Source organism: Galactobacillus timonensis (assembly GCF_900240265.1).
In the GTDB taxonomy this organism is placed as follows: Bacteria; Bacillota_I; Bacilli_A; order Erysipelotrichales; family Erysipelotrichaceae; genus Bulleidia; species Bulleidia timonensis.
Map to the genome: position 1 here is coordinate 1 of NZ_LT964741.1, position 57,671 is coordinate 57,671.

At 51.6% G+C, this 57,671-nt stretch carries 50 protein-coding genes (1 of these 50 running past the window's edge); 30 read left to right on the plus strand and 20 right to left on the minus strand.

The genetic code is table 11. The features are described 5' to 3' along the window. Positions 1–524: 524 nt before the first annotated feature. The 11 genes from C1714_RS13200 to C1714_RS13255 all read left to right on the plus strand — a co-directional run bounded on the left by C1714_RS13200 (position 525) and on the right by C1714_RS13255 (position 14,765). Positions 525–965, plus strand: a complete 441-nt coding sequence (locus C1714_RS13200) for a cell division protein SepF (RefSeq protein ID WP_102343697.1) — start codon at positions 525–527, stop codon at positions 963–965. After that, positions 958–1,695 (plus strand): YlmH/Sll1252 family protein, encoded by a 738-nt coding sequence (locus C1714_RS13205; RefSeq protein WP_102343698.1) that lies wholly within the window; start codon positions 958–960, stop codon positions 1,693–1,695. The genes C1714_RS13200 and C1714_RS13205 overlap by 8 nt, the downstream gene beginning before the upstream one ends. Positions 1,696–1,715: 20 nt before the next feature. Beyond that, positions 1,716–2,198: a DivIVA domain-containing protein gene (locus tag C1714_RS13210; protein WP_102343699.1), complete on the plus strand. Its 483-nt coding sequence runs from the start codon at positions 1,716–1,718 to the stop codon at positions 2,196–2,198. Between the two features lie 225 nt (positions 2,199–2,423). Continuing rightward, positions 2,424–5,144, plus strand: a complete 2,721-nt coding sequence (gene ileS, locus C1714_RS13215; protein ID WP_102343700.1) for an isoleucine--tRNA ligase — start codon at positions 2,424–2,426, stop codon at positions 5,142–5,144. Between the two features lie 153 nt (positions 5,145–5,297). Continuing rightward, positions 5,298–5,969, plus strand: coding sequence for an MATE family efflux transporter (locus tag C1714_RS13220; protein WP_210115360.1), 672 nt, complete (start codon positions 5,298–5,300; stop codon positions 5,967–5,969). Positions 5,970–6,455: 486 nt separating this feature from the next. Then, positions 6,456–7,730: a group II intron reverse transcriptase/maturase gene (ltrA, locus tag C1714_RS13230; protein WP_102343702.1), complete on the plus strand. Its 1,275-nt coding sequence runs from the start codon at positions 6,456–6,458 to the stop codon at positions 7,728–7,730. A 93-nt stretch (positions 7,731–7,823) separates the two neighbouring features. Then, positions 7,824–8,567 (plus strand): MATE family efflux transporter, encoded by a 744-nt coding sequence (locus C1714_RS13235; RefSeq protein ID WP_167850078.1) that lies wholly within the window; start codon positions 7,824–7,826, stop codon positions 8,565–8,567. A 70-nt stretch (positions 8,568–8,637) separates the two neighbouring features. Continuing rightward, positions 8,638–9,927, plus strand: a complete 1,290-nt coding sequence (locus tag C1714_RS13240) for a M18 family aminopeptidase (protein WP_245305147.1) — start codon at positions 8,638–8,640, stop codon at positions 9,925–9,927. Between the two features lie 236 nt (positions 9,928–10,163). Further along, positions 10,164–11,468 (plus strand): substrate-binding domain-containing protein, encoded by a 1,305-nt coding sequence (locus C1714_RS13245; RefSeq protein WP_245305148.1) that lies wholly within the window; start codon positions 10,164–10,166, stop codon positions 11,466–11,468. Positions 11,469–11,585: 117 nt separating this feature from the next. Further along, complete coding sequence (locus C1714_RS13250; RefSeq protein WP_102343705.1) at positions 11,586–13,097, plus strand: sugar ABC transporter ATP-binding protein; 1,512 nt, start codon at positions 11,586–11,588, stop codon at positions 13,095–13,097. Between the two features lie 15 nt (positions 13,098–13,112). Further along, positions 13,113–14,765, plus strand: coding sequence for an ABC transporter permease subunit (locus C1714_RS13255; protein WP_102343706.1), 1,653 nt, complete (start codon positions 13,113–13,115; stop codon positions 14,763–14,765). Between the two features lie 285 nt (positions 14,766–15,050). Here the strand turns inward: C1714_RS13255 and C1714_RS13260 are convergent, their stop codons facing one another. From C1714_RS13260 to C1714_RS13290, 7 genes are all read right to left on the minus strand, one after another. After that, positions 15,051–15,350 (minus strand): hypothetical protein, encoded by a 300-nt coding sequence (locus C1714_RS13260; RefSeq protein WP_102341426.1) that lies wholly within the window; start codon positions 15,348–15,350, stop codon positions 15,051–15,053. Continuing rightward, on the minus strand, positions 15,347–16,762 hold the full coding sequence (locus C1714_RS13265) for an ISL3 family transposase (protein ID WP_167850079.1): 1,416 nt from the start codon (positions 16,760–16,762) through the stop codon (positions 15,347–15,349). Before C1714_RS13265 ends, C1714_RS13260 begins: the two co-directional genes overlap by 4 nt. Before the next feature lie 34 nt (positions 16,763–16,796). Further along, positions 16,797–17,270, minus strand: coding sequence for a DUF6431 domain-containing protein (locus tag C1714_RS13270; RefSeq protein ID WP_135567918.1), 474 nt, complete (start codon positions 17,268–17,270; stop codon positions 16,797–16,799). Between the two features lie 347 nt (positions 17,271–17,617). Further along, positions 17,618–19,108 (minus strand): IS4 family transposase, encoded by a 1,491-nt coding sequence (locus C1714_RS13275; RefSeq protein ID WP_102343708.1) that lies wholly within the window; start codon positions 19,106–19,108, stop codon positions 17,618–17,620. Further along, positions 19,029–19,244 (minus strand): hypothetical protein, encoded by a 216-nt coding sequence (locus tag C1714_RS13280; protein WP_102343709.1) that lies wholly within the window; start codon positions 19,242–19,244, stop codon positions 19,029–19,031. Before C1714_RS13280 ends, C1714_RS13275 begins: the two co-directional genes overlap by 80 nt. Positions 19,245–19,457: 213 nt before the next feature. After that, the gene (locus C1714_RS13285) at positions 19,458–21,308 is read right to left on the minus strand and encodes an ABC transporter ATP-binding protein (protein ID WP_102343710.1); all 1,851 of its coding nucleotides are present in this window, start codon (positions 21,306–21,308) and stop codon (positions 19,458–19,460) included. Next, entirely contained in the window at positions 21,305–23,485 is a 2,181-nt protein-coding gene (locus C1714_RS13290; protein WP_102343711.1) for an ABC transporter ATP-binding protein, read from the minus strand. Before C1714_RS13290 ends, C1714_RS13285 begins: the two co-directional genes overlap by 4 nt. Before the next feature lie 110 nt (positions 23,486–23,595). Between C1714_RS13290 and C1714_RS13295 the strand changes: the two genes are divergently transcribed. After that, positions 23,596–24,180 carry a TetR/AcrR family transcriptional regulator gene (locus C1714_RS13295; protein ID WP_102343712.1) on the plus strand — a complete coding sequence of 195 codons (585 nt, stop codon included), beginning with the start codon at positions 23,596–23,598 and terminating at the stop codon, positions 24,178–24,180. 791 nt (positions 24,181–24,971) lie between these two features. Here C1714_RS13295 and C1714_RS13305 read toward each other — a convergent pair. The 7 genes from C1714_RS13305 to metK form a co-directional block, all read right to left on the minus strand. Further along, positions 24,972–25,961 (minus strand): galactose ABC transporter substrate-binding protein, encoded by a 990-nt coding sequence (locus C1714_RS13305; RefSeq protein WP_102343714.1) that lies wholly within the window; start codon positions 25,959–25,961, stop codon positions 24,972–24,974. Between the two features lie 12 nt (positions 25,962–25,973). After that, on the minus strand, positions 25,974–26,918 hold the full coding sequence (locus C1714_RS13310) for a sugar ABC transporter substrate-binding protein (protein WP_102343715.1): 945 nt from the start codon (positions 26,916–26,918) through the stop codon (positions 25,974–25,976). After that, positions 26,915–28,726 carry a sensor histidine kinase gene (locus tag C1714_RS13315; protein WP_167850081.1) on the minus strand — a complete coding sequence of 604 codons (1,812 nt, stop codon included), beginning with the start codon at positions 28,724–28,726 and terminating at the stop codon, positions 26,915–26,917. The genes C1714_RS13310 and C1714_RS13315 overlap by 4 nt, the downstream gene beginning before the upstream one ends. Before the next feature lie 5 nt (positions 28,727–28,731). Continuing rightward, a complete protein-coding gene (locus tag C1714_RS13320; RefSeq protein ID WP_102343717.1) occupies positions 28,732–30,315 on the minus strand; it encodes a response regulator in 1,584 nt (527 codons plus the stop codon). 8 nt (positions 30,316–30,323) lie between these two features. After that, on the minus strand, positions 30,324–30,920 hold the full coding sequence (locus tag C1714_RS13325; RefSeq protein WP_102343718.1) for a DUF6553 family protein: 597 nt from the start codon (positions 30,918–30,920) through the stop codon (positions 30,324–30,326). 120 nt (positions 30,921–31,040) lie between these two features. Beyond that, complete coding sequence (locus C1714_RS13330) at positions 31,041–31,829, minus strand: endonuclease/exonuclease/phosphatase family protein (protein WP_102343719.1); 789 nt, start codon at positions 31,827–31,829, stop codon at positions 31,041–31,043. Between the two features lie 98 nt (positions 31,830–31,927). Continuing rightward, positions 31,928–33,019 carry a methionine adenosyltransferase gene (gene metK, locus C1714_RS13335; protein ID WP_102343720.1) on the minus strand — a complete coding sequence of 364 codons (1,092 nt, stop codon included), beginning with the start codon at positions 33,017–33,019 and terminating at the stop codon, positions 31,928–31,930. Positions 33,020–33,326: 307 nt separating this feature from the next. Here metK and C1714_RS13340 point away from each other — a divergent pair, with 307 nt between their 5' ends. Beyond that, positions 33,327–34,469 (plus strand): AI-2E family transporter, encoded by a 1,143-nt coding sequence (locus C1714_RS13340; RefSeq protein WP_167850082.1) that lies wholly within the window; start codon positions 33,327–33,329, stop codon positions 34,467–34,469. A gap of 490 nt (positions 34,470–34,959) precedes the next feature. Next, entirely contained in the window at positions 34,960–36,918 is a 1,959-nt protein-coding gene (locus C1714_RS13350) for a flavocytochrome c (RefSeq protein WP_102343723.1), read from the plus strand. A gap of 61 nt (positions 36,919–36,979) precedes the next feature. Here the strand turns inward: C1714_RS13350 and C1714_RS13355 are convergent, their stop codons facing one another. Both C1714_RS13355 and C1714_RS13360 read right to left on the minus strand, forming a co-directional pair. Beyond that, entirely contained in the window at positions 36,980–37,978 is a 999-nt protein-coding gene (locus C1714_RS13355; protein WP_102343724.1) for a helix-turn-helix transcriptional regulator, read from the minus strand. Positions 37,979–38,080: 102 nt separating this feature from the next. Beyond that, complete coding sequence (locus C1714_RS13360) at positions 38,081–40,171, minus strand: glutamine synthetase III family protein (protein WP_102343725.1); 2,091 nt, start codon at positions 40,169–40,171, stop codon at positions 38,081–38,083. 331 nt (positions 40,172–40,502) lie between these two features. On the opposite strand from C1714_RS13360, the gene C1714_RS13365 reads away from it, so the two are divergent. From C1714_RS13365 to C1714_RS13375, 3 genes are all read left to right on the plus strand, one after another. Further along, positions 40,503–41,759 (plus strand): coiled-coil domain-containing protein, encoded by a 1,257-nt coding sequence (locus tag C1714_RS13365; RefSeq protein WP_167850083.1) that lies wholly within the window; start codon positions 40,503–40,505, stop codon positions 41,757–41,759. 125 nt (positions 41,760–41,884) lie between these two features. Further along, positions 41,885–42,301 carry an IS200/IS605 family transposase gene (gene tnpA, locus C1714_RS13370; RefSeq protein ID WP_102343727.1) on the plus strand — a complete coding sequence of 139 codons (417 nt, stop codon included), beginning with the start codon at positions 41,885–41,887 and terminating at the stop codon, positions 42,299–42,301. Between the two features lie 19 nt (positions 42,302–42,320). After that, entirely contained in the window at positions 42,321–43,514 is a 1,194-nt protein-coding gene (locus tag C1714_RS13375) for an RNA-guided endonuclease TnpB family protein (RefSeq protein ID WP_210115361.1), read from the plus strand. 718 nt (positions 43,515–44,232) lie between these two features. On the opposite strand, the gene C1714_RS13385 is transcribed toward C1714_RS13375, so the two are convergent. Together C1714_RS13385 and C1714_RS13390 are read right to left on the minus strand one after the other, a co-directional pair. Beyond that, a complete protein-coding gene (locus tag C1714_RS13385; protein WP_102343729.1) occupies positions 44,233–44,553 on the minus strand; it encodes a NifU family protein in 321 nt (106 codons plus the stop codon). A 14-nt stretch (positions 44,554–44,567) separates the two neighbouring features. Continuing rightward, positions 44,568–45,023: a divergent PAP2 family protein gene (locus C1714_RS13390; RefSeq protein ID WP_102343730.1), complete on the minus strand. Its 456-nt coding sequence runs from the start codon at positions 45,021–45,023 to the stop codon at positions 44,568–44,570. An 85-nt stretch (positions 45,024–45,108) separates the two neighbouring features. Here C1714_RS13390 and C1714_RS13395 point away from each other — a divergent pair, with 85 nt between their 5' ends. From C1714_RS13395 to C1714_RS13410, 4 genes are read left to right on the plus strand one after another with little or no spacing between them, the layout of a single operon-like run. After that, positions 45,109–45,480, plus strand: a complete 372-nt coding sequence (locus C1714_RS13395) for a CvfD/Ygs/GSP13 family RNA-binding post-transcriptional regulator (RefSeq protein WP_102343731.1) — start codon at positions 45,109–45,111, stop codon at positions 45,478–45,480. Next, positions 45,473–46,759 (plus strand): glucose-6-phosphate isomerase, encoded by a 1,287-nt coding sequence (locus tag C1714_RS13400; RefSeq protein WP_102343732.1) that lies wholly within the window; start codon positions 45,473–45,475, stop codon positions 46,757–46,759. Before C1714_RS13395 ends, C1714_RS13400 begins: the two co-directional genes overlap by 8 nt. Before the next feature lie 24 nt (positions 46,760–46,783). Next, positions 46,784–47,032 carry a hypothetical protein gene (locus tag C1714_RS13405; protein WP_102343733.1) on the plus strand — a complete coding sequence of 83 codons (249 nt, stop codon included), beginning with the start codon at positions 46,784–46,786 and terminating at the stop codon, positions 47,030–47,032. Positions 47,033–47,082: 50 nt separating this feature from the next. Beyond that, positions 47,083–48,453 (plus strand): MATE family efflux transporter, encoded by a 1,371-nt coding sequence (locus tag C1714_RS13410; protein WP_102343734.1) that lies wholly within the window; start codon positions 47,083–47,085, stop codon positions 48,451–48,453. Positions 48,454–48,519: 66 nt separating this feature from the next. On the opposite strand, the gene C1714_RS13415 is transcribed toward C1714_RS13410, so the two are convergent. After that, a complete protein-coding gene (locus C1714_RS13415) occupies positions 48,520–49,677 on the minus strand; it encodes an FAD:protein FMN transferase (protein WP_102343735.1) in 1,158 nt (385 codons plus the stop codon). A gap of 234 nt (positions 49,678–49,911) precedes the next feature. On the opposite strand from C1714_RS13415, the gene C1714_RS13420 reads away from it, so the two are divergent. The 9 genes from C1714_RS13420 to C1714_RS13460 all read left to right on the plus strand — a co-directional run bounded on the left by C1714_RS13420 (position 49,912) and on the right by C1714_RS13460 (position 57,332). Continuing rightward, positions 49,912–51,204, plus strand: coding sequence for an RnfABCDGE type electron transport complex subunit C (locus tag C1714_RS13420; protein ID WP_102343736.1), 1,293 nt, complete (start codon positions 49,912–49,914; stop codon positions 51,202–51,204). Positions 51,205–51,220: 16 nt separating this feature from the next. Further along, positions 51,221–53,359, plus strand: coding sequence for an RnfABCDGE type electron transport complex subunit D (locus C1714_RS13425; RefSeq protein WP_102343737.1), 2,139 nt, complete (start codon positions 51,221–51,223; stop codon positions 53,357–53,359). 12 nt (positions 53,360–53,371) lie between these two features. Next, a complete protein-coding gene (locus C1714_RS13430; protein ID WP_102343738.1) occupies positions 53,372–53,884 on the plus strand; it encodes an RnfABCDGE type electron transport complex subunit G in 513 nt (170 codons plus the stop codon). An 11-nt stretch (positions 53,885–53,895) separates the two neighbouring features. Further along, positions 53,896–54,606 (plus strand): electron transport complex subunit RsxE, encoded by a 711-nt coding sequence (gene rsxE / locus C1714_RS13435; protein WP_245305149.1) that lies wholly within the window; start codon positions 53,896–53,898, stop codon positions 54,604–54,606. Beyond that, positions 54,603–55,184, plus strand: a complete 582-nt coding sequence (locus C1714_RS13440) for an electron transport complex protein RnfA (protein WP_102343739.1) — start codon at positions 54,603–54,605, stop codon at positions 55,182–55,184. The genes rsxE and C1714_RS13440 overlap by 4 nt, the downstream gene beginning before the upstream one ends. After that, positions 55,184–55,381 (plus strand): hypothetical protein, encoded by a 198-nt coding sequence (locus tag C1714_RS13445; protein ID WP_102343740.1) that lies wholly within the window; start codon positions 55,184–55,186, stop codon positions 55,379–55,381. Before C1714_RS13440 ends, C1714_RS13445 begins: the two co-directional genes overlap by 1 nt. Then, positions 55,375–55,656, plus strand: coding sequence for a (Fe-S)-binding protein (locus C1714_RS13450; protein ID WP_102343741.1), 282 nt, complete (start codon positions 55,375–55,377; stop codon positions 55,654–55,656). Before C1714_RS13445 ends, C1714_RS13450 begins: the two co-directional genes overlap by 7 nt. 88 nt (positions 55,657–55,744) lie before the next feature. Continuing rightward, the gene (cpaB, locus tag C1714_RS13455) at positions 55,745–56,473 is read left to right on the plus strand and encodes a Flp pilus assembly protein CpaB (protein ID WP_102343742.1); all 729 of its coding nucleotides are present in this window, start codon (positions 55,745–55,747) and stop codon (positions 56,471–56,473) included. Positions 56,474–56,477: 4 nt separating this feature from the next. Then, a complete protein-coding gene (locus C1714_RS13460) occupies positions 56,478–57,332 on the plus strand; it encodes a biosynthetic peptidoglycan transglycosylase (protein ID WP_102343743.1) in 855 nt (284 codons plus the stop codon). A gap of 169 nt (positions 57,333–57,501) precedes the next feature. On the opposite strand, the gene C1714_RS13465 is transcribed toward C1714_RS13460, so the two are convergent. Then, positions 57,502–57,671 carry the end of a tyrosine-type recombinase/integrase gene (locus C1714_RS13465; protein ID WP_102343744.1) on the minus strand. 970 nt of this gene lie beyond the right edge of the window, so 170 of the gene's 1,140 nt are visible here — the last part of the coding sequence; the start codon falls outside the window, past its right edge; its stop codon occupies positions 57,502–57,504.

The following is a 57,671-nucleotide window of genomic DNA, read 5'->3' on the forward strand; positions in this document are numbered from 1 at the left end:
TAACCATGGTTTTGGTTGTGGGTTCAGAGGTTGCTGGGAAGCTTGACTCTGAACCTTTTCCTTTCTGTTGATGTCTTACCGCATAATAATCGGCAAATACGAAAAAGAGAAGGCCTGAGTGCCTCCCTATGTAAGTTTGGAGCTGTTTTTCTTCTCCCGGATAGTCAACCCCAGGATTTCTTAGAGGCACCCCGAGACCCCATCTATTTTTAGATAGTCCGCATATGTTTCTTCTACCTGCTGAATGGTGTCGCCAATCCGCTATGCAACCGCGGGGACCGGAACACCGGAAACGATGAGATTGGAAACGTGTGAATAAACTGACTGTAAATCGAGAGAAACTGGCTGCTTTAGAGCTTGATTGCACGTTCGTGCAGGAGCGATGCCTGCAATCGTCGACGAACATCCGGGATGAGCAGAAGGCGGAAAAATGCGATAGAACTGCTGAAATTACAAAATATGGGGCAGTAGAATCAGACTGCCTGAGATGCTATAATGCCTTTGCTTTAACAGGAGGTTTTCAAATGGGCTTTAAGGATAAATTCCTCAACTTCGTTGCTCCGGCAGATGAAGATGATGAGGATGATGAAGACGAAACCGAAGAGGAAGAGACAGAAGAATATACACGGGAAGAGGAGCGCCCGCGTTCCGATACCTATGAACAGACGCGCAACACGAAGGTGAAGGCTTCATCGGTCAGCGCTGATACAAAGATGGTTCTCTTTGAGCCGCGCAGCTTTGAGGAAGCCCAGGAAATTGCACGCCACCTCAAGAGCCGCCGGGCAGCAGTGGTCAATCTGCACCGTCTGCAGCGGGATTATGCGCAGCGCACGATTGATTTTCTGACCGGTGTTGTCTTTGCGCTGGACGGTACGATCCAGAAGATCGGCCACAATGTCATTCTCTGCACACCTAAGAGCATCGGCGTGGACGGAGCCATTTCGCTGGAAAACGATGATGAATGACGAGACAGAGCGGCTGCTGGAACATCTCAAGGATCTGGAGCGGCGCCGCGATGTCAGAGGCATTCATACGGAATCCGGGTTTCTGAATGAAGAGGAACAGGCGCAGGCGATCGTGAGGTTTCCGCCGTCTGATATGATCCGCTACGTGGGCGGATATCCGGATGCACGCAAGAAGAAAGTCATCTTCCCGAGAGATCTGGAAGATGACTTTTCTGATATCGTATGCATTGCGGCTGATGTTGACCTGCGTTTTCGAAAAATCGGGCATCGTGATATTCTCGGTTCGCTGATGGCGCTGCAGATTGATCGCCACAGCATCGGTGATCTGTTTCTGGATGAGCAGCTGAGCCTGGCCGTGATCTATACCGGCAGTGAGATGGCACGCTTTCTGATCGATAACTATCATTCCATTGCCAATCTCAATGTCTCCTTCCGTGAGGTTGATCCCATCATTCCAGAGCGCCGGCAGGAAGAGATTATCGTCAATGTTGCGGCGCTGCGCATGGATTGCGTCACTGCGGCGCTGGCGCATACGAGCCGTGAAAATGCGAAGGAAATGATCCGGCAGGGGAAGGTGATGGTGAATCATCGTCTTCTTGAGAAAGCAGATTCGTTGTGCAATAATAACTGTACGATTTCCATTCGGGGAATCGGGCGTTTCACCTATGTTTCTGAGCATGGGCGGACACGGAAAAACCGTGTGACCGCTTTGTTTTTGAAGGAACTGTAGGGTGCTGAAAGGAGGCAGGCATGACGGCACCTCGTCCGACATTTCGGGTCATGAAGAATGGATATGACCGGTTTGCGGTAGATGATGCCATTGAACGCTATGCCGCCCAGGTCGATCAGCTGCAGAAGCAGCTGGACGCATTCCGTACACAGCTGGATGAGACGCAGAAACGTCTGCGTCAGGTCGAACAGCAGTACAATGCGATGGTTTCCTCGGCACAGGCGCAGAAGGAAGCGGCCGACAACATAGCCCGCCTGTCACTGCGGGAGGCCAACCAGATTATTTCGACGGCGCAGAAGAATGCGGATGACATCGTCCGTGAAAGTCTGCAGACGGCGCGTCTGATCCTTACGGATCTGTCCAAGCTCTATGGCGGAGCAGAAGAAGTAAAGGATACGACGAAGGAAAATCTGGAAAAAGTGATCAAGGATTTGAATTCGTTTGAACTTCCCAGGATGCCGGATCTGCGGTGGCTTGAGGAAGCAGAGAAGAAGCTGCGCTGAAGCAGGACGTGCGGCTCCGCGGAAATCAGAAGAGAGTCTGGACTGGTGGAAACAGACATGGAAGCGGAGAATCGACATCACCTGGTGAGCAGCCGCCTGATCCGGCGTTATGGGATTGATGAAGGGCATGGGCTTTTGTCCATGAACTAAGGTGGTACCGCGTTTGCCAGCGTCCTTAGATATTCTGAGTGACGCTTTTTTGTTGAAATGATAAGGGGAAAGATGATGACTGTTGACTACAAGAACACGCTTCACATGCCTGACACCGAATTCGAGATGCGCGGCAACCTGGCAAAGAAGGAGCCGGGCATTTTAAAGCAATGGGAAGAGGATAATTATTTCCAGAACATTCTGGCCCATCACAAGGGACAGAAGGCTTTCGTCCTCCATGACGGTCCGCCGTATGCCAACGGCAACCTGCATGCAGGAACGGCCATGAACCGCTGTATCAAGGACTTCACCAACCGTACACATGCCATGTCGGGCTACTATACGCCCTATTTTCCGGGCTGGGATACACATGGCCTGCCGATTGAAAACGCCATTCAGAAGCTTGGCGTCGACCGCAAGAAGCTGAGCCCCGCCGAGTTCCGCAAGAAGTGCGAAGAATATGCGCACCAGCAGATTGCGCAGCAGATGGCAACTGAGAAGCGCCTCGGCCAGATCGGTGACTACGATCACCCGTATATCACGCTGAACAAGGAATTTGAGAAGCGTCAGATCAAGGCCTTCGAGTCGATGGCTCTGCAGGGACTGATCTTCCAGGGCCTCAAGCCGGTCTACTGGTCTCCGTACAATGAAACGGCAGTCGCCGATTCGGAGATCGTTTATCGCGACGTTACCGATGCGACAATTTATCTTGCTTTTCAGATTGCCGATGGCAAAGGCATCTTGGACAGCTCCGACTATTATGTCATCTGGACAACGACGCCATGGACCATTCCGTCCAATGAAGCAGTCAGTCTCAATCCGGATCTGGAATATGCCGAAGTGCAGACCGAAAAGGGCAGACTCATCATGCTCGCAAAGTTTGTCGATCCGCTGCTGGCTAAATTCCATCTGACAAATCAGGGTGTTCTGCGCACCTTCAAAGGCCGTGAGCTGGAGGGCATCACCTATCATCATGTCGTCTTTGATAAAGAGTGCCCGACACTGCTTGGCAGCCACGTCGAAGATCAGGATGGTACCGGCGTCGTTCATACGGCTGGCGGCCATGGTCTCGATGATTTCAATGTCTGCCGCAAGTACGGTCTCGATCCGATCAATACCGTTGACTCTGTCGGCAATATGAATGAGAATGCCGGCAAATATCAGGGCATGTTCTTTGAAGACTGTTCCAAGGCCATTATCCATGATATGAATGAGCAGGGCTGCCTTCTTGCCGTTGAACCGATTACCCATAGCTATCCGCATGACGACCGCCTCAAGAAGAAGGTCATCTTCCGCGCCGTGAAGCAGTGGTTCTGCTCCATCGATAAGGTTCGTGACAAGCTGCTGGATGAAATTGATCATCAGATTGTCTGGCATAACGAATGGGGCCAGGTACGCATGCACAACATGATTGCGGACCGTGAGGACTGGTGCATTTCGCGTCAGCGTCTTTGGGGTGTACCGATTCCGATCTTCTATTGCGAAGACGGTTCGCCGATCATGGAGAAGGAAGTGTTTGATCATATCGCCGATCTGTTCGGTGAATATGGATCCAACGTCTGGTTCGAGCGGGATGCGAAGGGCCTTCTGCCGGAAGGCTACACGAATCCCAAGTCTCCCAACGGCATCTTCACGAAGGAAAAGGACATCATGGATGTATGGTTCGATTCCGGCTCGAGCTGGAGCGAACTCGAGGCCCGCGGCCTGGAATATCCGTGCGACATGTACTTTGAAGGCTCAGATCAGTACCGCGGCTGGTTCAACAGCTCGCTGATTGTCGGTAGCTGCGTTAAGGGCTGTGCGCCGTACAGGGAAGTACTGTCCCATGGCTATGTCGTTGACTCCAAGGGTGAGAAGATGTCCAAGTCGCTTGGCAACGTTGTCAACCCGATGGACATCATCAACAAGAACGGTGCCGATGTATTCCGCCTGTGGGCGGCGACATCCGACTTCAAGGCGGATCTGAAGCTTGGACCGGACAACATCAAGCAGGTATCGGATCAGTACCGCAAGATCCGCAACACGTTCCGTTTCCTGCTGGGCAATGTGAATCCGAAAGACTTTGATCCGAAGAAGGACATGGTCGCCTACAGCGATCTGGAACCGGTGGACCGCTACATTCTGGTTCGTCTGGATGAGACGGTGAAGAGTGTCCGTGAAGATGTGCTCGAGTATGACTATGTGTCTTCCGTAAAGGCACTGATGAACTTCATGGTGAATGAGCTCAGCTCCTATTACTGCGACTTTACGAAGGATATCCTGTACTGCAACGATCTCAACGATCATCGCCGCCGCCAGGTACAGTCGGTTTACTGGATCTGCGCTGACAAGCTGGTCCGTCTGTGGGCACCGTTCCTTGTTTATACCTGCGAAGAGGTATGGCAGCACTTCAACGATGAGAGTGAAAAGAGTGTTCACTATACCGAGTATCCGGCCGTTGAAAACTATCCGGATGCGGAAGAACTCAAGAAGACGTTCGGCGAGCTGCTGTCGCTGCGCTCGGATGCAAGCAAGGCTCTGGAAGATGCGCGCAATGCAAATCTGATCCACAGCTCCCAGGAGGCGGAGCTTGAAATTCACTGCACCGCCGCGGATGAAGATCTGCTCAAGGGCACGTTGAACAATGCGGCTGCCCAGTGGCTGATTGTCTCGAAGGTTTCCTTTGCGGCCGGCGACAAGCGTCAGGTTGTTGTCAAGAAGGCGCCCGGTACCAAGTGCCCGCGCTGCTGGAACTATACCGAGGAAGCTGACAGCGAAGGTCTCTGCCCGCGCTGCCACCGTGTTATGAACAAGTAATAACGATCTTACCGGATCATTCATGAATGAGGTCGTCCGACGGGCGGCCTTTTTCGATGAAACAGAGTTTCCTGCGGATTTTCGCTTTACGTAGGCGATTGCATAGGAATCCGGTATACTGGATCCGTTGTGCTTTGACGAGGGGATTTTTACATGCTGAAGAAATCGCATTTTATCGGGACAAGGGACTTTTACAGACATACGCTGCAGATCGCGGTGCCGATCATGGTACAGGACGGCATCACGAATTTTGTCGGCATGCTGGACAATATCATGGTCGGCCAGGTCGGAACCAATGAAATGTCGGGAGTTGCGATCGTCAATCAGCTGATCTTCGTCTATAACCTGATGATTTTCGGGGGCCTGGCCGGGATCGGCATCTTCACGGCCCAGTTTGCCGGAAAGAATGACCAGGAAGGCATCCGTTACACGATCCGCATGAAGGTGATGCTTGGACTTCTTTTGAGCGGATTGGCGGTGCTGGTATTCGCTCTGCAGGGAGAACGTCTGATTTCACTTTGGCTGCGCGGCGAAAGCGGCGTTGGAGATCTCGGCCTTACGCTGACCTCCGCAAAGGGGTATCTTCTGGTAATGCTGCTGGGGTTTATGCCCTTTGCCGGAACGCAGGTATTTGCCAGCACCCTGCGTGAAAACGGCGAAACGATGGTGCCCATGAAGGCAGGCATTGCGGCGGTACTGGTGAATCTCTGCGGCAACTATATTCTGATCGGCGGCCATTTCGGTGCGCCGGCGTTAGGCGTTCGCGGAGCGGCGATTGCTACGGTCGCTTCGCGGTTTGGTGTGCCGGGCATGGCACGTATCTAGGTGGTGAAAGTCCACTGTGGGGGCGAAGTCTGCCAACGCCAACCACTAGCCGAACGCCAAGGGTGTCCATCGTGAGGTGGAATCTGAAAGAAGGCGCAGGCAAACCTCCGGTCTGAGGTATACGAATCGCATAAGGCATTCCGAAGTAGGGCGAGTGTGCCAAACAACGCAAACCCAATAGCTTGGCGGGTAGAAACTGAGGAGTGTAGATGCGGCAGATGTATGGAGGAAAGGATGCGGGTCTTACCCCGGGAGATCTCATGAGCGCATACGTGAGGCGGAGAACGCCGCGCAGCGGAAGCGTAGTAACAACGAATCGTGAGAAGTCAGCAGAAGCCATAGTAGGTGGAAACGCCGAAGGGCTGAACAAAACGAGACTTACAAGTTTCATTGTTGTAGTCGGAAATCTCATAACATCCCGTGTTGAGCCAAAAGGTTCTTAAGGATGGAAATCCGATATGCGAAAAGAAGGAGGAAAGTCACAACATGGCAACGAAGCTCATGGAGGAAATCCTAAGTGAAGAGAATCTTGATGCGGCCCGGAAAGCGGTCAAGAGAAACAGAGGAGCCTGCGGAGTTGACGGAATGAAGGTGGAGGAACTGGACGAATTTATTCAGGAGTCCGGGAAGGAAATCTGCGACAAAATAAGAAACAGAAAGTACAGACCGCTCCCGGTGCGAAGAGTACAGATACCAAAGCCGGATGGAAGTAAACGGGATCTTGGAATCCCAAGTGTGAAGGATCGCTGGATTCAACAGGCGGTTTATCAGGTGCTGAGCCCGATCTTCGAGAAAGAATTCTCGGAAACAAGCTATGGGTTCAGGCCGGGAAGACGGTGCGAAAACGCAATCGTCAAAGCACTTGAGTACATGAACGATGGTTATGACTGGATCGTTGATATGGACCTTTCCAAGTTTTTCGATAACGTCAATCAGGACATACTGATGATATTGGTGCATCAGGTAATCCACGATCCGGACACAGAATCTCTCATACGGAAAATACTGCAGAGTGGAGTAATGGTGGAGGGAGTCTTTCAGGCGACTGACAAAGGAACACCGCAGGGAGGCAATCTGAGCCCCCTGCTCGCAAACATCTACCTGAATCAGTTCGATAAAGAACTTGAGAGCCGCGGACTGCGATACACAAGGTATGCGGATGATGTCATTATATGCGTGCATAGTGAAGCGGCGGCCAATCGGGTGATGAAGTCGGTTGTCAACTGGCTTGAGAAACACCTGAAGGTGCAGGTGAACGCAACGAAAACAAAGGTATGCCGGCCGAATGAGATGAAATATCTCGGATATAGCTTTTACAACAAGAATGGCTGGAAACCAAAACCGCACCTGAAGTCGATCGAAAAGCTGAAGCAGAAACTGAAAGAAGTAACAAGCAGAAACAAGCCAATGTCGATGGAGGAGCGAATCCAAAAGCTTAATCCGATTATACGCGGATGGGTCAATTACTTCCGGATAGCTGATATGAAGAGCTGGATGGAAAACATTGACGGATGGCTGCGAACGCGAATCAGAATCTGCATCTGGAAACAATGGAAGACGCCACAGAGAAGACGCTGGGGACTAAGAAAGCTGGGAGTGCCGGAAGAGAGGGCATATATGTGGTCATACAGCCGCAAGGGATACGCATGCGTTGCGTCAAGTCCGATCATGGCACACACAGTAACGAAGTCCATATTATCCAAAAAAGGTCTGCTATCACTAGCAGACCAGTATGCGTCTGTGCATATCACATGTTGTTGAGTTTTGAACCGCCGTATGCCGAACGGCACGTACGGTGGTGTGAGAGGTCGGAATTCTCATCCTTTAGATGGGATTCCTCCTACTCGATTGGAAATGGGATTTGTGATTCTGTACCTGCTGCGCAGTACGGAGCGTTTCCCCTTCGTCAAGGGAATGCTGGCATCACTTCATGTGCCGAAGGATCTCTTCGGGCGCATTACGGTGAAGGCCTTTCCGCTGCTTTTGAACGAGACGCTCTGGTCGCTTGGCCAAACGGTTCTTTCGCAGCAGTATTCGACGCTGGGACTCAACATTGTGGCGGCTTTTAATATCAGCAGCACCATCAGCAACGTGTTCAATATCGCCTTCATTTCGATGGGCAATGCGATTGCAATCATTCTGGGACAGGAGCTTGGCAGCGGAAAGACGGATGAGGTGCGCGATGATGCGGCCAGGCTGACGGTGTTTTCCATTTCGCTCTGTGTTCTGTCCGGGATACTGATGTTTGCAATATCGCCGTTTTTTCCGAGAATCTACAATACCGCGGATGAGATTCGTCTCATTGCGGAAGGTCTGATCCGCATCTCTGCCGTGTGCATGCCGATCTATGCCTGTGCCAATGCGATGTATTTTACGCTGCGCTCCGGGGGAAAGACCTGGATCACGTTCCTGTTTGATTCGTGCTTTGTCTGGATTTTCTCGATACCGACGGCCTGGTTTCTGACACATCATACGGCGCTGACCATTCTGCCGGTGTTTGCCCTCGTACAGGCGGTGGACATCATCAAGTGCGTGATTGGCGGTGTCATGGTTCATCGCGGCAGCTGGGTTCATGATCTGACGCAGTATGCGGAATAGTTACGCTGCCAGAAGCGGGGGAAGTCTGCATATAATGAATTCGGCAGCTTTTAAGTAAAGGAGATTTATGATGGACAGTAATGACCTGATTTCATTTTTGGGCAGCAGCCCGGACTGCTACCATACGGTTCAAAGCGTCAAAGAGATTCTGGATGGAAACGGCTATGTTGAGCTTGCGGAGAGCGAGCCGTGGCAGCTGGAAGACGGTGGACGGTATTATGTGGTCCGCAACCAGGCGAGCATCATTGCCTTTCGCTATCATTCCGGCTTCCGCGGCTTCATGATTGCGGCGAGCCACAGTGATTCGCCGGCGCTGAAGATCAAAGAAAATCCGGAAATTTCAGCGGACGGTTATACAAAACTCAATGTAGAGAAGTATGGCGGCGCCATTCTTTCCGGCTGGCTGGATCGGCCGCTGTCTGTTTCCGGACGCATTCTGGTCAAAGAGAACGGAAGGATCGTTTCCAGGCTGGTGCAGCTGGATGAGGATCTTTTGGTCATTCCTTCGCTGGCGATTCATATGAACCGCAATACCAATGATCAGCAGAGCTGGAATGTGCAGCAGGATCTTCTGCCGGTACTGTCTTTGAAGGAGAAGACCGATTTCCTTTCCCTTATTGCGCAGCGGACCGGAACAGACAAGGAAAATATTCTGGGTCATGATCTGTTTCTCTATGTGCATGAAACGGGAAGAGTGATCGGTGCTGAAAAAGATATGATTCTGGCACCGCACCTGGATGATCTGCAGTGCGGATTCGGAAACCTGCATGGCTTCCTGCAGGCAGAAGAAGACGGTAACCATATTCCTGTCCTTGCCATCTTCGACAATGAAGAAACGGGATCTCTCAGTGCCCAGGGCGCTGACAGCACGTTCCTGAAGGATACGCTGGACAATATTTCCGCCGCCGCAGGGTTCAGTGCTTCCGCTGAACGCTGCGCCTTAGCCGGCAGTTTTATGGTGTCGGCCGACAATGCGCATGCGGTACATCCCAATCATCCGGAGAAGGCGGATCCTGTCAACCGGCCGCATATCAATGCCGGCATCGTCATCAAGTACAATGCAAACCAGCATTATACGAGCGACGGAGTGTCGGCGGCAGTGTTCAAGGAACTCTGCAGGCGGGCAGATGTTCCGTATCAGACCTTTACCAACCGCTCGGATATGGCAGGGGGAAGTACGCTCGGCAATCTGAGCAACCGCCACGTATCGCTGCATACAGTCGATATCGGTCTGGCGCAGCTGGCGATGCACTCGTGCATGGAAACTGCGGGAGTAAAGGATACGGAGTATCTGATCCGGGCAATGAAGGTGTTTTTCTCTTCTTCCTTTGCAGAGAAGGGCAACAGTTTTTTGATCTGATCCGAAATTACAGGCTGCGGGAAGGGCTGTTCTTCCTGCATGCCTGTTTTTCTTTCTTTTCTGCGTCAGGACGGCCTTTTTGTGTATTTTTATCGGTTCGCTTGTGAAAATGATTGCTGTTTCGTAAAAAAATCTTCATGGTAAATCGAAAAAAATTCTATGTTTTTTGATGTAAGCGCTTGCTAAAGTGGAATTGCTGATGAGGGAAACCTCAAATCACAAGGGAGGAAATAATTGTGAATTCAAAGAAGACTTTCAGCATTCTCACGGTTGCTGCAATGTCTGCGGCTCTTCTCGCAGGCTGCGGCGGCTCAAGCTCTTCGGCAGCAACGGCAGCAGCATCCTCAGGCAGCGACAGCGGCACGACGGCTGCAGAAGCTACCGGAAACGCTGCGAAACCGCTCGTCTGGTTCAACCGTCAGCCGTCCAACAGCTCGACCGGTGAACTTGACATGACTGCTCTCAACTGGAACAAGGATACCTACTACGTAGGATTCAATGCAAACCAGGGTGCTGAGCTGCAGGGTAAGATGGTCGCTGACTATCTGACTTCGCATGGCGCTGAACTGGATCGTAACGGCGATGGTATCATCGGTTACGTTCTGGCAATCGGTGATATCGGACACAATGACTCGATCGCTCGTACGCGCGGCGTCCGTAACGCTCTTGGCACGGCAGTTGAAGACGCTAACGGCGTCAATGCGCAGCCGGTAGGAACCAACGTTGACGGATCCTCGACAAACGTTCAGGACGGTTCCATCGATATCGATGGCAAGACCTATGTTGTTCGTGAACTTGCTTCGCAGGAAATGAAGAACTCCGCAGGTGCTACGTGGGATGCGGCTACGGCCGGCAACGCGATCGGCACATGGGCTTCTTCGTTCGGCGATCAGATCGATGTCGTTGTTTCCAACAACGATGGTATGGGCATGGCAATGTTCAATGCATGGTCCAAGGAAAACAGCGTTCCGACATTCGGCTACGATGCAAACTCTGACGCGGTTGCGGCAATCGCTGACGGCTATGCAGGAACCATTTCGCAGCATGCTGATGTTCAGGCTTATCTGACGCTCCGTGTTCTGCGCAACTGCCTTGATGGCGTTGATGTCAACACGGGTATCTCCATCGCTGATGATGCCGGCAACGTTCTGACGGAAGGCACCGACTATGAGTACAATGCAGACGAGCGTTCGTTCTATGCTCTGAACCTTGCAGTTACGGCTGACAACTATCAGGACTTCCTGGATTCGACCGTTACCTACAAGCCTGTCAGCAACCAGCTCGATGCGACGAAGTCGCCGACCAAGAAGGTATGGCTTGACATCTACAACTCCGCTGATAACTTCCTGAGCTCCACCTATCAGCCGCTGCTGCAGAAGTATGATGATCTGCTGAACCTCGATGTTGAATACATCGGCGGCGATGGCCAGACAGAGTCCAACATCACGAACCGTCTCGGCAACCCGGATCAGTATGATGCATTCGCCATCAACATGGTCAAGACGGACAACGCTGCTTCCTATACTTCGCTGCTTCAGTAATCTAGAGTAAGAATCTTCACTGAAGGGCTGCGCGGGAGATGTTCCTGGCAGCCCTTCATCTTATGGAACCTAGGGAGGAAATCCACCTGCGGTTTCACCACCAAATGAGGTAATAGCATGGCTGAAGAATCAAAAGACAATATTTTGGAAATCCGTGGCATGTGCAAAAGCTTCGGACGCAACCGCGTTCTCGATCACATCAATCTCGATGTGAAACGCGGAACCATCATGGGACTGATGGGAGAGAACGGCGCCGGAAAGTCCACGATGATGAAATGTCTCTTCGGTGTGTACCAGAAAGATGAAGGAACCATTATTCTGGACGGGAAGGAAGTTAACTTCGCCGGACCGAAGGATGCGCTGGAAAACGGCATCGCCATGGTACATCAGGAGCTGAACCAGGCCCTGGACCGCACCGTTGTCGATAACCTGTTCCTGGGACGCTATCCAACGGATCGTTTCGGCATCGTTGATGAGGCACGCATGAAGAGAGAGGCGGCGGAACTGTTCCGCAGCCTGGATCTGACGGTCAATCTGAATGCGCCGATGCGCACAATGTCTGTCTCGGCACGGCAGATGTGTGAAATTGCCAAGGCAATTTCCTACCATTCCAAACTTATCGTTCTGGATGAGCCGACGTCATCGTTGACGGAGCCGGAGGTGCGCAAGCTCTTCAGCATGATGCGCCGACTGCGTGACCGCGGCATCTCGCTGATTTATATTTCGCACAAGATGGATGAGGTATTTGAAATCTGCGACGAAGTATCGGTGCTGCGTGATGGCAAAATGGTCATGACCAAGAACATCAAGGATACCGACATGAACGAACTGATCGCAGCCATGGTCGGACGTTCTCTGGATCATCGTTTCCCGCCGGTCGACAATACGCCAAAGGAAACGATTCTCTCGGTCCAGCATCTGTTCACCAAGTACAAGCCGTGGCTCAAGGACATTACGTTCGACGTCCGTGAAGGAGAAATCTTCGGTCTCTATGGACTGGTTGGAGCCGGCCGTACGGAGCTGCTGGAAACCATCTTCGGTGTTCGCACCAGAGCCAGCGGCCGCGTCTATTACAATGGAAAGCTCTGCAACTTCAACAGCCCCAAGGAAGCGATGGATCATGGCTTCGCCCTCATCACGGAGGAGCGCAAGGCAAACGGTCTCTTCATGAAAGGGGATCTTACCTTCAATACGACGATTGCCAATCTGAATCAGTACAAGCACGGTCCCGTCGTCCTTTCGGATCCGACCATGAAGAAGGCGACATCGCGCGAAATCCGTACGATGCATACGAAGTGCCTTGGACCGGATGACATGATTGCCAGCCTCTCGGGCGGCAACCAGCAGAAGGTCATCTTCGGCAAATGGCTGGAGCGGGAACCTGACGTCTTCATGATGGATGAGCCGACCCGCGGCATCGACGTTGGCGCCAAGTATGAGATCTATGAACTGATCGTACAGATGGCAAAGCAGGGGAAGACGATCATCGTTGTCTCCTCCGAGATGCCTGAGATTCTCGGCATCACCAATCGCATCGGCGTCATGTCCAACGGACATCTTGCCGGTATCGTCAATACGAAGGAAACAAATCAGGAAGAACTTCTGCGCCTCAGCGCAATGTATCTGTAATAGAGGGATAGGAACATGGAAGACAATAACAAGATTCTGACCGATCAGCAGGAAGAGGAGCTCAGAGCCCCGATTGCCGAAAAGATCGGAGCAATTCAGAAACAGATCGATGATCTGCGCAAAGACGGCAGCCTGAAGATTCAGACCCTGAGCAACCGTCTCGCTGCCGTTCGCAGCAGCCGTACACTTGCCAATGATGACCGGAAGAAACAGATTGCGGATCTTGAGTCACAGCTCGCCGCAGCCAAAGAGGTTGAAAAGAACAACAGCGCCAAGGTCAATGCCCTGATCAAGGAAGCAGAAGACTATCTGAAGCAGAACTATGAAAGCCAGTATCTGAGTAAGGTCAAGGCCAGCTGTGATGTGGCAAATAGTCAGGCGGAAGCCAAGTACAATGCCAAGCTCGCTGAACTGAAGGCCGAATATGAAAAGACCATTGCCGGCATCACGGATCAGAAGGAATTGAAGGACGAAAAATACGTCTACAAGAACAAGCAGTTCGATGCCAAGCTGACGTATGACAATGAGCTGCAGGCCATCAAGGACCGCCGTCATGAGGCGTTCACGTATCAGTACCATCTGATCGATAATCTCCGGATGTCGAAGTTCACTGTCGGGGAGCGCTTCGATCAGTGGCGTGAAAACTACAAGTACACGTTCAACCGCAAGCAGTTCTTCCTGAAGAACGGTCTCTATATCGTCATTGTGCTGATCTTCATCATGCTGGCGATCATTACGCCGATTCTCAAGAATACGCAGCTGTTTACGCTGACAAACATCCTGAACATTCTGCAGCAGGCTTCGCCGCGTATGTTCCTGGCGCTTGGCGTTGCGGGACTGATCGTGCTGACCGGTACCGATCTCTCGGTTGGTCGAATGGTCGGTATGGGCATGGTTACGGCAACGATCATCATGCACAACGGTGTCAATACTGGTGCCGTCTTCGGACACATCTTCGACTTCACCTCGATCGTTCCGGCGGGACGGGCATGGCTCGCATTGCTTGTCTGTGTCATTCTGACGACGATCTTTGCGACGATTGCGGGATTCTTCTTTGCCCGCTTCAAGATGCATCCGTTCATTTCTACCATGAGCAACATGCTGATCATCTTCGGCCTTGTTACCTATGCAACGAAGGGTGTGTCGTTCGGTGCGATTGATCCGTCGATTCCGCAGATGTTCATTCCGAAGATCAACGGGTTCCCGACGATTATTCTCTGGTCTCTTGGCGCAATCTTTGTTATCTGGTTCATCTGGAACAAGACGACATTCGGCAAGAATCTGTTCGCTGTCGGCGGCAACCCTGAAGCTGCTTCCGTATCCGGTATTTCGGTATTCAAGACAATTCTGAGCGCCTTCATGCTGGCAGGTGTCATGTACGGTATCGGCGCATGGCTCGAGTGCATGCGAATGGTCGGCTCCGGTTCAGCTGCCTATGGTCAGGGCTGGGATATGGATGCGATCGCTGCCTGCGTTGTCGGCGGTGTCTCCTTCACCGGCGGTATCGGTAAGATTTCCGGCGTTGTTGTCGGTGTCCTGATCTTTACGTCGCTGACGTATTCGCTGACGATTCTCGGCATTGATACGAACCTGCAGTTCGTCTTTGAAGGCATCATCATTCTTGCGGCTGTCACCCTCGACTGCCTCAAGTATGTACAGAAGAAGTAATCAATCCATCGCTTTACAAACGGAAAAGAAAAAGGTCCCCGCTGCGGCGGGGACTCAATGGCGTCAACCTAAGAACATATGGTTGACGTCTTTTCTTATCCCTGAAACTTAACTACAAAATTATAAGCGGGAAATTATAATGGCGATCTAAATTTATCTGGGGATGCCTCGAAAACGAAGTAAAAAAACTTGGGGAGTCGGGGTACCCCATGAAGGTTTATCCCACCACGAAACCGTCTGGTAAAACAGGCGGTTTTTGAATGGAAAAGAAAAGGAGACCGCCTGTTACGGCTGCGTCTCCTGAAGTTCTTCGTATTCGTCCAGAAACATCTCACAATAGATGGCGATGCGGGCAAGCATCTCGTCTGTGTTCATGGCATACAGAGTCATATTGCTCGTTTGGTTACGCTGCTTCAGCTCACATTCAATGCCGCGCATTAATCGCTGTGCTGAGCGGCATATTCGGTTCATGGAACGAATGCTGGCCTGCAGATATTGTTCTGCTTCTTTGCCATACAAACGGGCTCCTTCTGCAGTGATCCATGCCTGTTCGGGACTCAGGGGCTGAAAGCTGGTTGAAGTCATTGCTTAACCTTCTTTGGCGGAATGACAGGATTCAACATTGGCTTGGAGCTCTTTCTGAGCACATAGAGGCAGCGGTTGCGGAACCTGTCCCAGTTGGTATATCCGTTGGCTGCTTTCTTGATCGTCTTGATGATTGAGTTCCGGTTCTCCATCAATCCGTTATTCAGTTTTATGTCGGACACTACCACCTGGCCTGTGTCCTTATCGACTGTATGACGCTGCTTTACGACAATGAAGGAGTTGATAATCTCCTCTCTCCAGCTGATCAGGGTGCGGGAGAACTCTTTCATTTCCGGAATACCACTGGCTGCGAAGGACTGAATCAGTTTGTTCAGCTCCTGGGGAGCAGTATCGTAAGTGCAGTTGTCATAGAAGTCCACAACGTCATCCTTGAGGTCCCATGCCTTTTTCAAATCGGGATGAACGGCTTCGATCATGGCTTTAATTTCGTAATAATTGAGGAACCGGTTCAGCTTGCGGTTCATTTTCCTTGGATGGCCGGGATCGAACAGCTTTTTACCATCTTTGTCTCTGGCGTCCAGCCGCTTGAATATCATCCAGTTGAATGTCTTCAGCAGATAATACTCGTTGGTTTGTGTTTTTGTGCCTTCAATATATTTTGGAGTCTGCTTCATTACTCTGATCCGGACGCTGTCAGCCTTTCTGGAGAGCTCCTGGCTGACATGATAATGGTCAACGGAATGATAGGCCTTAGGGAACAGCTGACGTATGATGGCGCGGTATTCACTATACATGTCCGTGGCAATCATTTTGACGCGCTTTCGCTCTTCCACTGGGATTTTGAGAAAGTAGCTGAGCAGATAATCTTTTCTTCTGCTTGGCAGGATATCCACCGGCTCCTGTGACTCAAAGTCGAGAATAACGAACACATATTTTGAGTTCTCTCCCGGATGATAAAATGCGTAGTTCTCATCCCAGCACATCAATGTGGGCAGAGGTCTTCGCGCCTCCTTTACGTGGGCATCGAAGACGGAGGCAGCGGTTGTGGGAGAGATGTGATACCGCTTAGCGACGGAAGCGAAGGTCTCGGTCTGAATCTTCAAATCGTTCAGAATGTTTTCAACCGTGAGGGCGGAGATGTGCTGCTTCCTGAAACAGAATGGATTGTTCTCATAGTACGTTCGATGACAGACAGGACAGATGTACCTGCGGGCATGATAGAAGATGGTGCACTCACGATCAGTAAAGACGCCGTGGCTTATCTTCTTGTCAATGTAGTCCTTAACCCTTGGCAGGGTACAGCCGCAATCGGGACAAGGCGGATGATCCGGCCGCAGTAAAACATGGACAGACGCACTGCCATTGTCATTATGGAAGATGACATTCTCCACACTGCCTGTATCGAGGTTAAAGAATTCAAGAATGGCCTGTTTATCAGATTGTTCGGACATAGATCTTCTCCTTTGAGCCCAGCATAGGGGAAGATCAGGAAAGGCCCAAGTCAAAGTCATTTGGCCTATTCAGGCAGAGATTGATTCCGGCCACCCAGCCACTGGAAGAATCATATTCTGGAGCCCGGCGGACATCACGCCGGAATAGAACACGAAGCTGTTGAAGCAGCGAATCAGGCGGATCAACCAGCTTCAGGAAAATCCGGAGCTGCACAATGAGCTTATCGAGCCATTTGTTCCAACGGTAAACGGAAGAATCGGAAGGAAGCGAATAACGATCAAGATCCAGATCATTGTCCAGAGCCGATTCGATGGTCTGCACCGAGTAGTGCTTGTAAGGGACAAGGAAATCAGGGAGAACACGGTGATGTCTTCCGTTGGAAGAGACGGCGACAGGAATCCAGATCCAGTAAGAACCTTTTGGCGTTTTAACGCACCTTCTGGCAGTTCCGCAGAATCTCATTGGCAGGCCTGTTTCAGGATCCAAAACAGGTTCGCTGCATTTCATCAAAAATCATTCAGATGATTAGGATGTTTAACAATTTTGTATTGTGAATGTGGTACACTAACCATGGTTTTGGTTATGGGTTCAGAGATGGCTGGAAACTAGTCTCTGAACCTTTTCCTTTCTATTGATGTCTCTAACCGCATGATAATCGGTAAATTCGAAAAGGAGAAGGCCGTTGTGCCTCCCCATGAGGGTTTACAGCTCTTTAACTCCCCCCGGATCATCAATCCCAGGATTTCTTAGAGGCACCCCCAAACCCCATCTATTTTTAGATAGTCATTATAATCAGAGCGCATTAAAACAACATTTTTTGCAAGCAGAAATCTTCATGCTACGATGAATATGCGTTACGGTTTCACAGTCATCATGCATCCTTGATAAGTTCTTACTCTCGGATCATGACGACCATCGAGCCGGTAGCGGTGTGGGTGGTTATATGTGACGACTGCACCCCATCGCTGATGGTGCCTGCCAGGGCGGACAGGCACTTTTATTTTGTTGATCAGACCGAGGATCACATCCATTGTCCGCATAATGGCTTTCCGGTTGCTTGTGCGCAGCCATCTGACCAGGTTGTTCTCTCTGATCATCTTGGCAAGCTGCGCAATATTTATCGTGTAACCATACTTGTTTTTCGGGTTATTGTCTGCCTGAAGCTGCCGGTTCATCTCTTTGCGGATAACGCCGACAATGTTATGAAACAGAACCTTCGCAAAGATCATATTGCGCTCGGCATTTGATGCGCTGGTGAAGTAACGTTCCCATTCATAATCTGTTTTCAGCGTTTTATAACTGCACTCAATATCCCAGCGTCTTTCATACAGATTAACGATCTCCTGACTGCTGAACTCCTCTTTTGGAAGATTTGTGAAGTAAATCAGATCCGTTGTCTGCGGAATACCATTTATATCGGTATAGCTGTATTTATATTTCACTATCCTCAGTCTGAATGTCGGATCTTTGACAAATCGTTCCTTAGGAATAGAGTATTTCAGACGCCTCTGCCATGGTTTATCAACTTCAACGGTAATCCATTCATCATCACTGGTCATCTTCTCAATATAGTGCCTGAAGAAATTGGATTTTCCCCGAATGCAGTAATAGAAGCCATACGATTCAAGAATTGCCTGCAGTTCAACGCTGTCATAATAGCGATCAGCCAGATAGATTATCCTGCGGCCGTCAAAAACGGAATGCATTCTCAGTAAATGGCCTGCAGCCATCGGAATTTCTGACTTGGAGTAATTTTCCATTGTGAAGTCTACTACCAGGCCGTTTGTGACATCATACAGGGCCGAGGAACGGCTTGTGGCGTTAACGGCATCGAACATGTCTTTAACCTTTGAATTGGTGACAAACCCATATTGCATTAAGGCCTGAACAGTCGGCCTTAATTCAAGTGTGGTGCCATCTTCGGCCAGAAGAATATATCCTCTGTAAGTCTTGACGAGATCCTCAGACTGGTAAAACAGTTCTGCGAAATGGTGAATCAGATCAATGAAGACATTCGGATTCAGTTTGTTAACAGCTTTTAACATTGCCTGTTTACTGACCTGATATCCTGGGTGTCCAATATCACTGAAATACTTTGAGAGTTCTCCCTGAGAGGTCTTCTCTGACCGGAATATAAGATAAAGAATCACATCGAACCATGGAAACTTATAAATCCTGGTAAAGTCGCTTGTTTTTGTTTTGGATAGCGAGCGAACGATTGGTGATCTTATGTAATCGCCAAATTTTCTAAAGAAATGTTCCAGGCTATTTGAAACGTTTGATTTCATGAGCCAGCACCTCTTCAGGATCATTAACTGAGAAGGCGGCGCGCAGATAAGGCACATGTTTCGCGTCAAATTGGCCAAGCTTAACTACAACGCGGTGCTTCGGCGTGCCGTTTTCATCACGGTAAGATTCAACGAGTGAGCAGAAATAGGTCTTTTTCTTGCCTTTATTGTTAGGAATAACGCGAACAAACATAGAAAATGTCCTCCTATACTTAACTACATAATAATATATATAGAAGTAATTAAAACATTATTTAAATATATAATCTTAACTACATTATGCCCATTGAAGGACCATCACCGTATTTGAAATTGACAATTTAAAAGGCATCAACCCTTGAGAATCATGTTCTCTTAGGTTGATGCCATTGGGTCCCCGCTGCGGCGGGGACTCATTTTGTAAGGATCAGGATTCTTCGAACTGGGCATTGTAGAGCTTTGCATAGAAGCCGTTTTTCGTGAGCAGTTCTTCGTGCTTTCCGGCTTCGACAATGTCGCCGTGATCCATGACCAGGATCAGATCGGCATTGCGGATCGTGGAGAGGCGGTGAGCGATGACGAAGCTTGTGCGTCCCTTCATGAGGTTCTCCATGCCTTTCTGGATCAGGATTTCGGTACGGGTATCGACGGAGGACGTTGCCTCATCGAGAATCAGAATCTTCGGATCGGCAAGGAAAGCTCTGGCAATGGTGAGCAGCTGCTTCTGGCCCTGGGAGATGTTGGTCGTCTCTTCATTGATTTCGGTTTGATAACCGTTTTCCAGGGTGCGGATGAAGTGGTCGACATAGGCCGCATCTGCAGCCTTGACAACTTCTTCATCGGTTGCGTCCAGCTTTCCGTAGCGGATGTTTTCCATAATGGTTCCGGTATGGAGCCATGCGTCCTGCAGAACCATTCCGAAGCAGTCTCTAAGGTCTTTGCGCGTCAGATTCCGTGTATCAATGCCGTCGATGTAGATCGTTCCGCTGTTGAGATCATAGAAGCGCATCAGCAGCTTGACGATCGTCGTCTTGCCGGCGCCCGTAGGGCCGACAATGGCAATCTGCTGGCCGGCCTTGATGAAGGCGGAGAAGTCATGAATGACGATCTTGTCCGGTTCATAGCCGAAGCATACATTTTCGAAGGCTACGTCGCCGCGGATCGTGAGGTTGTCGTCTGCGTCACGGATCGATACCGGATGATCGGTATCGGGTTTTGCCTCCGGTTCCTCGAGAAATTCGAAAACGCGCTCGGCAGCGGCAGCCGTCGACTGCATGACGTTCATGATCTGCGCCGTCTGCGTGATCGGCTGGTTGAAGTTTCTGACATATTGAATGAATGCCTGAATGTCGCCGATGGCGAGATTTCCGTGAATCGCAAGATAGCCGCCCAGGATGCATACGCCGACATAGCCGACGTTGCCGATGAAGCTGGTTACCGGCATCATGATGCCGGAGATGAACTGCGACTTCCAGGCGCTCTCGTAGAGGTCGTTGTTCAGCCTGTTGAAGGTGCTGATGGAGCGCTCTTCACCATTGAATGCCTTCATGACGAGGTGTCCGCCATACATTTCTTCAATGTGGCCGTTGACCCTGCCGAGGGTCGACTGCTGGGCGAGGAAGTACTTCTGCGACTTCTTAACGATGACAGCCGCAAGGATTCCGGAGATCGGAATGACAATGATTGCCATCAATGTCATCTGCCACGAGATTCTCAGCATCATGTAGAGGATACCGATGATCGTAATCAATGAAGTCAGTACCTGCTGCACCGCCTGGTTGAGCGACTGGGACACGGTATCCACATCGTTCGTGACGCGGGAGAGCACTTCACCATGCGTCTGACGGTCGAAAAAATTCAGCGGCAGGCGGTTGATCTTCTTACTGATTTCCTCACGCAGGGAGTAGGTGATCTTCTGGGTGACACCTGCCATCATCCATCCGGAGAGGTAATTGAACAGGGCACTGAGCAGATAGATGATGGTCAGATTTCTGAGGATCCGGAAGATGCCGGCAAAGTCAATCGACCCCTGGCTTGTATACTTGCCAGCAAGGCCTTCAGCCAGCAGGGTTGTCGCGTTTCCGAGAATCTTCGGACCGACGATCGAGAAGATCGTCGAGATGACTGCGAAGATGCAGATAAAAATCAGCTGGAAGCGGTAGGGACGCATATAGGCCAGAAGCCTGCGGGTGGTTCCTTTGAAGTCCTTGGCTTTCTCGCCCGTTCCCATGGGTCTTCCATGACCCATGGGCGGTCTTTGTTTTCTGTTTTCACTCATGCTTCGCCAAGCTCCTTTCTGCTCAGCTGCGAATGCGCTATTTCCTGATAGACGCGGCAGCTCTTCATCAGTTCTTCATGGGTTCCGATGCCGGCCATGCGGCCCTGATCGAGAACGATGATCTTGTCTGCGTGCATGATCGTGCTGATCCGCTGGGCGACGATGAAGACGGTCGCATGGGTCTGTTTGATCATTTCCGTCAACTGTGTGCGCAGCTTCGCCTCCGTGGCATAGTCAAGGGCAGAGAATGTGTCATCGAAGATGTAAATGTCAGCGTTGCGAACCAGGGCGCGGGCAATGGAGAGGCGCTGCTTCTGGCCGCCGGAGACATTGGTTCCGCCTTCAGCAATCGTCTCCTGCAGCCGGTGGGGCATGCGGAAAACAAATTCTTCGGACTGCGACACTTCCAGGGCTTTCTGAATCGTAGAATCATCGGCATTTTCGTCGGCGTACTTCAGATTGGATTCGACGGTTCCGGAGAAAAGGACACCCTTCTGAGGAACATATCCGATCCTCTCCCGCAGTTCCTTCTGCGTCACCGTTCGGATATCGGTTTCTCCGAACCGGATCGAGCCCTCGGAAACATCGAAGAAGCGGGGGATGAGATTGATCAGTGTCGATTTACCGGATCCGGTTGATCCGATGAAAGCCACCGTCTCGCCCGGGCTGGCCGTGAAGCTGATGTCATGAAGGACATCTTCTTCGGCGCCGGGATAGCGGAAGGACACATGGTCAAATGTGACCGGCGCATTTTCGGATGGAAGATGGACGGGAGAAGCAGGATCCTTGATGGAAGGCTGCGTCTCCAGAACGTCGAAGATACGCTTTGCAGAAACGCTGGACCGGGGAATCATGATGAAGATCATGGCAACGATCATAAAGGAGATCAAAACCTGCATCGCATACTGCAGGTATGCCATCATGTCGCCGATCTGCATCGCCCCGAGATCGACCTGCTTTGCGCCGAACCAGATGATCAGGATCGTGACGCCGCTCATCAGGAAGGTGACAATCGGTGTGATCAGTGCCATAGCACGGTTGACGAAGATGTTGACATCGGTCATTTCCCTGTTAACGTCGTCGAAGCGCTTTTCTTCGGTCTTCTGATTGTTGAAGGCGCGGATGACCAGCATGCCTGAGAGCTGTTCGCGTGTCACCAGGTTGAGGCGGTCAACAAGCTTCTGGATCCGAGTGAACTTCGGCATCGTGAACTTGAATGTAATAAGCATGATGGCAAGAATCAGAATGATTGCCAGCCCCAGGATCCATACCATGTCCTGATAGCGCAGTACCTTGAGGATGGATGTGATGCCCATCATCGGTGCCATCAGAACAATCCGCAGCAGCATCGTCATGACCTGCTGGATCTGCTGGATGTCGTTGGTGGTGCGGGTGATCAGGGATGCGGTGGAGAAGGAGTTGAACTCGGAAGTCGAGAAGGACTCCACCTTGGCAAAGACGTCAGCACGCATGTTGCGGCATGCGGCGGTGGCAGTGCGGCTCGAGAGGAAGGCGGCAGCGATGGCGCAGATCGATCCGATGGCCGCAATCAGCAGCATCCATCCGCCTTCATGCATGATGTAGGAGCTCTGCAGATGTTCAATATCCATGCCAAGAGCAGTATATTCCTGCCTCAGTAACATGCTTTCAGCGGAAGACAGATTGCTGTCGGTGTAGCCGGACAGTCGTTCTTCGGCAGCGGAAAGAAACTGTGTCCGGATGGCTTCATTGCTTTCAAGAAGGGCAAAGGCCTGATCAGAACTGTCCAGTCCCAGCTGAGAGAGCACATCGCTGTTTTCCAGCATCGAGACATAGAGAAACGGCTTCTCCGTCAGCTCACTGATATCCGTATCGGTGGTGCGGATGTAAATGTCTTCATCAGCGAGAACGGGATAGTCATTGATGTAAGTGGAATTGCCTGCCTTGATCAGCTGATAATCGGCTTCGAAGGCAGCCTTGTCTTCCTCATCCATGAACAGTTCCATATGCTGGTAGACGGATGCCCGCATGGCGCGGGGACTGGTATCGGTAATTCCGCTGTACTGGATGCCGTAGGTTACGATGCTGGACATGTAATCGGGCAGCGCCAGTTCACACTGTACCTGTCCGAATACCAGGGCAACAATCGCAATCACGGAGAGCCAGAAGGGCTTCAGATAGCGAAGTGCTTTGATCATGAAAAACCTCCTATAAAACCCGCTTATAGTACCACGGTAAGATAACTGTGTAAATAAAGTTACATGAAGATATTGCCAGAGTCTGGAGGCTGTGTTATAAAAATGGGCGTATGAAGGAAGAAACAGGAACCCGGGAAAAAATACGTGATACCGCTCTGCACCTTTTTCAGCAGCAGGGCTATGACGCTGTGACGATCAATGCCATCTGTGCAGCCAGCGGTATTTCCAAAAATACGTTCTATTACTATTACAGTGAGAAGAAGGATCTGCTGGTCTCTCTCTTTGATGCTTCGAAGGAAACAGCTCATGAGATGATGTATACCATTGCCGGCATCAGTTCCCCCTATGAGAAGCTGCGCTATATCATTTCCGGGACGTTGGATTATATCCTGTATCTTGGCTGGGCGGTTGTGCGCAAGGCACTGGAGCTGCAGCTTGCGGGCACAAAGGAGATGGGCGGTCACGGGAAACCTTCTGAGTTCGGAATGCTTATTCTGAACCTGTTTGAGCAGGCGCAGAATGCCGGCGAGATCCGCAGTGATGTTCCCGCCAGTGATCTGATGCACACAAGCGGCTTCCTGATTCTTGGTGCGGTTCAGATCTGGGCGGTCAATGACGGTTCCCTTGATCTGAAGAAAACCTGCCTGCATCAGTTCGATGTTCTGGTACGAACCGGGTCACAAGTCAAAGATTAATAATCAGGTCACAGCCTGTCAGGAACGAAGTTGAAACAAAGAAGGAAGAAAAACACCTGCGGATAGGCATCCTGCAGGCATTTGGGTCTCCAAAATCCTTGGGGGAGTGAAGTTTGGGGGAGCACTTTGGGGGACCGTCTGAATTCAACTTTGGGGGACCTGGTTTTTACTGCATTCAACGTCCTACCGAAGGATCTCAAAAGACAATCCAGAGGTGTCANGGGTCTCCAAAATCCTTGGGGGAGTGAAGTTTGGGGGAGCACTTTGGGGGACCGTCTGAATTCAACTTTGGGGGACCTGGTTTTTACTGCATTCAACGTCCTACCGAAGGATCTCAAAAGACAATCCAGAGGTGTCAGTAACTTCGAATACACCCGCAACAGAATCCTTTGGGCAACACGTGAGCAGACATCCATGCTTGCCGTGCCTCGCATCCGTGAAGACGTTCATACGTTCACAGGAAAGAAGCGCGGACCATACAGAAAGCAGAACCGCGAGCAGGAAAACTCATTAGATAAATAAAACGTAGGAACGTCGTTGAAACAGTACGCCTGCCAGTTCGCTGACAGAGGAATCATTTCTACTGTCACGCTGCCCCACAAGAAAATCCGGAAGCCCAAAGTCATATTACTGTAACTCTGGTAAATTCCGGATTTTTCATTGCAGGGTCATTTCAGGGCTTCTCCCCCAAAGTGTCCCCCAAAGTTAACAGGCCATCTCCCCCAAAGTCTCCCCCAGAGTTTTTGGCTTCTCCCCCAACTTTTTTGGAGAGCCAGGCATTTTTTGCTTTGCTATTCAAACTCACTTACATTGTCGATTGTAATTTTCTGATAGGAAAGGGTGATGTAGTGCCCGTTGACCAGCTGCGGCATTTCGCCTTCACCACCCAGAGCTTCGGCAAGCTGGTAGATCGCTGCCGCCTGACCGCGGTAGTCATTGTATACGGTACCGATCAGCTGGTTTTCCCTGACGAGCTGACAGCCTACTGCTGTTCCATCAATTCCCACAATCAGCGGGCGCTGTTCCACGGGGATTCCGGCTGCTTCATAGGCATCGACGGCGCCGGCTGCCATATCGTCGTTGTTGCAGAGAAACAGTTCTGTTTCCGTGCTTGCATTGATCAGATCGGTTACTTCTTCTTCCGCTTCGGATCGTTTCCAGTCGCAGATGGAGTATCCGAGCTTTTCGACCGTGATGCCGGCATCCTGCAGGGTCGCAAGCGAAGATTCGCTGCGCAGAATCGTATCCTGGTGGCCGGGTTCGCCTTCCAGCACGTAGACCTGCAGAGTTCCGTCACCGTTGCGGTCGGCTTCCGGATGTTCGCGGATGTAGGCGGCTGCGATCTGTCCCTGCATTCGTCCGCTTTCCTCCGGATCGCTGCCGACGTAGTAAAGCTGATCCCATCGGTCGATGTCAGATTCCACCGGTTCACGGTTGAAGAAAATGATCGGAATGTTGTTTTTCATTGCTGCATTGATGATGGAGGAAGTGCTTGTACGGTCCACGAGGTTGACGCAGATCACGTTCATCCCGTCATCGATCAGATCCTGTACCTGTTCATTCTGGGTGAGCTGCGAGCGCCGGGCGGTTCTCAGGGTGATATGGACATTGTCCGCCTGAGCCAGCCGGCTGATTTCATCCGTAATGGAAGCGATAAACGTATCATCGCCATCATAGACCGCGATGCCGATGTTCAAAATATGAGTAGAAGAGGCGGCAGGCGTACAGCCCGAAAGCACAAGCAGCGGGACAATGGCAATGGTTTCCAGAAAAGTCTTCATTTCACACCTCCTTTACTGCCGGATCGGGAACAGCAGCTGTTGATTCTTCTTCGTAAACATGTTGGCATGGGCAATGATCGAATAATCAATCGTGCCGTCCTGCAGTGGCGTGCGGTCGCTGCAGTAGGCCGCAATCTGTTCGATCGCCTGGAAGCCGGCAAGATATTCATTGGGAACGATCATCCGGCTGATGATTTCCTGGTCTGTATAGGAAATGCAGGTATTCGAGATGCCGATGCCGTAAAGTCCGTTGATCTCTTCCGGATGAGCGGATGCGTAATCAGCGGCAGCTTCGAGCGCATAGTTGTCCAGAGCGATCAGAACGTTGACAGGATCTTCGCTTTGAGCCCGGGTCAGGGATGCCTGCGTCGGATCCTTGAGGATCCAGGCGGCGCTGATGTCGTGCTTCGCCAGTTCTTCATTGAGACTTGCGAGCCGCTCAATCAGTTCCGAAGAATCTGTGGAAGAAAGTACAATGCCGATTTTTCGATCCGTTGCCGTCGCATAATCGGAAGCCGCAATCTGAGCCAGCGAAACACCGGCTGCCCGCGCGCTGAGCGAAAGATGTGCAATCCGGGTTCCGGTTTCAAGGGATCCGCGGGTACCGATCAGCACCGCCGGAGTCGATGTCCTGTTCAGAAGATTTGCGCTCGAATCGTTGAGCAGACTTGCGACGATGCCGTTGGGAGCCGCTGCAATGGCGGATTCGATCTGTGCCTCTTCATTTTCCTGATTGGTACTCACGATGGTGAGCGAAATGTCATATTCTCTGGCGGCTGCCCGTACACCGGTGCGGAACAGGGACCAGCGCTCATCCGCTGCACTTGGAAGAATGAGCGTCACTTCCCGCTGCACGGGTGCCTGCGGTTCCGCGGCGGCGAGATAGCCGGAAATCAATGCCGTAATCGTCAATGCGGCTACAACCAGAAGGAAGACTATACTGCGTGACTGTTTCATCGTGTGCCTCCTTCATATTTCGTCATGTTTTCTTCGGTGGCTTCAATGGCGGGAATGTGGATTGTTACCGTTGTGCCGACATCGAGCTCGCTCTTTACAGAGAGACCATAGCTGTCCCCGAAGCGCAGACGCAGGCGGCGGTCAACATTGATCAGGCCGACGCCGGATCCGTGCTTTTCTACGGCGGGGCGCTTGGTTTCAATGAGGATATTTTCTACCTCTTCCGGCGTCATGCCGTAGCCGTTATCGGATACATCGATATAGATGTCATCATCGCTCCGGTAGCCGTGGATGCGGATGAGCCCATCCTGCTCCGCCTCCTTGATGCCGTGATAGATTGCATTTTCGAGAATCGGCTGCAGCACCAGCTTGACGATTAGGCAGGAACCGATATTGTCCTCGATGTCAAACTGCGCCGTGAACGACTGCTTGTAGCGGACGCGCTGAATGTTGAGATAGGCTTCTGCCTGCTTCAGTTCGTTGTCGATGCGGATGATGGAATGGCCGCGGTTCAGCGACATGCGGAAGAAGGAGGCGAGCTGCGTGATCATGAAGACGGCTTCCTTGTATTTCTCGTCTTCGATCATCCAGACAATGGAGTCGAGCGTGTTATAGAGGAAATGGGGATTGATTTGCGCCTGCAGAGCGTCGAGCTCTGACTTGCGCTTTTCCTCTTCCTCTTTGCGCATTTCATCCATGAGGCGGTTGATCTGTGCCATGTAGGAGTGCAGCGTTGCGCCGAGCTCCTGGATTTCGGCGGAACTGTTTTCATACAGTTGGGGCGGAAGATTGTTGACGCCTTCCATGTTGGCAATGGCATCATTCAGCCGGATCAGCGGATCCGAAACCTGGCGCGCAAGTGCACGGTTGATGATCACCAGCGCCAGCGCTGTCAAAGACACGATCATGACGATGAGGCTGCGTGTTTCCCGTTCGTTGAAGGAGAGAATGGAGCGGGGAATGACGCCGACCAGTTTCCAGCCCGTATAGGAGACGGTCTGGACGATGACGATCTGTTCTCCGTCCTCATTGATTTCGCTGTGGGCACCATCCTGATAATGGAGGGCTGTCTCCGTGGCTTCGGTGAACTGGCCCGCCTGGATCCGTGACTGATACGGATGATAGATCAGGGTGCCGTCATTGGCCATGAGATAGAGATAGCTGCCGGAAAGTTCGGTGTTTGTCTCTTCGAGCAGCTGCTCCATTGCCTGATAGTTCATGTCAATCAGAAGGACGCCGCGTTCCGCCTTTCCATTCTGGGTCAGATCGACGGCGGTGGAAAGGGTGATGACCCATTGATAGGTATGCGAAGGAGAGACAAACAGGTTCTGAATGTGGGGCTGGGAGAAGTGGATGTTTTCGACCTTGGCCAGGGCGGATGTGAACCATTCCTGTTCGCGCACATCAACGTTGGGCTTCATTACGGCATCCGGCGCTTCACAGATCAGCGTCCCGTCCTCATGGAAGAGGGCGATGGAGACGATCTGGTTGGAATTGGCCGCATACAGCAGCTGCATATTGTCGCTGATACTGTCAGTGGAGAGATCGCTTTTCTTGATGACGTCGTAGTAGATGGCGTTGGACGTGCTGCGGATCGAGGAAAGGTAGTTTTCGATGTTCAGAGTCCCCTGGAAGACGGTGCTCTGTGTCGCCTCCTGCAGGGTGGTGCGTGTGCTGCGGCTGATGAGGCTCATCGTGACGAAGCCGAACATCGTCATCATTACAATCGCAACTGTCGAAAAGGAAATGAGGATGACGGTGCGGAAGCTGCGCGGCCGTGCGGATCGCAAGTGTTTCAGTCGCCCCATATCGCTCATCTTCCCTTGTATTTGCTTGGAGAGACGCCATAGCGGCGGCGGAAGACATAGGAAAAGTAGTTGGGATCGCTGTATCCAACCTTGGTCGCAACGATATAGGTCTTTTCATTTCCGGAGATGAGCAGTTCCGCAGCCTTGTTCATGCGGAACTCGGTAAGATATCCGACGAACGGCTGTCCGGTTTCGCGGCGGAAGATCGTTGAAAAATAGGACGTTGAAACGCCGAGATCACGGCACAGGGAATTCAGATTCAGATCCGGATCACTGTAATGTTCCTGGATATAGTCTTTGGCCTTGAGAACGATGTTTTCCGTCGAACTGCGGCGGTGTCCGCTCAGTTCCTTCTGCATGCGCAGGCAGACGTCCGTCATCCAGGATGCCAGTGTCTCGGGGCCGCGCGTCTGTAGGTCCATCGTTGTCGGATCCTTTCCGAACGAATTTTCCAGATCCAGCTCATTGTCGCGGGCAAAGCGGCCAAGATGACCGATCAGCTCCATGATGAACAGATGGTACGCCGCAACCGAGGAGCGGGGAATGCTGGTATCGAGAAAGCGCTTGATGGCTTGCCTGAGTTCTTCGGGATCTTCGAGCTTCATCTGCTTGAAGACATTCTGCAGTTCCTGATCGCTGGCGGTGGCGGAAAGTTCCGATTCCTTCGGCGCAACTTCGGCGATGTTGATGGCCTGACCGCTGCCGTAGATGACGCGGTAGGAGACTGCTTGCCGTGCGCCGCTGTAGCTTTCCGGCATTTCGGCAAGCGTGGAACAGGGGTGGCCGATGCCGCAGGTGACCGTTGCCTGCAGAGCGCTTTTTGCCAGGCGGCAGAAGCGGTCCAGTTCATCGGTCAGATCGCGGATTTCTTCTTCGCTGTTGAGCGATACGATCATGCACAGATTGTTGAGAAAGCTGAAGAAATGGGGCTGCCAGCGTTCACTGACCTTTTCTTCAGCAAGTCTTCTTACGCTCATCACCAGCAGGATGTACTGCATGCCCTGCGGCAGGACGGAGGAACTGGTATGAAAGATGGCGACGGCATAATACGGACCGGGAAGTGAGATCTGATAGCTGACGCAGTATTTCCTGATTTCCTCCTGGGGAATATGTCCCTGAACCAGGGACGTGAAGAAGTTTTCCTGCAGAAGAGGCAGCGACTGCTGGTAGTACTGTTCCAGAAGTTTCTGGTTCTGTCTCTCTTCGTGTTCCTGATCGAGCGATGCTGTGATCTTGCGGAAGATAGAGGTGAGGTAGTCGGAGTCGACCGGCTTCAGAAGATATTCGACGGCGTTAAGATGAACAGCCTCCTTGGCATATTCAAATTCATCAAAACCCGAAAGGATAATGATGCGGATATCGGGATAGAGGGAGCGCAGCTGCCTGGCCAGCTCGAGACCGTCCATGTAAGGCATCTTGATGTCGGTCATGACAATGTCGGGCTGTACTTTTTCGGCAAGCTCCAGCGCCTCGACGCCATTGGACGCTTCACAGGGCTCTTCCAGTCCCAGCGCTGCCCAGTCAATTTTTCTGCGGATGACGGCGAGAACATCGTTTTCATCGTCTGCGAGCAATACTTTGTATGTCATGGCCTCCGTTACCTTCCTGCCTGTTTCAGATAGTCGCTGCCGTGTTCAATCTGGTCGCAATAGACTTCACATACAACCCTGTACAGCGGTTCGATCATTTCAAGGAAGCCGCATTCAGCGGGAAGATCATGGAAGCACTTCCGGATTTCTTCGGCAATTCTGCGATTGGTATATTCTTCACTGACCGACACTAGACCAAAGCCGGTTGTCCGGTACGTACGGTCATTGCGGCAGGCGCCGATCATGCGGGAGGCAAAGTCGCGCCATTCTTCCAGCAGCACATCATCCGGTACGCTGCCTTCTTCAATTCCGAGGGCTTTGAGATAGGAATACAGCTCCGCCTTCCTGCGTGAACTGATGGAGAAACCGGAGCAGTTGGAGGCCATGACCTTCAGCATCAGCCATGCCCGCATAAAACCGTCGGGACGCTCCCGTTTTCCCGTTCCGTAGCGCAGATGCAGTATTTCAAGCCGCCTTGCGTCCGCGGGGTCCGGGGACGCCTGCAGCCTCTGCTGCAGAGCTGCTTCCCGCTCAAAAATGTTATCGGTCTCGAAATAGTGCGACGGCCAGTCTTCAAAAAGATTCGGATGCGATGATTTTGCCATGAATGTTTTCCCTGAACTCTGTAATTTCTATTTTACATGTCTCCGGTAGTTTTTGGGCAGCGGTGCCTGGGGGAAGAAAGGAAAAGACAGAGATATATATAAAAATCTCCCGCAGGAGATTCAGTCATGGTTCCAGGAACACTGGGCAAGCAGAGGGCAGTGGTCGCTCGGTGCTTTGCCCATGTAAAGACTCGTAATGATGCGGCAGCACTTTGCGTCCATTTTTTTGGAGACAAAGATGTGATCGATCGGCATGCGGCGGTGAAACGTGGATGCGAAACGGTCACGGATCGTCGCCCCTTGTCTTGGCGCGAGATCCTTGATTTCAAGCGGATCACTCGGGGTAGAGAGAAGCGTGATCGCTGCCGAAACACGGGTCGCATTGAAATCGCCGGTGAGGATGAGAAATTCACCCCTCCTGCGTTTCAGCAGCTCATTGCGCAGTACCAGGGCCTGCCGTGTACGCACCGCAGGAAGGACATGATCCAGATGTGTATTGGCAAAGGTGAATATCGTTCCATCTGTGCGATCCTGCAGAATGCCGATGGTAGCGATGCGGGGATAAATGGATCCGGGATAGAAGGAACCGCACTTATCCGGTGTATCCGAGAGCCAGAAGGTGCTGCCGGACAGAATGTCGAAGCGATCCTTCTTGAACAGGATGCAGCAGCGTTCGTTGGCATAGAGATCTTCATTGCCGCGCGCCTTTCCATAGAACTGATAGGCATCGAAGGTGTGGGGCAGAAAGGGGATCATGTCATCCGTCAGCTCCTGGATCCCGATGAGATCAGGGTCATTCCAGCAGATCAGTTCCTCAATGGAACTGACACGGTCCTCAAAAGCCATCGATCCGATATTGAGGGGACCGGTGTTCTTGAGATTGAGACTCATGATGGAATAGTCGGCCATATACCCATTCTATAGCCCGCTTTATGAAATGCAAAAAGAAAAGAACCGCCCGCAGTGCGGACGGTTTTGACTGACTGATTGGTTGATTGAGCGATGGATCAGAGCTCGATCTTCTTGAACGCTTCCCAGGGCAGGCCGGCTCTTCCGAAGTGACCATAGTTCGTTGTGGTCGCATAGATCGGACGGCGCAGATCCAGTTCCTTGATGATGTTGGAAACGGAGAAGTCAAAGTTCTTGTTGATGATGTCAAGCAGCTCTTCGTTCGTGTACTTGGAGGTACCGAATGTCTGAACGTTGACGCTCATCGGACGCGGCTCACCAATGGCATAGGCAAGCTCAATCTGGCACTTGTGAGCCAGGCCGTTGGCAACGACATTGCGGCACACATAACGTGCATAGTAGGCTGCCGAACGGTCGACCTTGGTCGGATCCTTACTGGAGAAGCAGCCGCCGCCGATCGGGGCATATCCACCATAGGAGTCAACGACAATCTTACGGCCCGTCGTTCCTGAATCGCCCCAGGATCCGCCGAGGATGAAGGATCCGGACGGGTTGATCAGATACTTGGTATTCTCATCAACAAGCTTCGGATCAACAACCGGCTTGATGACCTTTTCCATGACACACTTGCGGATTTCTTCCTGCGAAACATCCGCCGTGTGCTGTGTGGAAACGACGATCGTATCGATGCGCTTCAGCTTGCCGTCAACATATTCCGCCGTAACCTGGGTCTTTCCATCCGGACGCAGGAACGGTGTCTGACGGCGAACCGTCTCGAGCTGCTTGGCCAGCTTGTGGGCGCAGTCGATGGCAAACGGCATCAGATCTTCCGTCTCATCATCGGCATAGCCGAACATGATGCCCTGGTCGCCGGCGCTGATCTCATCATGGGCAACAGCGCTGTTGATCTCGGAAGACTGCTTGTTCACCTTGACCTGAACATGGTATTCCTCGTCATAGCCGATCTGCTTCATGACGCCGAGAGCGATCTTTTCGTAATCGATATCTGCAGTTGTTCCGGCTTCGCCGTAAACAAGAATGAGATCATCCTTGATCGTGGCTTCAACAGCCATGTGGGCATCCGGATCCTGACGGATCGCTTCGTCGAGAATGGAATCCGCAATCAGGTCGCATACCTTGTCAGGATGTCCGCTGGTGACGGATTCAGATGAAAAATAGTACTTGGACATAAAAAATGCTCCTTCCTTTTCTTTAAGTCTTTTCTTCAAGATTAGAAAGAGTATTGATCTGTTCTCTTTCTTTATCGATGTCAGCGTTACCACCTTACGTTTCCATTTTCTCGCGCAGGTTGGTATGAGACCGATGAGCTGACCCTCTTGTCTCATTCCTGATAAAAGACAACAGTATTCAATCATCTGACGGATTTAGAGTCAACGCGCAGGGGATATACAAATCAGGGGATGTGTAAACACATCGATCCCTTTTGATATAATGAAAAAACAACAAAGATTTAGACAAAAACAGGGGAACAACGTTATGAAATTCAAACTGCCTGATCAGAACTGGAATCAGATCTGGACCTACGTCATCAGCGGCATCATTCTGATCTGCATATTCTTTCTCTTCCGTTACGGCAGTTCCGTCGCTGCTTTCTTTTCCACCATCAACAAGGGGCTGGCTCCCTTTGTCTGGGGATTCGTGATTGCCTTTATCTGCGTACCGCTCAGAAGAGTGATCGAAACAAAGTGGCTCGCCAAAACCAGTCTCAAGCCGCATACGAAGCGGGTGATCGGCGTCGTCGGGACGATGGCGGTGTTTGCAGTGGTTCTAATTTCGTTTTTCGCGATTTTGACGCCGCAGCTGATCTCTTCGATTGAGACGCTGGTTTCTTCGCTGGATACGTATATGAATCAGTTCGAGACATTTCTGCAGAATCTTGCGCAGAACAATGCAACGGTGCTGAGCATCGTTCAAAAGGTCCTGGAGACTGTATCAAACATGCTGCAGAACATGCTCAACGGCACCGAGGGAATTCTCAATACGGTTCTCAACTATTCGGTCAGCGTCGTGACGAATGTCATCAACTTCTTCATCGGTGTGATCATTGCGGTCTATCTTCTGATGGATTCGGAGCGCTGGAAGCGGCAGCTGAAACGGGTTCTCTATGCAGTCTTCAACAGTGAAGCGGCCGGCGGCGTGATTTACTTTCTGCGGCTGTGTCAGCGGATGCTGAACAACTTCATTTTCGGAAAGGCTCTGGATTCATTGATCATCGGCATCGTCTGCGGCATCGTCTGTGCGATCATGCGCCTTCCGTATACGCCTCTGCTTGCCTTCATTGTGGGCATTACGAACATGATTCCGGTCTTCGGGCCGTTTATCGGCGCGATTCCGTGCATCTTCATTCTGCTGATGATCAATCCGGTACAGGCACTGGAGTTTACGGTATTCATTCTGATTCTGCAGCAGGTGGACGGGAATATTCTCGGCCCGAGAATTCTGGGCGATCAGATGGGTCTGCCGGCATTGTGGGTCATGTTTGCAATCCTGATCGGCGGCCAGCTGTGGGGCGTCATCGGCATGTTCCTGGGCGTTCCGGTATTCTCCGTCTTCTATGTCCTGATCCGCGACTTCGTCAACCGCCGTCTGCGTGAAAAACGCATGAAGATCGATTCGTAATAATGCATGTTCAGCCGGGATGATTCCCGGCTTTTTTCTGGCGGAAAACAAGTGCAATGAAACTGAAAAAATCCTCATTTGCACCAAGGGTGTGGAAGAATATTCGTTTGACAAGATCGACAACCTTCATGTTCAGTTGAAGCAATATATATGCGCATGCATGGAGAATACAACAGAGAAGATCTTCAAGACCTGGTGAATCTGATCCGGTTCATCCTGTCCAAGGCAAACCGCGGGTATGAAAAGACCGATTTATTTCTCAACATGGCACTAAGCGCAACTGGAAAAGTGCGATATCGGAACCGGATGGCGAAAACCGTCAATCAATAAGCCTATGACTACCCCCCCTGGTGCAAATGAGGATCTAACTGAAAGAACAGGGAATATCTCAATATCAGAAGAAATGTGAAAGCTTTGTGAAATGATGGGTACAAAGTATGTTAGGATATTTCCGCAGAAATCAAAGGGATAACTGCAGGAGGGAAAGAGAATGAGTTTATCTGAATCTAAGGGATTCTCACGTACATTCGTCGGTGTACTCTTTGCGGCGGCAATTGGACTGGGAACTCTGCCTGGATGCGGCAGCTCCAGCAATGCAGGTGCATCTGCTGACGGAGGCGTTTCCGGAACATTTACGGGCACTGCTGTCGGTATGGGCGGTGAATCGAATCCGGTCGAAGTAACTCTGACACTGGAAGACAGCAAGATCGTTGATGCGACGGCAACCGGTGCAGGCGAGACCGAGGGTATCGGCTCCAAGGCAATTGATACGATGCCGGGCGAGATCAAATCTTCGGGATCGATCGCAGTTGATACAGTATCGGGTGCGACCATTACTTCCAATGCAATTCTGGAAGCGGCAGCTGCGGCTCTGACGTCGGCAGGTCTGAATCCGGATGATTACAAGACGGCAGCAGCTTCTACGGCAGCGGCTGCAGAAGATGTGACCAAGGATGTTGATATCGTCATCGTCGGTGCCGGCGGTGCCGGTATGACGGCTGCGATCAAGGCGGCGGATGAAGGTGCTTCCGTTGTGATTCTTGAGTCTCAGGCCATGGCAGGCGGCAACTCCGTCCGTTCCACCGGCGGTATGAACGCAGCCAAGACCGTTTATCAGGATGAAAATGAGTTCGATGAGTCGGCAGGTGTTGAAGCGACGCTGAAGAGTGCTCGTGAGAACTATGCGGACAATGCGGATATCCAGGCTCTTGCGGATACGGTTGAGAAGCAGTGGGCTGACTATCAGGCAAATCCGGAAGGCTACTTCGATTCCGTTGAGCTGTTTGAGCTCGATACGATGATCGGCGGCAAGGGCATCAACGATATTGAACTGGTCAAGACGCTGGCTGAGAACAGCTCGGATGCGATTGACTGGCTCGAGTCCATCGGTGCTACGCTCCACAATGTCGGCCAGTTCGGCGGTGCTTCGGTCAAGCGTATTCATCGCCCGGTCAATGACCAGGGCAAGACGACGGCTGTCGGTGCCTATGTTGTTCCAATCCTTGAGAAGAACGTTGAGGATCGCGGCGTTGAGATTCTCTACAATACGACGGCAGATCAGATTCTGACGGATTCGGACGGCAATGTTGCAGGTGTTCATGCGACAACGGCTGATGGCGGCAATGTGACGGTTAATGCGAAGGCAGTCATTCTTGCGACGGGCGGCTTCGGTGCCAACAACGACATGGTTGTTGCCCAGAACCATCCGGAACTGAAGGGCTACATCACAACCAACGCTGCCGGTGCACAGGGCCAGGGCATTACGATGGCTGAGGCGATCGGTGCCGGTACGGTTGATATGGATCAGATCCAGCTCCATCCGACAGTTCATGTGGATGATGATGGCAATGCACATCTGATTACCGAAGGTCTTCGCGGCGATGGTGCAATCCTCGTAAATAAGGAAGGCAACCGCTTCTTTAATGAAGTTGGTACGCGTGATGCTGTATCGAATGCTGAAAACGAGCAGACGGACGGTCAGGCATGGCTCGTCATCGACCAGGCGATGGTAGATGCTTCGGCAGTCATTGCCGGATACATCAGCGCCGGCTATACTGTAACCGGTTCGACGTATGAGGAACTGGCGGATGCGATGGGCGTTCCGGCAGATACCTTTGCAGCTACGATGGAAAAGTGGAATGAGTGTGTTGCAAACCAGTCGGATCCGGATTTCAACCGTGTATCCTTCGCAAATCCTCTGGATACAGCTCCGTACTATGCAATCCTTGTTCAGCCGGGCATCCATCATACGATGGGCGGTCTGACCATTGATACTTCCTGCGAAGTTCTCGATGGCGTTCATGGCAATGTGATTCCGGGCCTGTTCGCTGCCGGCGAAGTTACGGGCGGCGTTCATGGCGCAAACCGTCTGGGCGGAAACGCAGTCGCTGACTTCGTTGTCTTCGGCGGAATTGCCGGTGAGTCGGCTGCCGCTTACGTCAAGAAGTAAGCAGTACCGTTTGAATATTCAGGCATGAAAAAGCACCTGTTCGATTGTGGACAGGTGCTTTTCAATTGGCCTGCTGATAAGCCTTTTGTGCATTTTCGATGCGCTGCCTCATCTCTTCCTTCAGACTTTCCGGATAGGTGATGACCACCTTGTCAATGTACTGCTGGGCGAAAATCAACAACCCTGTCCTGGAACCTTTGACACTGATTTCAAAGTGATCGTCATCATATTTGTGCAGTGTCAGCTCCTCCGGTCCAAAGAAATCGATGATCTGATTCAGACAGCTGTTCTGGCAGACGAGGCGGGCGGAAACCGTTTCGTCACTGTACATGAACAGCTTATAGCGCGCATAGTTGTAGATGTCCTTGAACTGCCGGCTCTGCTTTTCATTGAGCGTAGGAACAACCGTATCTTTGTCGATGCGGACTGAGCGCATACGGTCCAGACGGTAGTGTGAGAAATCCGCATGATCCTCTGTCGTTGCCACGACATAGGGACGTGACTCTTCGTAGACGATGCCGCGGGGTTCGATGCAGTAATCCTCTTCACGTCGCGGGACGAGTTTCTTGTCCATCGAATACTTCAGATAGGTGAAGGAAACCGGATGCCCGTCCCTGACCGCCCGGGCGATGAGATCGATCGTCGTCATCAGCTCCTCATTTTCCGTTTTCTGCGGATTGGGCATGTAGACGCTGCTGCGGTAGAGATCCTGCTGGTACCGGTTCAAAAAGGAAAGAAGCTTATTGATCAGGGCTTCGCTTTCATCCTGATTGATGAAATGAGAGGCGTGTACAGCGTTGCACAGCATCAGAATTTCAGAACGGCTGAAGATACGTGAACGCAGGTAGTAGCCTTTGTGCTGCTCGTCCCATGTACTGATGTCATAGCCAAAGCTGCGCAGAAGGTCGATGTTGGCATAGATCGTTCTTCGCTCAGCCTTAAGGTGGTAGCACTTTTCAAGATGGGACATGATATCGGAAATGGAGAGAATATGATTTTCATCGGAAAAGGTTTCCAGTATTTCGAGAATTGCAAAGGGAAGTTCTTTCTTGTCTGCCATTTGGAGAAGATCCTTTCTGACTACAGAAAGTATAAAACAAAACAGCACTCTGCCGAAACAGAGTGCTGAACACGACGAAGATAAATCCTGGAGGAGGGAGAATCAGAGGGAGAATAACATGTCTTCGTAGGTAGGAAGCGGATAGTTTTTCCTGGAAGCGTAAACTTCATAGGTATCAAGAACTGCACGGACAGCTTCCATCTCCGGGCAGATGGTGTAATAGAACTCTTTGCCCGTTTCACCATCGGCAGGCTTCCGGGAGAGAGCGGCGAAGTCCTTTTCCAGCTTGTCGGCCGTCTTGACCAGTTCATCCATACTCTTGGATAGCTCGCTGACATGCTTGGTCAGATACTTCGGAGCCGCTGTGCCGGCTGCTGCAGCTGCCTCACCTGCATCCTTGAGATCCGCGGTCATTGCCGGCAGAATCTGGTGATGCACCATTTCCAGGAGGGTGCGTACCTCGATGCTGATGGTCGAAATGTACTGCTCCGCATAGATGGCCTTGCGGGCGGCAAGCTCAGACTTCGTATAGACGCCGAGCTTCGTAAACATGTCGACGGTCTTGGGATCCGCCAGTACTTCGGTGGATTCGATGAAGGAGTGGACATTCGGCAGGCCGCGCTTCTCAGCTTCCTTGACCCAGGCTTCGGAATAACCGTCGCCCGAGAAGAGGATGCGGGAATGTTCCCGGATGATGCCGCGGCAGATATCCAGTGCCTTGGAGCGGACATCCTGCAGATACTTGATGCCTTCCAGCTGTTTGGCAATATCGTTCAGGGCATCGGCCATGACTGTATTCATGACCGTGTTGACCAGAGCTGCACTCATCGAAGAACCGAGCATACGGAACTCGAAACGGTTGCCGGTGAAGGCGACCGGCGATGTACGGTTGCGGTCGGAGTTGTCATGCGGAATGTAGGCGAGACCGCTGATCGGCGTAAAGTCAGGGACAGCGTCATCGGCAGATTTGCCCGGCTTGTCTTCCATCAGATCCTTGAGCTGATCCTCAATATAGGAGCCCAGGTAAATGGAAATGATTGCAGGCGGAGCTTCGTTGGCACCAAGACGGTGGTCGTTGCCCGGGGAGCTTGCGCTCATGCGAAGCAGCAGAGCATTGTCATCAACAGCCTTGATGAAGGCACACAGGAAGACGAGGAAGCGGATGTTTTCGGAAGGCTTGTCACCCGGAGCGAACAGGTTCTGCCCGTCATCGGTCATGATGGACCAGTTGTTGTGCTTGCCCGATCCGTTAATGCCGTCAAACGGCTTCTCCGCAAGCAGGCATGCCAGGTCATGTTTCTCGGCTTCGCGCTTGAGAATGTCCATGGTCAGCTGGTTCTGATCAACTGCCATATTGCAGGAAGCGTAATCCGGAGCGAGCTCGAACTGTCCCGGAGCAACTTCATTGTGTTCGGTCTTGGCGAAGATGCCGAGCTTCCACAGCTCCTTGTTTACATCCTTCATGAATTCGCCAACGCTGGTAGGAATGGCGCCGAAGTAATGGTCGCTCAGTTCCTGTCCCTTGGCAGCCGGTGCTCCGCACAGGGTGCGGCCGGTCATCTTGAGGTCGGCCCGCTTTTCGTAGTCTTCTTTACGGATCAGGAAATATTCCTGTTCCAGACCGACATAGGAGTTGCAGAACTTGACATCCTTGTCACCAAGCAGGTTGACAACTTCGGTAGCTGCGGCGCTGAGTGCCTTGACGGACTTCAGCAGCGGGCTCTTGCGGTCCAGCGATTCGCCAGTGTAGGAGACGAAGATCGTCGGAATGCACATGGTACCGTCCTTGATGAAGACAGGCGACGTTACGTCCCAATAGGTATAGCCGCGGGCTTCAAAGGTTGCACGCAGGCCGCCGGACGGGAAGCTGGACGCATCCGGTTCATCCTTGATCAGATTCTTGCCGGAGAAATGAGTAATGGCTTCGCCATCAGGTCCCGGATCAACGAAGGCATTGTGCTTCTCAGCTGTAGCTCCGGTCAGCGGCTGGAACCAGTGGGTATAGTGCGTTGCGCCATGCTCCAGAGCCCAGCGTTTCATGGCATGAGCGATGGCATCGGCAGTGGTGCGGTCCAGTGCGCCCTCGTTGGCGACAGTCTTCTTCCACGATGTGTAGACCGGCTTCGGCAGGCGTTCCCGCATCTCTTTTTCATCGAACACGAGTGATCCAAATTCTTCAAACGGTGCTTCCATGTTATCTTTCCTCTTTCTTGTTTTCGTTTATAAATCGAATCGCGGAACTGGTCAATGAAAAATTATTCAGAAAATTATGAAAATGCTGTTTTCTAATAAAACAATGAAAAAATATTCATGAAAGCGATAAAAAATTCCGAATTTCGATCGGAAAGTGAAAAATATCGGGGATATCTACAAATTTTTCGGTTAGCGAATGCTTTCAAACATATGCGATGAGACTGCCCAGTTTTGGATTTACAGGTACACGGGCGCAATCCTGATTGTGGAATTGTGAAGAAAGAAAACTCATTTGACAAATTCACATAATTTGTCCGTTATAATGTTTACCATGCTGAAAAAATCGACAATTGTGATCTGCGCAGCTGTTTCGTCCATGGCACTGGCACTTACACCGGTGCATGCGGAGGACCCGGATTATACGGATACCGATTACTGGAACAAGCTGTGTACGCAGACCGAGAATCTGACTTCCGAGCAGCAGGCCTCCTGTTCTGCCTATATCAGTTATGTTGCTTCCAATAACAGTTCGCTGAAGGCACAGATTGATGCGGCCAACGCAAAGAAGGCGGACATTGAAAAAAATGTAGAGTCCTATGCGACGCAGCTGTCGGACTACAGTACCCAGATTTCGTCGCTGAACGATATGATCAGCGATCTGCAGAGCCAGATTTCAAGTCTCAATACGCAGGCGGAAGACCTGCAATCACAGATTGATGCGGCTCAGGTTCAGATCGATCAGAAACAGACGGAAATCGATGAGCTGAAACAGAAGGTTGCGACCCGCATGGAACAGCAGCAGGAGACGATGCGCCTCAATTCCTACTTTGATGTGCTGACCGGGACGAGGTCGCTGACGGATCTTGTGCGGATCCTCAATGGTCTTGCGGACATTTCGGAACATGATGACACGACGCTGGAGGAGCTGGATACGGCGGTCAGCGATCTGAATACGATGCAGGAATCTCTGCAGACGCAGATGGATCAGTTGAAGGAGACGCAGGACAATCTTTCCACCGGTATGGAAGCCCTTGACAGCCAGCAGGCTTCACTGCTTGCGGCACAGTATCAGACGCAGTTGATCAAGGATACGTACATGACGCAGATGAATGCGACCAACGACGATCTCAATGCGCTTCTTGAGAAGGCGGCTGCTTCTCAGACGGCAGCTCAGGCAACAGCTTCCCCGGATTCCGGCAGTACGAACAGTTCAAGTACCAGCAGCACTGTCAAGCCGATCGCCGGCTACTCGACGCCGGATACGACGGGAGGAAAAAATCCGTATTATGGCGGCTGGGCGAACTGCACCTGGGGTTGCTGGCAGCTGGTTTATGAGACGCTTGGCATTTCACTGCCATGGTTCCCCGGCAATGCGGGCAACTGGCTTGCGGCAGCACAGGCACTTGGCTATTCGACCGGCAGTGAGCCTGCCGTCAATTCGATCTACGTCAATTCTCATCACGTCGCTTTTGTGACAGCGGTAGACGGCGATATGATCTACGTCAAGGAAGGCAATTATCTTGGCCGCTATCATGAGGGCTGGATTTCGAAAACCTATGATGGCTGCATCGGCTACATCTATCTTTAAGAATTAGCCCGAGAATTCTCCCTTACTTGTATGGGAGATGAATCGGGCATTTTTAATACTATATGTAATGTCAAATAATAACCAGATACATTGATATTTATGAGCTTTTACGATATACTATATGTATGAACGACGACAAGTATATACATGCGCGTACCTGTGTATACAACATCCACTATCACATTGTCTGGTGTGTCAAATACCGGCGTAAGGTACTGACGCCTGATATTGAGAAGTCATTGCAGCAGATCTTACACGACGTGGCTGTGGAGAATGGCTTCTCACTCGACCAGTGTGAGGTTGGTGAAGCAGATCATGTGCATTGCTTTGTGACCGCTCCTCCAAAGCTGTCAATTACATTTATTGTCAAGCACCTGAAGGGGACATCAGGTCTGCGCCTGTTCAAATTGTATCCTGAGCTCAGAAACCAATTATGGAGAGGCCAGCTGTGGAACGGATCTTATTTCATTGAAACGATAGGATCTACAAGCGAAGAAAACGTAAAACGCTATATTGCCCATCAGCAGAACGTTCAACGCTAACTGGAAAGGAGCGGCAGGTATGTCGAATGGCACAAATGCAAAGAAAAGAAAACCTGGGCAGTGTGCCTCTGCAAATGTTGATCGCATTGCACTGCGTTTTTGCGGCATGCCGACATCCGCTCAAAAGGATTCGTTGAACCAGACGCTTGGCGCCTGCAGATGGCTGTATAATCGCATGCTATATGATCGATCTGCATGCTATAAGCAGACAGGTGAGTCATTAAATCTGACGCCTGCATGGTATAAACGTCTGTCGTGCTGCCCATGGCTGAAGGAGGCCGATTCCCTTGCGCTTGCAAACGTGCATCTACATCTTAATAGAGCATTCGACAACTTCTTCAATGGCAAATCTGCCTATCCAAAGTTCAAAAGAAAAGCGGATCATTACGATTCATACACAACAAATATTGCCTCCAAAGACGCAACCAATCTGCGTTTTCGGATGGGCAAAAGAAAAGCCGGCTTTCTCACCCTTCCCAAGATTGGCGGAGAGATTAAAGTCAGAGCACATCGTGCGGTGCCAGCAGACGGTATACTGAAGTCTGTTACCGTCACGCATGAGCCTGATGGCAAATACTATTTTTCGCTCCTGTACGAAGTGCCGCATGAAGAGATACACCATGACATTGATCCAGACAATGCAATCGGGCTGGATATGTCCATGCACAACTTTTATGTCGATTCCAACGGTAAGCATATCGATTATGGCAAACCATATCATGATATGCAGGACAGAATTGCCAAAGAGCAGAGAAAACTGTCTCATATGAAGAAAGGATCTTCCAACTATCATAAGCAGCGGGTAAAAGTCGCAAAGCTGTGTGCGAAAGCCAAGCATCAGCGCAGCGATGCATTGCATAAGCTGTCAAGACAGTTGGTGGATACCTACGACATTGTTGGAGTAGAGGATCTGAATATGAAGGCAATGTCACAGTCGCTGAACTTCGGCAAATCTGTTGGGGATAAAGGCTGGGAGATGTTTACCCGCATGCTTGCTTATAAAGCACAGAGGGCTGGAAAACGCATCATCAAAGTTGGAAAGCTTTTTCCAAGCAGCCAGATGTGCCATGAATGCGGGACATTGCACAAACTCACAAAAGATTTATCTGTACGTGAGTGGACATGCCCTAACTGCGGACATCCTCATGACCGTGATGAAAATGCAGCACTGAATATTAGAGATGAAGCGGTGCGGATCTACTGCACATGCTGAAAATATGAGTAATAACAACCGCTGGGACAGCGGGGATAGCCTGAAATCACTGCATGGAGAACACAAGACCATGCAGAATACCTACAGCAGAATGCATCGCGCCTCATGGGTAACTGTGANATCTACTGCACATGCTGAAAATATGAGTAATAACAACCGCTGGGACAGCGGGGATAGCCTGAAATCACTGCATGGAGAACACAAGACCATGCAGAATACCTACAGCAGAATGCATCGCGCCTCATGGGTAACTGTGAGATACGTAAACATTCCTAACAGTCTGGAAACACAGGAAAAAAGAAAAGTGGCTTGTGCCACTTTGAAGCTCGGTTACTTGTAGCCGAGTAGTTCACTTCATACAGGATGAAAAAACCGCCGGCGGGCGGTTTTTTCTGCGGTTCAGAAATCATTGCAGATATTGCATCTTGTCTGAAGAAAACTTTAGAGAAAGTTAATGATTTCTGAACGGGAATTTTATACTTGTCTGCTTATATATAGGCAGGAGGAAAATCTATGGGAATCGGAACCGGTATTCTTGCCTGCTCGCTTGTTGTGTTTACGATGATGGGTCTGCTGGATTTTCATGCCCGGTATTAAGATATCGGCTTCGCTTTTGCAATCATCCTTATTTATCTTTGGCAGGCTGCGGAGAAATCCGCAGTTTTCATAAGGCAGGAAAAGAAAACCCCTGCACTCGGCAGGGGAACAGTTCAATATCTCAATACCAGGAATAGCTGTCCGGCGTAGCGTTGAGGTCGGGCTCTTCCATCTTGACTTCCTTGACTTCCGGAATTTCATCCATCAGGATTGCCTGAACGCCCTGGGTCAGGGTTGTATCAATGGCGATACAGCCGGCACACGCCCCGAGCATGCGTACGGTTACGACGCCGTCCTTGTAGTCGACCAGCTGAACGTCGCCGCCATCGGCCTGAATATACGGACGAATCTTGTTAATGGTCTTTTCAATCCGCTCCAGAAGGTCAGGGGATACAGCTGCTTCCGTCTCGTTCTTTTCTTCGTTCTTTACTTCTTCACTCATGGAATGCCTCTTTTCTAGATGCAGAAATGGAAGATCAGGGCGATTGCTGCGCCGAGGATCATTCCGCAGAATACTTCAACCCAGCGATGACCGAGCACATCCTTCAGCTTGATGTTGTAGATGGGGTTGATCAGCTGGTTGTTGCTGAGCTTCTGAACATCTTTGACTAATTGTTGCGTAACTCTCGCGTTTTGTCCACTGTAATACCTCACATTCGCCGCGTCATAGATGACGATGCAGGAGAAGGTGAAGGTGACTGCGAACAGAAGGGAAGAGAAGCCTTCCTGCAGGCCGACGGAAACGGCCAGAGCGGTGACCATGGCAGTGTGCGATGAGGGCATGCCTCCGGAGTCTTTGCAATGGCTCCAGGACCATTCTTTATGTACCGCATAATATGTGATCGGCTTCAGCAGCTGGGCGAGCGCTGCAGCCAGAATTGCTGACCAGAATGGAAACAGTTCACGACTCATAGATCCCTCCATATTCTTCCAAGCATTTTAGCATAGGCTTGTAAAGCCGTGATAAAATGAGCCTCGGAAGCGGTCGTAAGCGAATATGTATCAGGTCGGTCAGATTGTGGAAGGAAAAGTGACAGGGATTCAGCCGTATGGTGCCTTTGTTGCTCTGGATCCGCATACCAGCGGACTGATTCATATCTCGGAAATTTCCGATGGCTATGTGCGCGACATTTCGCGCTATGTGAATGTCGGTGATACGGTTCAGGTAAAGATCATCGACTTTGATCCGCGTACCCATCAGGCGCGGCTGTCCTTGAAGGCGCTTCATCCGGGCCGTCCGCGCGGAAGAAGGCGGCCGCAGTACCGCAAGGCAGTATTGCCGCCGATGAAACTGGGATTTACGACCATTGCCTCCCATCTGGAGGGATGGGTTGAAGAAGCGGAACAGGAGGAAAAAACAAATGATTAGCTTTGATGCAGAACACGGGTTCCTGAAAGAGGATATCCTCTCCTATCAGTCGGATGTGACGCGCATCCACCACATGATCCATGAGAAGACCGGTGCGGGAAATGATTTTCTTGGCTGGGTTGACCTTCCCAGGGATTACAACAAGGAAGAGTTCGACAGAATTCAGCAGCTCGCGGCAAAGCTGAAGGGCAAGTATGATACGCTGATTGTCTGCGGCATCGGCGGTTCCTATCTTGGTGCTGCCGCTGCGATCGATATGATCCGCGGCCTGTATCCGGAAGAGGGACCGGAAGTGTTGTTTACGGGCAACACATTCTCGAGCACCTATATGTCCCAGATTCTGAAGCATATCGAGAACAAGTCGGTCGTGCTGGACGTTGTATCGAAATCCGGTACGACGACGGAGACGGCGCTTGCCTTCCGTATGCTCCGGGAGTTCATGGAGAAGAAGTACGGCAAGGAAGAGTGCAAGTGGCGGATCGTTGTGACGACGGACCGGGCCAAGGGGACACTGAAAGCACTGGCCGATCAGGAGGGCTATGAAGAATTCGTAGTTCCGGATGATATCGGCGGCCGTTATTCGGTTCTTTCGGCAGTCGGTCTGGTACCGATGGCGCTGGCCGGCATTGACATCAACAAGGTGATGGAAGGCTTTGCAGCAGCCTACAAGGATCTGGACACCGATGATCTGAAGAAGAATCCGGCCTACCGGTATGGCGTAACACGCCGCATTCTTCAGAATCAGGGCTATAACGTTGAAATGTTTGTGACCTATGAGCCGCAGATGCGTCTTGTCGGCGAGTGGTGGAAGCAGCTGTTCGGCGAGTCGGAAGGCAAGGACGGCAAGGGCATTCTGCCGGATTCCGTAACGTTCTCAACCGATCTGCATTCGATGGGACAGTTCATTCAGCAGGGCAACAAGCTGCTGTTTGAAACAGGCATCAAGGTCAATCATCCGACGGAGAATCTGACGATTCCGGATGATCCTGCAAACTTCGATCAGATGAACTATCTGTCCGGAAAGGATCTGGACTGGGTCAACAAGATGGCGCAGGAAGGTACGCTGCAGGCTCATGTAGAGGACGGCCATGTTCCGAACCTGATGATTACGCTGGATGACATGAAGGAATATACGTTCGGCTATATGTGCTATTTCTTCTTCCTGGCATGTGCAATGACCTGCTACATGCTGGACATCAACCCGTTCAATCAGCCGGGTGTTGAAATCTATAAGCGCAACATGTTCCATCTGCTTGGCAAGCCGGGCTACGAGAAGTAAGAAGAGAAGACTTGGAGAAGAAAGATGAAGGATTTTGATAAGATCACCATCGACGGGACGCGCTATGTAGTCCTGGGCAATACGGATGATGGCCGCGTAGAACTGGTTGATGATACGCGCATGGATTATGCGGTTGGCATGTTTGCCTTCAAGCTGACCTGCCCGAAGTGCGGCAGCATGTTCTATGTACTGGATGATGGCAAGACGACGTCGTTCAAGTGCCCGACCTGCGGCGAAGAAGTGACGATCGACAGGGAACGGAAGCCGCTCTGATTTTCTGAAGCTGTGCGTTACAATGGACTCCTGAAAAGGGGTCTTTTTTTATGGTGGAGAATGCACAGGCGGAAGCACAGTATCGGAAGATGACGGAGACGAAGGTATCCCGCCTGATTATCGGTCTGAGCATTCCGACGATCATTTCGATGCTGGTGACGTCCATCTATAATCTGGCCGATACATATTTTGTCAGCGGCCTGGGCACGTCGCAATCCGCGGCGACCGGTGTCGTTGCCGGTCTGATGTCGATTCTGCAGGCGTTCGGCTTCATGTTCGGCCATGGGGCCGGCAGTAACATTTCGCGTCATCTTGGCTCACGCAACATCCGGGAAGCGCGGGAATATGCTTCGACAAGCTTCTATTATTCGATTCTGGCGGGTGCGCTGGTGATGGTTGTGGGCCTGGTGTTCATGGATCCTTTGATGCGCCTGCTCGGCAGTACGGATACGATTCTTCCGTATGCGCGGCAGTATGCACTGTGGATTTTGCTTGCCGGTCCGGCGATGACATCAAGTTGTGTAATGAACAACATTCTTCGCTATGAAGGAAAGGCAGTCTTTGCAATGTTCGGCCTCACTGCCGGCGGCATTCTGAACATCTTCGGCGATGCGCTGCTGATCCGCGTGTTCCATATGGGCATCTGGGGAGCTGGTATTTCGACGGCAGTGACGCAGTACATTTCGATGTTCATTCTTGCGCTGCCGTTTCTGCGGGGAAAGACGCAGAGTGCCTTTGCCGTCAAGGATATTTCGAAGCGTCCAGTTGTTTTTTCGAACATCTTCTCGTGTGGGGCTCCCTCTCTTGTCCGCCAGGGCCTGAACTCCATTTCGATGATGGTGCTGAATCAGACGGCAGGTCTCTATGGTGATGCGGCGATTGCGGCCATCTCGATCTCGAACCGCATCGTTCAGTTCCTCTTCTGCATTGCGATCGGCATCGGCCAGGGTCTGCAGCCGGTGTCGGCGTTCAACTTTGGTGCCAGGAAGTATACCCGTGTCAGAGATGCGTTCCGCTTTACGATGATCATGGGGACGATGATCATGGCTGTGCTTGGCGTGATCGGTTATTTCAATGCCGGATCACTGATCGGCATGTTCCGCGACGATCCGGATGTTCTTGCGATCGGCATTCCGACGCTGCATGCCCAGTCGGCGGTTCTCTGCCTGATGCCGACGACGATGTATGGAAACATGCTGTTTCAGAGTACGGGTCAGGGGAAGGCGGCCAGCTTTCTTGCGGCGCTGCGCTCGGGTCTTGTACTGATGCCGGCGATCTGGATCTGCAACACGTTCTTCGGCCTGGGCGGTCTGGAACATGCAAGCGCATGGTCGGAGATGATTTCGGCACTGATCTGCGTCCCGTTCATCGTTGCTTACTTCCATAAGATGCCGGCGGATGGCAAAGAGTGGCCGGCCTGAAGATACATAAAGAAAACCGGACCGGTTTCATACCGGTCCGGTCAGAGATAATTGTTCAATCGTTGATCATTCAATCCAGTTGATGGCCCCATCAAGGCCTGCGGTGTAGACAACAGTATAGCTGCCTACATCCTTTTTATATTCGGCGTCATCGGGCGCCTTGTCCTTGTCCATGATCCAGACAACTTCAAGCGTTTCATCGGGATGGGCAGCCTTATAGTCATTGATCAGCTGAACACCTTCGTCATAATCCATGGTAAACAGGGTCGTACTGAGGCAGTCCGCCGTTCCCGAATCCCTGGTAATGATGGAAACGGAATGATAATACGTTGCCGGAAACAGGGTTTTGGGATCAATGATGTGGGAATAGGTTACACCGTCGTCTGCCGTATAGGCACGTTCATAGTCGCCTGATGTGACAAAGGAGCCTTCCGTGTTCGAATCAATGACGAAGAGGCTTCCGCTTCCCGAAGGATTCTGGATGCCGATGCGCCATGGTGTTCCATCGGACTTGATGCCGAGCGTACGCACATTTCCGCCGGCGTTGACGGCAGCTGTCTTCGTGCCGTCTTCGGCAAGCTTTGCGGCGATCTTTTCGGTCGCAAAGCCCTTGGCAATGCCGCCGACGTCGAGAGAAACATCCGGATCCGTAATGTATACGGTGCTGTTTTCTTCGTCGATTTCAACGGCATCCCAGCCATGGTGGGTGGCGGCTTCCTGCAGCTCGCTTTCGGGAGGTACCTTGCCATAGCTGCCGTTTTCGTTGGCTGTCATGCCTTCTTCCCGGTACTTGTGCCAGACGCTGAGAAGGGCACCCTGGGTAATGTCGAATTCGCCCCCGCTGAGGTCATAGAACTCCTTTGCCTTCTGCAGCAGCTCGATGACGACCGGATCGACCTTGACCGGCGCAATACCGGCATTATCGTTGATCGTCTTCAGGTTGTTGAGCCCGTCGTAGTTGTTGTAAATGTCGAAGAGATTGTTGTAGTAAGTGAAGAGATCCGCCGCCTCCTGATAGGAAGTGTTGAATTCATCCTGGCTGACGTCGTAAACGCGCAGTGAGAAGACCGTGTCGAAGCCACAGTCAAGACACGAGTTCGCGTAGGATGACTGCGTCTGTGCAGATGCGGTGGCGGCAGAAGCCGTGGACTGGGTGGAGGCGCCTGCGCATCCGGTCAACAGTACAGCCGCAAGAGCGGCCGAAATCAATGTTTTTGTTTTCATAGCTTCCCTATTATAACAATGGCGGCCTGTTCGTCTACTGCCAAAGAGGGGGTACGGGATGGAAACAGGATACCTTTTCTGCCATATTTTATGGCACAGAAAAGATCGCGAATGCCGTCTTTTGAATGCGTTGAATTTTTCTTCCGGAAACTGGTGTTCTCATTTGTGAAAAAACGGGAAAGAATACAGTTTGATGATATAATCATTGCGTTTAGAAGGAAGGGGTTGGATAGTATGTCATTTTTAACCGGACCGATGCATGAGCATCTGAACGGGCATAAGGACCTGACCTGCGACAAGGAAGTCCTGACACTGCCTGAACCAGATGACCTTTATGTTCCGCTGGTCAACGGCCGTGCTGAGTGCAAGCCGCTGGTAGCTGCGGGGGATACGGTCAAAGCTGGCCAGAAGATTGGCGAGCCGACCAGTGCATTCTGGTATGTACCGGTGTTCTCACCTGTTTCCGGAACGGTTGTCGGCGTTGAGAAACGCATGTCTTCCGGACTGAAGCCGGTGGATCATCTGCACATCAAGAATGATCACAAGCAGGAGACGGTACGTGCCTTTGCTCCGTTTGACTGGGAGAAAGCGACGCGTGAGGAGCTGCTGAACTTTGTCAAGGAGGCTGGTATGGCCGGTCTTGGTGGCGCCGGGTTCCCGACATTCAACAAATATACGAAGGTCGATGGGATTGATCTCCTTATTATTAATGATGTTGAATGCGAGCCGTATCTGACGGCAGACCTTGCCAATACGCGTGCGCATCTGGATCTGCTCAAGGTCGGTGTGCTGGCGCTGCAGAAGCTGGCCGGCAATCCAAAGACCAAGGTTGCGATCAAGGCACACTGGACGAAGGATGTCGAAGCTCTGAAGAAGCTGTTCGAAGGTACGACGGTTGAAGTTGCGCCGATGGAAGATCTGTATCCGATGGGATGGGAGCGTACGCTGGTGTATCAGCTGACGGGCAAGCGGTATGACCGTCTGCCGGCAGAGGCTGGATGTGCTCTGAATAACGTGTCGACGGCCATTGCGCTTGGCAATGCGCTGGTCAACGGTGCTCCGATCACCAAAAAGATGGTTACGGTTTCCGGCGATGCGGTGAAGGATCCGCACAATGTGCTGATCACGATCGGTACGCCGGCGGTGGAAGCTGTCAAGGCATGCGGAGGCTATACGAAGGATGATTGCCTGATCATTGCCGGCGGCCCGATGATGGGTTCCACGGTTCCGAATGATCAGTTCGTGATCGGTCTTTCCAATAACGGTCTCACGGTTCTTGAGAACAAGCCGCTGCAGGAAGTGAAGTGCCTGCGGTGCGGCAAGTGCACGGAAGTCTGCCCGGCCGGTCTGGAGCCGGTTCGGATCAACTTTGCCGAAAAGACCAAGAACATCGAGGATCTGAAGAAGCTCGATGTCAACAGCTGCATCCAGTGCGGTCTTTGCAGCTATATCTGCCCGTCGAAGATCGGCGTGACGGAAGGTGTTGTCAGAGCGAAGCGCTATATGGCTCTGGTAACCAAGAAGTGAGAGGGAGGAAACAGAGATGAAGCTGAGTTTTAAGGCCTCGCCGAACTACCGGTCGTCCCAGAGCACTTCTTCCATCATGCGGGATCTGACTCTGTGTCTGCTGGCAGTCACGGTGTTTGCGGCGGTATGGTATTTCAACGCTTATGGTTCTGCCTATGGTCTGCGGGTCATCGGCCTGACCTGTGCAGCGGTTGTTACGGCTCTTGTCGTTGACGCGCTGTGGTTCAAGGCGATGAAGCAGGATGTCAAGGCATCAATCCTGAGCAACTATTCCTGGGTGACAGCACTGATTCTGGTGCTGATCTCTCCGGTCAAGACAAGCTATTATGCGATGATCGTCTGCACGGCGATTGCCATCATCTTCGGTAAGATGGTGTTCGGCGGCTTCGGTCAGAATATCTTCAATCCGGCAGCCTTTGGTGAGGCGCTGCTGATGACGAACTTCGCCTCGACACAGAGTGCTGACTTCGTTACAAGCGCCACGCCGACGGTGACGGCAAACTCCTACGGCTGGCTGATGACGGCCGAGGATCTTGGGTCGCTGCCGACGATCGGTGCGCTGTTTACGGGCAACTATCCCTCGACGATCGGAAGCACCTGTGCAATTCTTCTGATTCTGTGCTTCGTGTTCCTTGTGATGCGCAAGGACATTGACTGGCAGACGAGTGTTGTCTATGTTGCGACGATTTTTGTGGAAGGTACGCTTATCGGCCTGACGCGTGGTGCTTCGGCTTCGCTGGGTCTGATCCAGGTTCTGACGGGTGGTGTTCTGTTTGGAGCCGTATTCATGTTGACGGATCCGGTCACTTCGCCGGTTACGCTGCCGGGACGTGTTGTGTTTGCAGCCGGTGCTGCAAGTCTGACACTTCTGTTCCGTCTGCGTTCCAATCTTGCGGATGGAGTGCTGTTCTCGATTCTTCTTATGAATGCGCTGACGCCGGCAATTGACAAGATGTTCGACGGCAACCAGATTCGCGATGCGAAGAAGTTTGCAAAGAAGGTATGGTGCACGCTGGTTGTTCTGCTGGCACTGATGTTTGCGATCGGCTTCACCTGCTCGCATAAGGAGCCGGCGGCAGCTTCTGCCGGTTCTTCGTCCTCTGCTTCTTCATCATCGGCTTCCGAGGTGCTGGGCGATGCGGATTATTCTTCCGCAAATCCGACGGCTACCGACAACGGGGATGGTACGTACTCTGTTTCGGCCAAGGGGTTCGGCGGTGAGCTGACGGCGACGATCGGCGTTGAAAACGGTGCGATCACCAGCTATACGGATCTTTCCGGCAGTGACAACGGTGATGGCATTGGTGACGATTTCTTCACGGACGGCTATCTGGATAAATATCAGGGTGTGACGCTGGATTCGGAAGTGGATTCGATTTCCGGTGCAACGTTCACGTCGAAGGCTGTCAATGGTATGGCGCAGGCGGCTCTTCGTGCTGCCAGCGGCGAAGATATGAGCGGGGCTGCAGCTTCATCCTCTGCTTCTGCTGCGACGCTTGGAACGGAGGATCTCTCTTCCGCCAATGCAGTGGCAACGGATAACGGTGACGGTACCTATGCTGTGACGGCCAAGGGCTTCAATGGTGAGCTGACGGCTACGATCGGCGTTGAAAACGGTGCGATCACAAGCTTTACGGATCTTGCCGGCGGAGACGATGGCGATGGTATCGGTGATAACTACTTCGCGGATGGCGGTCTGGATGGATTCGTCGGGGCGACGCTTGATTCGAGCATCGATGGTACGTCCGGTGCTACCTATACGTCAACGGCAGTGAAGGCAATGGCGCAGGCAGCTCTCAAGGCTGCGGCCGGCGGTGATACAGGTGCTGCGACGCTTGGCAGTGAGGATCTTTCCTCGGCCAAGGCAACGGCAACTGCCAACGGCGATGGAACCTATGCTGTAACAGCCAAGGGTTTCAATGGTGAGCTGACGGCGACAATCGCCGTTGAAAACGGTGCGATCACAAGCTTTACGGATCTTGCCGGCGGTGACAACGGCGATGGTATCGGTGATAACTACTTCGCAGATGGCGGTCTGGATGAATTCGTCGGTGCGACGCTTGATTCGAGCATCGATGGTACGTCCGGTGCTACCTATACGTCGACGGCTGTGAAGGCGATGGCGCAGGCGGCTCTGAAGGCTGCGGCTGAGTGAGGAGGCTGAACGATGAAAAAGGATTCGACAGGATATAAGGTCGTTCTTCTTGGCGTTCTGTGTGCGATCTGCGGATTACTGCTTGCGGTTGTCAACAGTCTGACGGCGCCGGTAATTGCGGAGCGTTCGCTGGCGGCTGAGAAGGAAAATCTGGATAAGATCTATCCGGGTGCTGAGTTCACGGAAGTGACCAACTTCAAGGATGATACGGGACTTGTGCAGAGTGTGTTCCAGGCGGAAGGCAAGGGCTATGTGTTCAAGGTTTCCGGCATGGGCTACAACTCCAACGGTTTCACGTTCATGATTGCGTTCAATAACGATGGTACGTGCGGCGGATTTACTGCTGTTGAGCAGAGTGAGTCGCCGGGCATCGGTGCACGTGCCTTTGAGGATGATTACGTTTCGCAGATTTCGCAGATTACGGCTACGGAAGATGCGCCGCTTCTCTCGGGTGCGACGCTGACGACGACAGCCATCCGCAAGGGTGTTGCGGCGGCTGAAGCTGTGTTTGCGCAGCTGAATTGAGGAGGACGGATATGAGCGAATCTAAGAAGAAGATGAGCTTTGGCAAAGAGCTCATTGTGAACAATCCGGTCTTCGGGCTGTACCTGGGCATCTGCTCGACGCTGGGCATTACGACGGCGCTGGACAATGCGATCGGTATGGGCATGGCCGTTATTGTGATTCTGGTGCTTTCCAATGTTGTGATTTCTCTGATTGCAAAGATTACGCCGGACGAGATTCATATTCCGGTTTACATCGTGATCATTGCGACCCTGGTTACCATCGTTGAGCTGCTGATGCAGGCATATATGCCGACGCTGTTCTCGACGCTGGGTGCCTTCGTTGATCTGATTGTTGTAAACTGCATTATTCTGGGCCGTGCGGAAGCGTATGCGTGCAACCACAATGTTGCGGAAAGTGCGCGTGACGGCTTCATGATGGGTCTTGCGTATACGTGCTCGCTGCTGGCGATGAGCATCATCCGTCAGATTCTGGGTACTGGTGTTCTTTCCATGAGCAATCCGTTTACGCAGGCAACGATCTTCTCGCTTCGTCTGATTCCGGATGCCTACACGATTCCGGTATTTACGAGTCAGACCGGCGCGTTCCTGACGTTCGCAGTTTTGGCGGCAGTTGTCGCTACCATCAAGAACAAGGATGCGGACAAGGAAGAAGCAGCTGCGAAGGCTGCCAAGATTGAGGCAGCCAAGAAGGCAGCGGCTGCCAAGGGGGCTAAGGCATGACAGCAGCATCTCTGTTTACGCTGTTCATCAGCGGTGTTCTGGTAAACAACATCATTCTGGCGCGCTTCATCGGTATGTGCCCGTTCATGGGAGTTTCGACGAAGCTGTCCTCTGCCATCGGCATGGGACTTGCCGTTATCTTCGTTATCTTCGGTGCTTCGGTACTTTCGTGGCTTCTGTACTACTATGTCCTGGTACCGCTGGACATTACGTATATGAAGTTGATCTGCTTCATTCTTCTGATTGCGTCGTTCGTTCAGTTTGTTGAGATGTTCATCAAGAAGCAGAGCCCGTCGCTGTATAAGTCGCTCGGCATTTATCTGCCGCTGATTACGACGAACTGCGCGGTTCTGTATGTGGCTCTCGATAACATTTCGCAGGAATACAATCTGATTCAGACGATGGTGAATTCGATTGCGGTTCCGCTGGGATTCATGCTTGTGCTGGTTCTGTTCGCGACCATCCGTGAACGTCTGGCCGGCAATGATATTCCGCGTGCATTCAAGGGCAATCCGATTGCCTTCGTTGTGGCGGCGATTCTGGCGGTAGCGTTCTCGGCTTTCGCAGGCATTGCGTAATGAGCGGACTTTATGCTTTATTGATCGGAGCTGTGCTGGCTGGTCTGGCAGGGTTTCTGACAGTGAAGAATCATCGTACGCCGGTGCCGGAGGGCTGTGAGAATCTGAAGCCTGACTGCAAGGGGTGCGGTATTGCGGATTGCGCTGTGCGTCAGTCCGATGCGAAGAAGGAAAACAAAGGAGAAACAGTATGCTGAAAGCGGCATTGATGATGCTGGTACTTGGCGGTGTGTGCGGCCTGATCCTTGGCTTTGCGTCCGTAAAGTTCCATGTGGAAGTAGATACGCGGGAACAGGATCTTCTCGCGATGCTGCCGGGATATAACTGCGGCGGCTGCGGCTATCCGGGCTGCGCCGGTATGGCGGCTGCGCTTGCAGACGGTACGGGCGACATCGAAAAGTGCAAGCCTTCGAAGCCTGAAAAGAAGGCTGAAATCAAGCAGTGGCTCAAGGATCATCCGAAGCAGGCGTAATCTGCCGGTGATCTGAAAAAGGAAACAGGGTCGGGTTCTTCGGAATCCGGCCTTTTTCTGTCTATGGAATCGTGGAGGCATTGTGTTTATGAAGATGGATATTGTAAGAAAGGTGTTTGGTGTCGTTGCTTTGTCGCTGGCTCTTCTTCTGACGCTGCATCAGGCGGTTGGAATGCTGGCGGAAAAGAAGATGGAACTTGTGACTACCTTTGTGGCGGCGCGGGATATTCCACCCCGCACCAAAATTGAGGAGGCGGATCTTCTGGAGATGCAGGTGCCGCAGGCCTACCTGATGGAATATGCATGTACACAGAAGGAGGAAATCATCGGCCGCTATACGGAGATTGCGGGGATGATACCGGCCGGATCGCCATTCTACAGGACGATGCTCTTTGAGGAAAGTGAGCTTCCGGATTATCCGGCAACACTGCTGCGGGAGGGGCAGTCTGCCTATTCGCTGGCGGTAGATCTGACCAGGGCGGGCGGAAGTCCGGCTGCGGGAATGTATGTGGATGTGTTTGGTACGGTGACAGGAAGGGACGGGACCATGGTGAGCGGTGCGCTACTTGAACATGTGCGCATTTTGAGTGTGAAGGATGCGCAGGGTCTTTCCATTGCGGATCCTAACAGCAGCGGTCTGCCCTATGTGGTGCTGCTGGCGGTTAAGTCAAGGGATGTCGCGATGCTGACACAGATTGAAAAGGCTGGTGAGCTGCGGCTGTTTGCTTCGTCGGAAAGCTATGGGAGTGGGCAGGAGGCAGTCAAGGCTGCGGATTCGCCATTGGTGGAATGGTATGAGGCATTGGATGTAGAATAAGTCCGTGCTGAAAAAGATATTGCGTTATCTGCGTTACATTGTGATTGCGGTATTGGCTGTTTTTTGTGTTTTTGCGCTGGTGATGGTTGATCGTGGTCGGAAGCTGGCTTCCAGCGTGATGGAAGAGACGCCGATCAGTGCGGCGGTGGAACCGTATTTTTCCATGTCTACGTGGACGGACTATGAGGATCTGGATCCGAAGTTTGTTGAAGCCGTCGTTTCGGTGGAGGATCAGCGGTATTTTAAGCGCTACGGCTTTGACTGGCCGGCGTTGATCCGGGCCGTATTCAACAATATGATGGCACGTTCCTTTGTGGAGGGCGGAAGTACGATTTCGCAGCAGATTGCGAAAAATCTGTATTTTCAGTCGGCTCCGCGCGGGGTGACAGAGAAAATTGCAGAAGTTTATATCATGTACCGGCTGGAGGCGACGTATTCGAAGCAGACGCTGTTCGCTCTCTATGTGAATATGAACTATTACGGCGATGGCTATTGGGGGATCCGGGAGGCAAGTGAAGGCTATTATGGCGTGGAACCGGATGATCTGACGCTGGGGCAGGCGGCGATGCTTGCGGGAATTCCCAATGCGCCGGGATACTATCAGCTTTCGACGGGCTATGATGCGGCGCTGCGGCGGATGCATAAAGTGCTGAACCGTATGCGGCAGGAAAGCTATATCACCGATGATGAGCGCCAGGGGGTGATGGAGGAAGACATGCGTCCGCTGTCGGTGAAGCAGAGTGATACTTCTGCGGAAACATTGGAGCCAACAGACGGCCTGACGTTGGATACAAATTTTGATTTATCATTATTCATAAAACAAAAGAAAACCACATTATTATGCGGTTTTCTTTTTTGACTTACAGGGCGGCTAAATGCTTCATCGTTCGATTGACGTTCGATGACGTTTGTTGCTGTTTAAGGCTTCGTTATCGCATTATCTGGCATTCTGCTGGCATTGATAAATGCGTTTCAATGGCGTTCACATGCAGATTATTGCATCCAAAAGATGTAACTTTGATGTAACTTTACGACATCTTCCGGATGTCAACAGCATGACGCTTCTCGTCTTCTGTGGATCTGTCATAGCTGATGGTCATGTTGTACGACGTATGACCGAGAATGTCCTGCTGTACTCTGGGTGATACGTCAGCTTCACGAAGACTGTGCACCATCGTGTGCCGCAGCATGTAGAGAT

Excerpts from the sequence above, each read along its gene's own strand:
- C1714_RS13200 (WP_102343697.1), top strand. The coding sequence starts at position 525 with ATGGGCTTTAAGGATAAATTCCTCAACTTCGTTGCTCCGGCAGATGAA.
- C1714_RS13205 (WP_102343698.1), top strand. The coding sequence starts at position 958 with ATGAATGACGAGACAGAGCGGCTGCTGGAACATCTCAAGGATCTGGAG.
- C1714_RS13210 (WP_102343699.1), top strand. The coding sequence starts at position 1,716 with ATGACGGCACCTCGTCCGACATTTCGGGTCATGAAGAATGGATATGAC.
- ileS (WP_102343700.1), top strand. The coding sequence starts at position 2,424 with ATGACTGTTGACTACAAGAACACGCTTCACATGCCTGACACCGAATTC.
- C1714_RS13220 (WP_210115360.1), top strand. The coding sequence starts at position 5,298 with ATGCTGAAGAAATCGCATTTTATCGGGACAAGGGACTTTTACAGACAT.
- ltrA (WP_102343702.1), top strand. The coding sequence starts at position 6,456 with ATGGCAACGAAGCTCATGGAGGAAATCCTAAGTGAAGAGAATCTTGAT.
- C1714_RS13235 (WP_167850078.1), top strand. The coding sequence starts at position 7,824 with ATGGGATTTGTGATTCTGTACCTGCTGCGCAGTACGGAGCGTTTCCCC.
- C1714_RS13240 (WP_245305147.1), top strand. The coding sequence starts at position 8,638 with ATGGACAGTAATGACCTGATTTCATTTTTGGGCAGCAGCCCGGACTGC.
- C1714_RS13250 (WP_102343705.1), top strand. The coding sequence starts at position 11,586 with ATGGCTGAAGAATCAAAAGACAATATTTTGGAAATCCGTGGCATGTGC.
- C1714_RS13255 (WP_102343706.1), top strand. The coding sequence starts at position 13,113 with ATGGAAGACAATAACAAGATTCTGACCGATCAGCAGGAAGAGGAGCTC.
- C1714_RS13260 (WP_102341426.1), bottom strand. The coding sequence starts at position 15,350 with ATGACTTCAACCAGCTTTCAGCCCCTGAGTCCCGAACAGGCATGGATC.
- C1714_RS13265 (WP_167850079.1), bottom strand. The coding sequence starts at position 16,762 with ATGTCCGAACAATCTGATAAACAGGCCATTCTTGAATTCTTTAACCTC.
- C1714_RS13270 (WP_135567918.1), bottom strand. The coding sequence starts at position 17,270 with ATGAAATGCAGCGAACCTGTTTTGGATCCTGAAACAGGCCTGCCAATG.
- C1714_RS13275 (WP_102343708.1), bottom strand. The coding sequence starts at position 19,108 with ATGTGCCTTATCTGCGCGCCGCCTTCTCAGTTAATGATCCTGAAGAGG.
- C1714_RS13280 (WP_102343709.1), bottom strand. The coding sequence starts at position 19,244 with ATGTTTGTTCGCGTTATTCCTAACAATAAAGGCAAGAAAAAGACCTAT.
- C1714_RS13285 (WP_102343710.1), bottom strand. The coding sequence starts at position 21,308 with ATGAGTGAAAACAGAAAACAAAGACCGCCCATGGGTCATGGAAGACCC.
- C1714_RS13290 (WP_102343711.1), bottom strand. The coding sequence starts at position 23,485 with ATGATCAAAGCACTTCGCTATCTGAAGCCCTTCTGGCTCTCCGTGATT.
- C1714_RS13295 (WP_102343712.1), top strand. The coding sequence starts at position 23,596 with ATGAAGGAAGAAACAGGAACCCGGGAAAAAATACGTGATACCGCTCTG.
- C1714_RS13305 (WP_102343714.1), bottom strand. The coding sequence starts at position 25,961 with ATGAAGACTTTTCTGGAAACCATTGCCATTGTCCCGCTGCTTGTGCTT.
- C1714_RS13310 (WP_102343715.1), bottom strand. The coding sequence starts at position 26,918 with ATGAAACAGTCACGCAGTATAGTCTTCCTTCTGGTTGTAGCCGCATTG.
- C1714_RS13315 (WP_167850081.1), bottom strand. The coding sequence starts at position 28,726 with ATGGGGCGACTGAAACACTTGCGATCCGCACGGCCGCGCAGCTTCCGC.
- C1714_RS13320 (WP_102343717.1), bottom strand. The coding sequence starts at position 30,315 with ATGACATACAAAGTATTGCTCGCAGACGATGAAAACGATGTTCTCGCC.
- C1714_RS13325 (WP_102343718.1), bottom strand. The coding sequence starts at position 30,920 with ATGGCAAAATCATCGCATCCGAATCTTTTTGAAGACTGGCCGTCGCAC.
- C1714_RS13330 (WP_102343719.1), bottom strand. The coding sequence starts at position 31,829 with ATGGCCGACTATTCCATCATGAGTCTCAATCTCAAGAACACCGGTCCC.
- metK (WP_102343720.1), bottom strand. The coding sequence starts at position 33,019 with ATGTCCAAGTACTATTTTTCATCTGAATCCGTCACCAGCGGACATCCT.
- C1714_RS13340 (WP_167850082.1), top strand. The coding sequence starts at position 33,327 with ATGAAATTCAAACTGCCTGATCAGAACTGGAATCAGATCTGGACCTAC.
- C1714_RS13350 (WP_102343723.1), top strand. The coding sequence starts at position 34,960 with ATGAGTTTATCTGAATCTAAGGGATTCTCACGTACATTCGTCGGTGTA.
- C1714_RS13355 (WP_102343724.1), bottom strand. The coding sequence starts at position 37,978 with ATGGCAGACAAGAAAGAACTTCCCTTTGCAATTCTCGAAATACTGGAA.
- C1714_RS13360 (WP_102343725.1), bottom strand. The coding sequence starts at position 40,171 with ATGGAAGCACCGTTTGAAGAATTTGGATCACTCGTGTTCGATGAAAAA.
- C1714_RS13365 (WP_167850083.1), top strand. The coding sequence starts at position 40,503 with ATGCTGAAAAAATCGACAATTGTGATCTGCGCAGCTGTTTCGTCCATG.
- tnpA (WP_102343727.1), top strand. The coding sequence starts at position 41,885 with ATGAACGACGACAAGTATATACATGCGCGTACCTGTGTATACAACATC.
- C1714_RS13375 (WP_210115361.1), top strand. The coding sequence starts at position 42,321 with ATGTCGAATGGCACAAATGCAAAGAAAAGAAAACCTGGGCAGTGTGCC.
- C1714_RS13385 (WP_102343729.1), bottom strand. The coding sequence starts at position 44,553 with ATGAGTGAAGAAGTAAAGAACGAAGAAAAGAACGAGACGGAAGCAGCT.
- C1714_RS13390 (WP_102343730.1), bottom strand. The coding sequence starts at position 45,023 with ATGAGTCGTGAACTGTTTCCATTCTGGTCAGCAATTCTGGCTGCAGCG.
- C1714_RS13395 (WP_102343731.1), top strand. The coding sequence starts at position 45,109 with ATGTATCAGGTCGGTCAGATTGTGGAAGGAAAAGTGACAGGGATTCAG.
- C1714_RS13400 (WP_102343732.1), top strand. The coding sequence starts at position 45,473 with ATGATTAGCTTTGATGCAGAACACGGGTTCCTGAAAGAGGATATCCTC.
- C1714_RS13405 (WP_102343733.1), top strand. The coding sequence starts at position 46,784 with ATGAAGGATTTTGATAAGATCACCATCGACGGGACGCGCTATGTAGTC.
- C1714_RS13410 (WP_102343734.1), top strand. The coding sequence starts at position 47,083 with ATGGTGGAGAATGCACAGGCGGAAGCACAGTATCGGAAGATGACGGAG.
- C1714_RS13415 (WP_102343735.1), bottom strand. The coding sequence starts at position 49,677 with ATGAAAACAAAAACATTGATTTCGGCCGCTCTTGCGGCTGTACTGTTG.
- C1714_RS13420 (WP_102343736.1), top strand. The coding sequence starts at position 49,912 with ATGTCATTTTTAACCGGACCGATGCATGAGCATCTGAACGGGCATAAG.
- C1714_RS13425 (WP_102343737.1), top strand. The coding sequence starts at position 51,221 with ATGAAGCTGAGTTTTAAGGCCTCGCCGAACTACCGGTCGTCCCAGAGC.
- C1714_RS13430 (WP_102343738.1), top strand. The coding sequence starts at position 53,372 with ATGAAAAAGGATTCGACAGGATATAAGGTCGTTCTTCTTGGCGTTCTG.
- rsxE (WP_245305149.1), top strand. The coding sequence starts at position 53,896 with ATGAGCGAATCTAAGAAGAAGATGAGCTTTGGCAAAGAGCTCATTGTG.
- C1714_RS13440 (WP_102343739.1), top strand. The coding sequence starts at position 54,603 with ATGACAGCAGCATCTCTGTTTACGCTGTTCATCAGCGGTGTTCTGGTA.
- C1714_RS13445 (WP_102343740.1), top strand. The coding sequence starts at position 55,184 with ATGAGCGGACTTTATGCTTTATTGATCGGAGCTGTGCTGGCTGGTCTG.
- C1714_RS13450 (WP_102343741.1), top strand. The coding sequence starts at position 55,375 with ATGCTGAAAGCGGCATTGATGATGCTGGTACTTGGCGGTGTGTGCGGC.
- cpaB (WP_102343742.1), top strand. The coding sequence starts at position 55,745 with ATGAAGATGGATATTGTAAGAAAGGTGTTTGGTGTCGTTGCTTTGTCG.